Genomic DNA, 55,783 nt, shown 5'->3' on the forward strand with positions numbered 1-55,783 from the left:
CGTACCGCGGGACCCGTACGCGGGACCCGTACGCGGGACCCGTACGCGGGACCCGTACGCGGGACCCGTACGCGGGACCCGTACGCGGGACCCGTACGCGGGACCCGTACGCGCCCGGGCCGCCGGGGGGCGGCCACGGGCGCGTACCGGCCGGTCGCCGCCCGCCATCTGCGTGCCAACCTCCCGGCTCTCCCCCCTCGTGACGCCGGACCACGCCTCGGCGGCCCCTGGTGTTCGGGGCCGGCTTCGAGTGGCCCGTCGAGGCCGGGGAAACCCCATGGCCCGGCCGAGGACGGGGAGAGCGCGGCGTGGTGATCGCCGTCTCCCGGCGCCCAGACCGCTGTCGCCACCGAGACCCTCGGCGAACTCGCCGTGCCCGCCTGCGGCGCCGTGCGGTGGGGGCGGGGCCCGGACTGCGGGTGGTGTGAGCGCGGAGAGCGCGGCGCGGCGCGGGCGGAGACCCCGGGGTCGCGCTCGCCGCCGTCACGTCGCGCCCCTGGCGGTGAGTCCGCATGAGCGCACCACGTGGCGCAGGCGCCGGCCATGCCGTGGGACGGGCGCCGAACGACTGTCTGTGCCGAGTCACCCGCACCAACACGCCACCGCGGCACGCGGGTTGGCGGCACGCCTCGCGCCCGTCCCGAACGGAAGCCCGAGGGCCGGGCCGTACCGGGCCGTACCGCTCCGCCTGCCCCGCCCCCCACGGGGCCGGGCGCGTGGGGCGGGCTCGGGCGACGGTCAAGGGCCGTGACGACCTCGGTGGGTACACGTACCCGCCCGCAGGTTTCCGGTTGGTCACGATCCGCGGAAGGTTGCCGCCCAGCCTCTGGTGGGAGCACTCGATGGGTGCTACACAGTGTCCCAACACGTCAGTTGACACGTGTAAGCGACCGGTCGTTGGTCGCGGGTTGTGGGTCGTTGACGGTCGACCGTTGCCCGCGCGCGTCGACTCCGGCGCCCGGCACCCCTCTCACTCCCCCTCCCCCTCCCCTCCCTCCCTTCCCCCCTCGAAGGAGCGTTCTGTGCGACGCATTCAAGCCATGCCCCTGGCCGCCCTGTTGCTGTGCGGTCCGGCCCTGGCCGGTACGGCGCCGGCCGCCGCCGCGCCGCAGGCCCGACCGGCAGCCGGCCCCGCGCCCGCCGCCCCGCTGCGGATCCTGCTCACCAACGACGACGGCTACGACGCTCCGGGCATCCGCAAGGCGTTCGAGCGACTGACCGCCGCCGGCCACGACGTGACCATCGTGGCCCCGCTCACCAACCAGAGCGGCACGGGCACCAAGATGGCGAGCGCCCCGTCGATCACGGTGCGGCACCCCGCACCGAAGGTGTGGGCGGTGGACGGCACTCCCGGCGACTCGGTGGCCTTCGGCCTGTCCGAGGTCTTCGAGGGACGTGCTCCCGATCTGGTGGTGTCGGGCGCCAACTACGGCCCCAACGTGGCCGGATTGGCCACCCACTCCGGCACGGTGGGCGGTGCGGTCGCCGCGCTGGAGTACGGGGTACCGGCCATCGCCCTCAGCACGGGCGGCGTGACGGCGCCCGATCCGGTGAGGACGGTCAACGCGATGGGGCCGACGGTGGACTTCGCGGTCACGTTGATCGACCGGCTGCGCGCGCGTGCGCCCCGGTCCGGTCCGCTCCTGCCGGCGGGGGTCGGACTGAACGTCAACCACCCGGTCGTCGGCGCCGACGGCAAGGGCACCGCGGCGGGAGTGGCCGCGACCTTCCAGGATCCGCAGACCCTGCTGAGGCCCGACTTCACCGACGCCGGCGACGGCACCTGGAAGATGAGCGTGGGGGTGGACCTGCGTCCCGCCGCCCGGGGCGGTGACGTGGAGGCCGTCGGCGCGGGCAGGATCGCCGTCAGTCCGATGAGCGCCGATTGGAACACCGGGCCCGTGGACTTCGCCCGTACCGCCGTCCTGATCGCCGAGTTGCGGCCGTAGAACGCGGTCCGAACCGCGGGGCGCCCGGGGCCGCGCGGGGGCACGATCGCGCGCCCCCCGACGCCGTCGACCGTCGGGCGCCCCGCTCGCGTCAGTCGGTCGGGGTCGCCGTCGCGGCCGACGGGTGGCGGCGGCTTCGGGAACGGCGTACGGACAGCAGGGTCACGGCCGTACCCGCCACGACGGCCAGGGCTCCCGCCACCGTCAGCAGCCATACGGGCACGCCGCCCGCCGTGAGGAGTTCGTCCCGGTACACGACGTGTCGGAACGGGGTGTCCTGCGCGGTGGCGCGCAGCTCGTGGTCCCCGTCGATGCGGCTCGGGTCGGGGAACCGTTGGTCGATCGCGGTCAGGAACACCGGCGCGGCGCCGCCGGTGAACTCGGCCAGCGAACCCTCCGGGGTGACGGTCCCGGCGAAGGTCACCTCCGGGTCCGCCCCGCCGATCGGGGACGCGGGTTCCATCCGGTGGTCCGCGAGTACGTACAGGCCCAACGCCTGGGCTGACGTGGCCAGTCGGGACAACCGCATCGGGTAGACGAGCCGGTCGCTGGCGAAGCGGATCCTCAGCGGGTCGAGTTCGCCGCCCAGGGTCGCGCCCTGTTCGCGGGGGGCGAGGCGGACGGCGACGTACTCCCACTTCTGGTCGACGTACGGCTTCAGCTCCGCCGCGAGCCGGTCCGGCAGTTTGAAGTCGTTGCTCTCCAGCCAGTCGCCCAGGGCGTCGGGGTCGGTGGCGGTCAGCCGGGCGACGTCGAAGTCACCGAGCCGTTCACGGCCGACGACAGCGACGGACGGGGCGCCGGCGCCGGGCGGCGCGGCGCCGGCTCCGTCGAGGCCGCCCGAGGAGAAGGGCCAGTCCCGGCCGCGAGGCCAGAAGTAGGTACGGGTCTTGCGCTCGGGGCGGGTCAGTCGACCGAGTTCGGGGATCAGGTCCGGGTCACCGAGCTCCACGGTGGCCCGCGAGGGCACGGGCATGATCCAGGCGGCGCGTTTGGCGTCGCCGCCGACCGTGAACCGCATCACGATCTGTTCCGTGCGGCCGTCCCAGCGCACGACCGAGGTCTCCCGGGCCACGCCGATCCTGGAGAAGCCGTCGGGGACCATCGCCCCGCAGCCGCAGGCGAAGGCGGGGCTGACGAGGCTCCCCAGTTGCGTCGCGAGCAGGGCGAACAGGACGGCCAGGACTCTTCGTCTCTTCGTTGCGTTCCACACGCGGTCTGGGACGAGCGATCGCGGGATCCGGTTCCGGCCACCCCGGTCCCGCCTCGTCCGGCCGGTTCACGGCGGGTCGAGGTGACCGAAAGTGTTCCGTCGACCCCGACCTGTGCGCAGGCCGTCGGGCGCGGGGGCCGTCAGGACACGGTCGGTCAACGTTCCCGCCGCCAGCCGGATGGGCCCTGGTCGGGGGCGGACCGCGGCTCCCATACTGGCCCCATGAAACAGACGGACAATCCCCGGCGCAGCCCCTTGGTGCCGGATGCCGTGGAGGCGGAGATCGAACGACACGACTGGGATGCCATCGAATGCGGATGCGGGCATTCCGCAGGGCATCTCGTACCCACGCTGTGGGACGCCGCCGAGGGGCATCCGGCCGCGTTCCACGCCCTGGCCGGACACGTCTTCACGTGGTCGAGGCTCCAGGCGCCGGCGCCGGCGGCCTGCGGGGTGCTGATGGCGATCTGGTCGGCGGGTCCGCCCCGCCAGGCGACCCGCGAGGCGCTGTTGCGCACCCTGCTGGCCCTGCTGGGTACGGAGGACGACGGGTCCTCGCACGAGGCCGGGCTGTACGGGCAGTGCGCGGCCTTCGTCCGCCGGTCCCTGCCCGAGCTGCGCCGCGAGGCGGCCGGGGGCCCGGACTCGGTCACGGCCGCGTACGCGGAGGGCGTCGTGGAGATCCTGACCCTCTGCGCGTGACGGCACTCTCTGCGCGTGACGGCACCTTCTGTACGTGACGGCTCGGGCCGGCGCGGACCAGTACGGGCCGGTACGGGGCGCCGGCGTCGGAACCGCCCGCCGCGGGGCCCTGCCCGGGCCCCGCGGCGGGCGTTCAGTGCGGGAGGCGCGAGGTCAGGCATCCGCGCGCACGGTCAGGCATCCGCGCAGGACGTCCGGGGTGACCTCGTCCAGCGTCCGGGCGAAGCGGCGCGCCGCCGAGGCGGGCACCGGCAGCAGGGACGGGACCACCAGGACCCCGCATCCGGCGGCTTCCGCCGAGGCCGCGCCGTCCGGGGAGTCCTCGACCGCCACGCACGCCTGCGGTACGAGGCCGAGCCGTTCGGCGGCGGCCCGGTAGGGGTCCGGGTGGGGCTTCGTCCGCGCGGTGTCGTCGGCGGTGAGCGTGAGGGCGAAGGGGACGTGGGCCAGCGCGCCGTCGAGCACCGAGTCGACCACCACCCGGGGTGAGGCACTGACCAGCGCGAAGGGCACTCCTTCGACGGTGAGGGCGGTGAGCAGCCGTTGCGCGCCGGGGCGCATCGGTGCCCCGGCGCGCACCCGCCGCAGGAAGTCCTCGGTGAGCGCGGCGCCCACCCGGGACGGGTCTCCCCCTCCCGTGACCCGTACGAGGTGGGCGGCGGTGTCCTCCACCGCCCGGCCGACGACCTCGGGCGCGTCGGCGTCGGTCAGGGCGTGGCCCATCGCGGCGGCGGTCCGCTCGGTGGTCCGCCACCACAGCACCTCGGTGTCCACGAGGGTGCCGTCCATGTCGAACAGGACCGCCGCGAGCCCGCTCACTCGGTCCTCGCCACGACGAGCACGGGCCGTTCGGTCAAGCCGACGGTCGCCCGTGCGCCGGGCGGCAGCTCCCCGGCGTCCCGCGACGGCAGGTCGGCCTTGACGCTCGTCCCGCCGGGCAGTTCGAGGTGGAGTCGGGTGACGGAGCCGAAGAAGGCGGCGGAGACCACGGTGGCCGCGCCGGCGGGGTCCGCCGTGGCGGTGACGTTCTCCGGGCGGACCAGCACTTCCACGTCCTCGCCGGTCGGGACCGGGCCGTCCACGGGCAGCCGCGAGCCCGCCACGTCCACCAGCCCGGAGTCGGTGAGCCGGCCCGGGAGCCGGTTCATGGTGCCCACGAACTCGGCGACGAAGGGTGTCGCCGGCCGCTCGTACAGTTCGGCGGGGGCCGCGCACTGCTCCAGCCGGCCGGCGTTCAGCACGGCGACGCGGTCGGCCATCGACAGGGCCTCCTCCTGGTCGTGCGTGACGAACACGGTGGTGATGCCGAGGGCGAGTTGGAGCTGGCGGATCTCGTCGCGCAGGTTCGAGCGCACCTTGGCGTCGAGCGCGGAGAGCGGCTCGTCGAGGAGCAGGACGCGCGGGCGCAGGGCGAGGGAGCGGGCCAGTGCGACGCGTTGCTGTTGGCCGCCGGACATCTGGTGCGGGTAGCGGTCGCCGTGGTCCGGCAGGCCGACGAGGTCGAGGAGTTCGGCGGCCCGCTGCCGGCGCCGTGCCGCGTCCACCTTGCGCACGCGCAGGCCGAAGGCCACGTTGTCGCGGGCGTTGAGGTTCGGGAAGAGGCTGTACGACTGGAAGACCATTCCGGCGTCGCGGCGGTTGGCGGGGACGCGGGTGATGTCCCGGCCGTCCACGAGCACCTCACCGGCGTCGGGCTGTTCGAAACCGGCGACGACGCGCAGCGCGGTGGTCTTTCCGCAGCCCGACGGTCCGAGCAGGGCGACGAGTTCGCCGGGCTCAATGGCCAGGTCGAGACCGTCCAGGGCCACGGTGGAACCGAACGTCCGGCGCAGGCCGCGGAATTCGACGCGCGCCCCCGCGGGGGTGTCGGGACCCGCGGGCTTCCGGGTCGCGGGAAGGGTGGTGGACATGGGGGTCAGGGCTCCTTGCGGGAGGTGGGGGCGACGCCGGTCGCGGCGGACGGGGTGGTCCCGGCCCGGGAGAGGACGAGCAGCAGCAGCCAGGTGATCAGGAGGCTCAGGATGGAGACGGCCACCGACATCCGGGCCTGGGCGCCGGAGATGGAGACGATCCACACCGCGAAGGGCCGGAAGCCCAGGAGCGAGGCGATGGTGAACTCGCCGAGTACCAGGGCCAGGGTGAGGAAGGCGGCTCCGGCGAGCGAGGCCCGCAGGTTGGGCAGCAGGACGCGCAGGACGACGTACGGCCAGCTCGCGCCGCAGCTGCGGGCCGCCTCGACCAGGGTGGGCACGTCCACCGCGCGCAGGCCGGCATCGAGGGAGCGGTAGACGAACGGCAGCGCCAGCACGGTGTAGGCGAGGACCAGGACGACGGGGAACCTCTCGTCCTGGACCGCGAGGAAGGTCTGGTAGAGCGGGGTCCGCGAGAGGTGCTCGGGTCCCCAGCGCAGCACGGTGGTGATGCCGGTGACCAGCGCGATGGGCGGCACCACCAAGGGCAGCATGCACGCGACCTCGACGACCGGGCGCAGCCTCGGCGAGCCGATGCGTACGCCGATGAGCGCGGGCACCGCGAGGAACAGCGACAGGGCGATGGTGGCGGCGGCGAGGCCCAGCGAGAGCAGCAGGCTCTCGGTGAAGCCGTCGGCGGCGAGGAGCTCGGTGTAGGCGGTGAAGGAGACGCCTTGGCCCGGTACGTGCACGGTGAACACGAAGGAGGCGACGAGCGGTACGAGGAAGTAGGCGCCCGCCAGGAGGAGGACGGCGCCGCGCCAGACGCGAGGGCGTGGGCGGCGGGACCCCCGGGGGTTCGGGGCCGGCGCGGTGGCGGGCCGGCCCACCGCGGCGGCCTCCAGGACCTCGGTGGTGTTCCGGGCGGGCGTCGGGGTCATCGCAGCCATCGGGCGCTCCGTCGCTGGAGGGGCAGGTAGACCGCCATGACCAGGCCGGCGATCAGGATCATGTCGAGGCCGAGGGCGAGTGCCACGTTCTCCTGGCCGGTGAGGACGTTCCCGGCCAGCGCGTCCGCGATCTTCAGCGTGACCAGGGGCACGGAGCCGCCTACGAGTGCGGCGGCCGTGGCGTGCGCGGCGAAGGCGGTGCCGAAGAGCAGCACGAACCCGCCGAGCAGCGAGGGCGCGAGCACCGGCAGGCCGACGTGGCGCCAGAACTGTCGGCCGGTGGCCCCGCTGTTCGCGGCGGCCTCGCGCCATTGCGGGCGCAGTCCGTCGAGCGCGGGCGCGATCACCAGCACCATCAGCGGGGTGAGGAAGTACAGGTACACCACGGTGAGGCCGGTGAAGGAGTACAGGTTCCAGCCGAGGCTGCCGAGATCGGCGAGCTGGGTGAGGACTCCGGAGATCCCGGCGGTGGCGATGAACGCGAACGCCAGCGGGACTCCGCCGAAGTTGGCCAGCACACCCGACGCGGTGAGGGTGGCGCTGCGCAGGGCCGTGGACCGGGAGGTGACCACGGCCTGGGCGATCAGCACGCCGAGCACGCCGCCGAGCAGCGCGGTCAGGGCGGAGAGCTGGACGCTGCCGACGAGGGACCCGAGGTAGGGGCCCTGGAGCGAGCGCGCGAGGTGCTCGCCGGTCAGGGCGGTGGTGCCGCGGACCGGGTCGGTGGTGGTGACGGCGCCGAAGGCGATGGCGCCGAGCGGAATGCCGAAGCACAACCCGGTGAAGGCGAGGAGGGGCAGGGCGGCGAGCCAGGTGCGCGGGCCGCGCCGCCGGCGGCGGGTGCCGCCGGCGGCCCCCGGGTGGGGGGTGGTGGAGGAGGCTGACATCAGGAGAGGGCCTTGTCCCACTTCTCGGCGAGGGTGGCCTTGGCCCGGTCGAGCTCGGCGGAGGCCGGGAAGGACGGGGTGCCCTCGACCTTGGGGAGCTTCTCGACGGCGGCCTTGTCGGCGCTGCCGTCCTGCGTCATGACGGGGAGCAGGACGGGGCGGGCGTAGCCCTTCAGCCAGAGGTTCTGGCCCTCGGCGCCGTACAGGAACTCCATCCACAGGCGGGCGGCGGCCGGGTTGGGGGCGTCCTTGTTGATGGCCTGCGAGTAGTACTGGGCGTAGACGCCGTCGGTGGGGACGGTGACCTTCCAGTCGACGCCCTTGCCCTTGAACTGGTCGGCGTAGCCGGCGTTCAGGTAGTCCCAGTCGATGGAGATGGGCGTCTCGCCCTTCTCGACGGTGGCCGGGGTGGACTCGACGGGGATGAAGTTGCCGCTCTTCTTCAGCTGTCCGAAGAAGTCGATGCCGGGCTGGATGTCCCCGAAGGAATCCTTGTTGGCGAGGGACGCGGCGTAGACGCCGCCGAAGGCGGAACCGGACTTGGTGGGGTTGCCGTTGAGGGCGACCTTGCCCTTGTACTCGGGCTTGAGGAGGTCCGCGAAGGTCTTGGGGCAGTTCGGGACACGGGCGGCGTCGCAGCCGATGGAGATGTAGCCGCCGTAGTCGTTGTACCAGCGGCCGTCGGCGTCCTTCTGACCTGCGGGGATCTTGTCCCAGGCGGTGACCTTGTACGGGGCGAAGAGGTTCTCGCCGGCTCCGCTGCGCGCGAAGGCGATGCCGAGGTCGAGGACGTCGGGGGCCCGCTTCTGGCCCTTGCGGGACTTGACGGCGGCGATCTCGTCGGCGCTGGCGGCGTCCGGGTTCTCACTGTTGACCTGGATCTTGGGGTACTTCGCCTGGAAGGCCTTGATGATCTCGCCGTAGTTCGCCCAGTCGGCGGGCAGCGCGATCACGTTGAGCCGGCCCTCCTTCTCGGCGGCGGCGACGAGGCCGGGCAGGCCGCCGAAGTCGGCCAGGGAGGTCGCTGCGCCCGGCTGTACGCCCTTCTTGGCGTCACCGCTCGAACCGGCGCTATGCGGGTCGGGGGCGGCGCCACAGGCGCTGAGCGTGGTGAGGACGGCGACGCCGAGCAGTACGGCCGCACCACGACGGGCGGAGGATCTGAGCACGGTCTCTCCCGGAGACGAAGGGGGTTCACTTGTCCGACCACTTGTCCGATTACTTGTCTGAACAAGTTGGCTCCAGTTCGCCCGGGCCCGCTGTACGGACGGTGAACGGCGGCTGGACCGTGGAGCACGGCTCGTGGAAGAGCGGAGATTGACCGAAAGAAGACGTGACAGCGGCGGTTCGATGACCATGGGTAACGGGAGGGTGGTCGGTCGGTTCGACGAGGGGCGCGGGGCATGGGCACGGTCAGGTATCTGGAGATCGCCGAGGCGCTGCGGCAGGCGATCCTGTCCGGCGAGTACCGGGTGGGCGCGCGGCTGCCCTCGGAGAGCGACCTGGCCGCCCGGTGGTCCGCCTCGCGCGGCACGGTCCGCCAGGCGGTGGCAACCCTCGTCGCCGAGGGACTCGTCGGCTCCCGGCAGGGTGCGCGCAGGATCGTCCTGCGCCACGAGCGCAAGCACGGTTTCGGCGAGCTGCACAGCTTCGCCCAGTGGGCCGAGGGCGTGGGGCACGAGGCAGCCGGCCGGTTCCTCTCCCGGACCCGACGCCCCGCCGGCGCCGAAGAGGCGCGGCGGCTCGCGGTGCCGCCGGGTACGGAGATCCTGGCCGTGCTGCGGCTGCGCCTGCTGGACGGCGAGCCGACCATGGTGGAACGCACCGCGTACGCCGACTGGGTCGCGGCGGCGGTCGAGGCACTGCCCGAGGACTGCCGCTCCGTCATGGACAGCCTGGCGCACGACTCGGGGATCGTCGCCGAGTACGGCGAGCACCTGATCGACGCGCTGCCGGCCGGAAGCGAGGACGCCCGGTTGCTGGGGATCAGGCGCGGAGGCGCGCTGCTCCGTCAGCGGCACGTCTCCGCGACCCGTACCGGCCGCCCCATCGAGTGGTCCGACGACCGCTACCGGGCGGGAAGCGTCACCTTCGGCGTGAGCAACTCGGCGGTGGCGACGCCCTTGGAGAGGCACCCGGGAGATCGCTGGACGCCGCCGCGCGAGGTCGTGGAGCGGCGGGTCCCTTGACTGTCAGGCCGCGGCAGCGGCGTCGGACCGGGTGAGCCCGCGCAGGGCCAGGACACCACCGATCCCGGGCAGCAGGGCGAGTCCCGTGGTCCCCCGGGTCCGCCCCGGGTCGCGGGCCACCGCGACGACGGTGAACAGGTAGGCGCAGCCGTGCAGCGGGCCCACGAGCGAGGAGATCGCGGGCAGGTGCACGGTGGCGAGGTTCGCCACCATGACGACGAGCGTGCCCAGTTCGACACCGGCGGCCACCCGCGACAGCCGCCGGGCGTGGGACGTGTCCACCTCAGGCCCCCGTCGTCGAGCCGGGACGGATGATCATGAGCACGGTCACCGTGACCCACAGCAGGTTGAACGCGCCCGTGAGCATGGCCAGTCGGGCCGTGTCGGCCCGCTCCACGGGCGCCGTGTCCTCCTCCAGTGCGGCCAACACGGCCTCCTGGCCCGGCAGGATCCCCAGCGCGAGGATCCCGGCGGCGGCAGCGGTGAGGACCATGGAGGTGATCAGCCAGGCATCGGTCAGCACCCCGAGGGAGGACGCGGTCGCCAGGCCGAACACCGGTACCGCCACGCCCACCACGGCGTAGACCCGACAGACGCGGTGCAACAGCCGCACCGCACCCACGCCGAACTCACCGGACCCTCCCGAGCCGGCGGACCCGCCGGACCCGCCCGACGCTCCCGACCCGCCGGACACACCGGCTCGGGTGCGCCGGGCCGACGCCGGGAACATGCTCGCCGCGACGGTCACCGGCCCCACGGCGAGGATGGCCGCCACCACGTGCACGGCGAGCAGGAACGCGGTCACGGCGCGACGCGGGGGGCGGGGCCCGTGGCGGTCCAGACCGTGCCCCGGCGCTCATGGGCGAAGAACTGCTCCACGGCGTGGGCGATCCGGGAGCCGACCTCGCGCTCGACGAGGTACAGGGCGAGGTCCAGGCCGGAGGTCACCCCGGCGCCTGTGACGAGGTCCCCGTCGTCGACGACCCGGGCGTCGACGACGTGGACGCCCGAGGCCTCGAGGACGTCGCGGCCCATGGGGTGTCCGGTGGCGTGGCGGCCCTCGATCAGCCCGGCCATCGCCAGGATCAACGAGCCGCCGCAGACCGTGGCGACGACGGTGTCCTCCCGGTCGAGCGCCTCCTTGGCCAGCCGGGGCAGCTCGGTGTGCAGGGTGCGGGCCAGGATCGCGGGAATGGTGCGCGCCCGCTCCTCCTCGCCGGCCTCGTCCCCGGTGGGCAGGTCGCCGACCGCGCCGGGCAGCACGATCACGTCGGCGCGCGCCGGGTCCAGGACGCCTGCGGCCCGCAGGGACACGTTCGGGAGTCCGCCGGGCACCTCCCTCGCCCCTTCGGCGCTCACCAGCTCGACGGTCACGGCGCCGCCACTGAGCATCCCCGCGGCGTGCACGACCTCGTAGGGGGCGATGACATCAAGGGGGTCGAATCCATCGAACAGGACGAACTGAACGTGCATGTCCGCTTGCCTCTTCCGCTTCGGGGGTGGGGTGCGCGGCCCACGCTAGGCGGCCCGGCCATCGCCTCCCATGGGCAGGAACGACAAACTCCAACGAGTTCCCGCCAACCGGCCCGACAGGCCACACCTCTTCTCCACGGGCCTGTGACCTGCCCATTCGGGCGTGGCGGGAACTGACCTATCCTGGCTCACATGCATACCGTGGCGGTCCTCGCGCTGGACCATGTGGTGGCCTTCGACATCGCGACACCCGTCGAGGCGTTCGGGCGGGCCCGACTGGCCGACGGGCGGCGGCCCTACCGGGTCCGGGTGTGCGGAACCGGTGGCGAGGTGACCGCGAGCAACGCGTTCACGATCCGGGCCCCGTACGGATTGGACGCCCTGGCCGACGCCGACACCATCGTGGTGCCCGGCTGCGCGGAGGACGCCCCGCCACCCGACCCGGTGGTCCTGGAGGCCCTGCGCTCCGCCGCGGCGGCCGGGACCCGGATCGCCTCGATCTGCGCGGGCGCGTTCGTCCTCGCGGCGACCGGGCTGTTGGACGGGCTGGGGGCGACGACCCACTGGATCGCGGCCGGACGGCTGGCCGAGGAGTTCCCGCTGGTCGACGTACGGCCCGACGTGCTCTACGTCGACAACGGACAGTTGCTCACCTCGGCGGGGGCGGCGGCCGGCCTGGACCTGTGTCTGCACATGATCCGGCGGGACTTCGGGTCGGCGGTCGCGGCGGACGCCGCCCGGCTGTCGGTGATGCCACTGGAACGGGAGGGCGGACAGGCCCAGTTCATCGTGCACGCCCAGCCTCCCGTGCCCCGCGGCTCGCTGTTGGAGCCGGCGCTCTCCTGGATCGAGGACAACCTGGGGCGGGACCTCACCCTGGCCGCCATGGCCGCCCGGACCGGCATGAGCGAGCGCACCTTCAGTCGGCGGTTCCGGGAGCAGACGGGGACCACGCCCTTGCAGTGGCTGCTGCGCGCCCGGGTCCGTCGGGCCCAGTTCCTGCTGGAGACCACCGAGTACGGCGTCGAGCGCATCGCCACGCAGGCGGGGTTCGGCTCACCGACCGCGTTCCGGGAGCGGTTCAAGCGGGTCGCCGGGATCACCCCGCAGGCCTACCGCTCCTCCTTCCGCGGCACGCCCGCCGAAGTGCCGCGCCCCGCGGGGGTGGCGTAGGCGGCGGTCGGCGGCAGTTCACCTGCAAGGACGAGGCACCAGGGCGCGGACCACCACCGGCCCCGTCGGTCGTGCCGTCGCCCCGCCGGGCGGGGAAGATCGGCGGAACGGGTCAGCGCTCCTCCCCGCTCGGGTGAAGTACCTCCGTAGCCGGTGCCCGCCCGGGGCGGCGCCCGTTGGGCGGGCATGCGCACTCCGATAGACGCCCCGATACTGCCCGCGACCGACACCGCCATCGCCACCGTCGGCCTCCGCGCCCCCGCGGCAGCGGCGGAGACGGGGGCGCAAGCCGGTCCCGATCCGCTCCCCCGCATACGCTCCACGCTCCACGACGGTGTGCTCACCGTCACCCTGGCCGGGGAGTTCGACCACTGGTCCTGCGCTCCCATGCGCCGTCTCCTGGACGAAGGGGCCGCCCGTGGCGCCCGCCGGCTCGTCGTCGACGCGGCGCGGGTCTCGTTCTGTGATTCGGCGCTGCTGCACGTGCTGGACCGTTGGGTCCGGGCCGGTGGTTCCTGGGAGTTGGCATGCGCCTCGCACCCCGTGCGTCTGCTGCTGAGCGTCTCCCGGGCGGCCGGGGTCCCCGTCAGACGGCCGGGATAGCGGTGCCGGGCGGCCGTTCCCCGGCCGCCCGCCCGCTCCCTACGCCCGCGCCGGATCGGCGGGCGCGGATTCGGGCGCGGGCGCGGGCTCGACGACGCGGCCGTCGCGCAGTTCCACCACCCGGTCCGCGAGTTCCACCAGGGCCGGGTCGTGGGTGGCCACCAGGGCGGTGACGCCCTCGCTGCGCACCACCGCGCGCAGCAGTTCCATGATCGAGCGACCCGTCTCGGAATCCAGCTGGCCGGTGGGCTCGTCCGCGATGATCAGGGCGGGTTCATTGGCCAGTGCCCGGGCCACGGCGACGCGTTGCTGTTGGCCGCCGGAGAGTTCGCCGGGACACTGCGCCGCGTGCTCGGAGAGACCGACCAGGGCCAGGAGGGTGCGGACGCGTTCCTCGCGCTGCTTGGCCGGGACCTTTCGCATGCGCATCGGGATGCCGACGTTCTCCGCGGCGGTCAGGACCGGGATCAGCCCGAAGGACTGGAAGACGAAGCCGATCCGGTCACGGCGCAGTGCGAGCCGCCCGGATTCGTCCAGCGCGGCCAGGTCGCTCCCGTCGAGGACGACGCTGCCGCCGCTCGGTGCGTCCAGTCCGCCGACGAGGTTCAGCAGAGTCGTCTTGCCGGATCCGGATCGGCCTTTGAGCGCGACCAGTTCGCCCCTGCGAATGTCGAACGAGATGCCGCGCAGGGCGTGTACGGCCTGTTGACCGGAGCCGAAGCTCCGCCGGAGGTCCCGCACCACCACCATGGGTGCCGCGGTGTCGACCTGGTGCTGCGTCATGGTGGGCTCCCCCTCGGTTCGGCCGGCCGGCGCCGCCCGTGGGCGCCGCCCGCCTCACGGCCGTTCGACTGCTGCGACCGTTTCCCGCCGCCACATTTCGACTACTTCCGAATGTGCTCATCCGTCACATCCCTCGCGCAAGTACCTTCCGATACGCGATCGAATCTGACAACATCGTCCGCTACCCGGGCCCAGAGGTCCGGATGGGGGAGGAACAGGCACGTGATCGGCTTTGTCGTGCGCCGACTGCGCGGGCGACTGCCGCTCGCGGCCGCCGTGCTGCTGACCGTGTTCATCGCCACGACCGCGCTCAGCGCGCTGCTCGCCTTCTCCCGAGGGGTGGACGAGGCCGGCCTGCGTCAGGCGATCCACGGCCCGGGGCGGGCCCGCACCACCGTGACGCTCACCGCGGAGCATCCGACGAGCGGGCGCGCCGAGGACGACGAGGCCGTACGCGCCTTCGCCACCGGGTTGTTCGGCCGGCTGCCGGTCGACGTCCGGAGCGTGGCGCGCAGCCGTTCGTACGGGCTTCCCGGCCCCCGGGCCCCGGGTAGGGAAGCAGACCTGACCCTGCTCGCGGCCCTCGACCGGGACCGTGTGCGGCTGCTGTCCGGCGAGTGGCCCCGGCCGCTCGCGAACGCGTCCGCCCCGGTCCAGGTGGCCGTTCCCCAGGCGGCGCTGAACCGGCTCGGGTTGAGCGCCGACGCGCTGCCCGCCGAGGTCGGGCTCGACGACCGCTACGGCGGGCCCCCGCTCACGGTACGGGTGACCGGCGTCTACCGGGCGGCCGAGCCGACCGCTCCGTACTGGCGACTCGATCCGCTCGGCGGCCGGGAACTCCAGGTCGGCGCGTTCACCACGTACGGCCCCCTGCTGAGCGACGACTCCGCCTTCACCGCCGGCGGGCTCCCGCAGGACAGCCGGGCCGCCCTGCTGACCGCGGACTTCACCGCCGCCGGCGCCTCGGACATCGAGGCGGTCCGGGCCGCCGCGACCCGTCTGGACACGCACGGTCCGCTCACCATTGCGCTCGCCGCCACCGGCCTCAAGGTCAGGACCGAACTACCCGCACTGCTATCCGAGTTGACCTCGGCGCAGCGGGTCGCCCGCTCCACGTTGCTCGTCGGCGCCCTCCAGCTGGCGGTGCTCGCCGCCGCGGCCCTGCTGCTGGTCGCCCATCTGATGACCGACCGCAAGGAGGCCGAGCGGGTCCTGCTCACCGCCCGGGGCGCCTCCCGCCGCCGGCTCGGGCTGCTCACCGGCACCGAATCGCTGCTCCTGGCCCTGCCGGCCGCCGTACTGGCCCCACTCGTCACCCCGCCGCTGTTGCGCCTGGCCGGCCGGTTCGGCCCGCTGTCCGGGTTGTCCCTCGACTCCGCCGGAACCTGGTTGCTGTGGCCGGTGGCCGTGGGCTGCGCGCTGGTCTGCGTCCTGCTGACCACGCTGCCCGCCGTGTCGCGCGGGGCGGCCTCGGCCGTGCTGCGCCGGACCGGTTCCCGACAGGCCGTCGTCGCCGGCGCGGCCCGCGCCGGCGGTGACCTCGCGCTGGTGGTCCTCGCCGTCCTCGCCTACGCCCAGCTCGCCCGGTACAGCGGTGACGAGGGCCTCGCGGCGCGGCACGGGGGCCTGGGCGTGGACCCGGTGTTGGTGGCGGCGCCGACGCTCGCGCTGTGCGCGGGCACCGTGCTCGTCCTGCGGCTGCTGCCGTTCGCCGCGCGGCTGGGCGGGCGGGTCGCCGCGCGGGGCCGCGGCCTCGGCGCGGTGATCGTCGGCCGGCAGTTGGCCCGCCGCCCCAAGCGGGCCACGGGGCCCGTGCTGCTGCTGGTCCTCGCCGTCTCCAGCGGGGTCCTCGCGCTGGGACAGCACACCGCCTGGACCGACTCCCAGCGCGACCAGGCCGACTTCGTCACCGCGGGCGGGCTGCGGGTCTCCGGCAGCGACCTGTCCGCGATGGGGCGCGCCGGCCGGTACTCCACGCTGCCCGGCGGCGACAGGATGATCCCGGTGATCCGCGGCGAGCACTCCCTGCCCGGCGGACAGGCCGCCGCCGTGGTCGCGCTGGACGCCACCGCCGTCGCCGAGAGGGTCCCGCTGCGGGAGGACCTGCGGGACGGGCGCCCGATGCGCGAACTGTTCGGGCCGCTCTCCTCGGCCGCCCCCGCCGCGAACGGCATCGCCCTGCCCGGCCGGCCGAGGCGGATCGACATCGACGTGTCCCTCGACTCCGCGGGCACCCCCGGCGCTCCCGGGCTCGGCGTGCTGCTGCGCGACCGGTTCGGACTGACGTACCGGGCGCCGATGCGGCAACTCCCGGCGAGCGGCGCCACCACCGTCTCGGTCGACGTCGACGCCCTGGCCGACGCCCCGATCGGATCGGCCGCCGGCCCGCTGAGCATCGTCGGCTTCGTCGTCACGTTCTCCCCCCCGCGGCCGTACGGCTCCGACGGCCCGCGCGAGCAGGTCGGCGGGGAGGTGACGGTGCGCGGCGTCGCCGTCTCGGACACCCCGGACGGCCCGGCCGTCCGGGCGCCGGCGGCCGCGCCGGCCTGGCACCTGACGGCCCCGACCACGAAGAACGACGCTCGGGTCGGCGTGCTCCGGGAGGCCGGCGGGGCGCTGGTACGGATGCGCTACCTGGACCCGCGCGACATGACCGGCCCCGTCCAGGTCTCCGTGACCGCGGGCGGCCCGCCCGCCGCCGAGGTGCCCGGCGTCGCCACCCGCGCGTACCTGCGCGCCATCGGCGCCGACGTCGGCGATCTGTTCCCCGTCCCGCTGGGCGGCGACTCGCTGCCGGTACGGATCACCGCCGCGGTGGAGACGTTGCCCGTGGTCGGCGACACGGCCGTGGCCGTGGACCTGGCCACCCTCGGCCGACTGTTCGCCGCGCAGGGCGGCAAGCAGGTGCCCCCGACCGACGAGTGGTGGCTGCCGGCCGCCTCCGCCGACGACCCCGCGCCGGCCCGGGCCGCCGCCGCGCTGCGGGCGGGCGCGGGGGTCCAGGAGGTGCGGTTGCGCGGGGAGGTCGTCGCCGGGCTGCTCGACGACCCGCTGAGCGCCGGACCACAGGCCGCGCTCGCCGCTCTCGTGCTCGCCTGCGCGATCCTGGCGGCGATCGGTTTCGCGGCCTCCGCCGCCGCGAACGCGCGGGAGCGGTCCGGGGAGTTCGCCGTGCTGCTGGCGCTGGGCGCGCCGCGTCGGGCACTTGCTCGTACGGCCGCCGCCGAAAGCGGCGTCCTGGTCGGGCTGGGAACCGGGGTCGGTCTCGTGCTGGGGGCCGCCATCGTGCACCTGACGGTACCGCTGGTGGTGTTGACGCCCGGGGCGCGCCGGCCGGTGCCGGAGGTGCTGGTGGACCTGCCCGTGACCACGACGCTGCTGCTCGTCACGGGCATCGCCGCCGTGCCGTTGCTGTCGACCGTGTTCGGCGGCCATCGCAACCGCGACGCCCTGAGCGCAGCCGCCCGACTGCGGCACGTGGAGGACATGTGACCAGCCCGGCCCCCGCGCCGCCCCCGCACACCCGCCCCGCGCCGTGGGTGCGGACCCGGTTGCGCGCCGCGCCGCTGACCGCCCTGCTGGGGGCCGTCCTGGCGTTCGTCGCGGTGCTGTTGGCCGCCGGGCTGCCGCGCGCCCTGGACCGCGGCTCCGACCAGGCCCTGCGCTCGTTCCTGCGGGATCAGGGGCCCGGCTTCACGAGCCTGCTCGCCACCGCCCAGGCCGAGTCCGGCGCCCGTACCCCCGAGGGGCTGGACTCCGTACGGTCCCTCCTGCTGTCCCGCGTCGGCGCGGACTTCGCGGTGGCGCCCGACGGCCCCGTGTCGGGCACCCGCGCGGTCAAACCGCGCACCCTGACGAACCCGGGGCTGCCGAGCCCCTACGAAGTGCCGCCGCAGATGAACCTGCTGTACCTGCGGGACCTCTCCGCCCACACCCGACTCGTCGACGGCCGCTGGCCCGCCGGCGGCAGGCCGGACGGGCCGATCCCGATCGCCGTGTCCCAGGGCGCCGCCGACACCCTCGGGGTCAAGGTCGGCACGGTCCTGGAGCCCAGTCCCAGCATTTCGGGGCCGCTCAGCGCCGTGATCGTCGGCGTCTACCGGGTGAACGACCCGTCCGAGCCCTACTGGACCGACCTGCTGTGCGCGGCCCGTGCCTGTCTCAACGGCGCCGGCAAGCAGTACTGGCAGACCTCCGCCGCGGTCGGGGCCGACGGCGTCGACCGGCTGGCGTCCTGGGGCGAACGCGCCGAGCACTTCTGGCGGTTGCCGGTGGACACCGACAAGCTGCGGGCCGACCGGCTGCCCGCCGTCCGGGCGGCCGTCGCCTCCTATGTGGCCGGCGCCACCGCCTCCGACCTGACCGTGGCATCGCGCCGGCCCGATCTGCGGATCTCCTCACGGCTGCCCGAACTGCTCACCAGGGCCGAGGCCCGCCGGGAGGCCGCCGCGCCGCTTGCCGCGATCGGCCCCGCCGGACTCGTCGGCGTCGCGCTCGTCGTGTTCTTCCTCGCCGCCGGACTGACCGGGGACCGGCGGTCGGCCGAGTTGCGGTTGCTGATGGCCCGCGGCGGCTCGCGCTCGTCCATCGTCCGCCGGGTGCTGGCGGAGGGCGCCGTCCCGGTGCTTCCCGCGGCCGCGCTCGCGACGGCCGCCGCCGTGTTGCTGTTGCCCACGCCCCGGTTGCTGCCGACCCTCCTCGGCGCGTCGGCGGTCACGCTCGTGCTCCTGTCGGCCTTTCCCGTACGGGCCTTCGTACTGCTGTCGCCGCCCCGGCCGCCCGCCCCGCGCCGTCGACTCGTCGCCGAGCTGTTGGTGGTCGTCGCGACCGGCGCGGCGGTCTTCGAGGTCCGCGACCGCGGCGTCGCCCCGGCCGGGCAGGGAGTCGACCCGCTGCTCGTCGCCGCCCCGCTGCTGCTCGCGCTCTCCGGCGGGCTGCTGCTGGCCCGGCTCCAGCCACCGCTCGTCGGGGCACTGGCACGGATGGTGGGCCGCCGTCGCGGTGTGGTGGGCTTCCTCGGGGCGACCCGCGCCGCCCGCGGCGGCGGGGACCGCGCACGGCCCCCGGTGCTGCCTCTGCTCGCGCTGCTGCTCGCCGTCACCACCGGCGGATTCGGCGCCACCGTGCTGAGCGGGGTGGAGTCCGCCCGGACGCGGGTGGCCCGGCTCGAGGTGGGCGGCGACGCCCGGATCTCGTCGCCCGCCGGCGTACCCCTCTCGAAGGCCCTCGCCGAGGCGGCCGAGGAACTGCCCGGTGTACGGACCTCCCTCACCCTGTGGGCGGACGCCGACGCCTTCGTCTTCGACACCGACCGGGGTTCCGTCAAGGCCACGGTGGTCGTCGCCGACCCGGTGGCCTACGCCGAGATCTCCCGGACCGTCGGACGTGGACGCTTCGATCCCGCGCTGCTCGCCGGCGGCTCCCCCGATGCCGTCCCCGCGCTGTTCAGCGAGGACCTGGTGGGGAAGGTCACCGACGGCGCCCACCGCGTGCGCTTCGCCAACGGCGAGGAACTGCGCGCGCGACCCGTCGCCCGGATCGACGGCACGCCCCTGCTGCCGGGCTCCGGCAAGGGCGTCGTCGTGCTGCCGGCCGGCGCGGCCACCGCCGGGATCCCCAAGGGCGCCCCGCCCACCCATTGGCTCGCGGTGGGACGGATCGACGACGAGGGCCTGCGCGAGGTGGTCCGGGCCCACGCCGGCCCGGCGGCCGACGGCCACCTCGTCCGCACGAGCGCGGCCACCGTCGCGAAGCTCGCCGACGATCCCCTCCAGCGGTCCGTGAGCCGGCTGTTCTGGGCCTGCGTGGCCGGCGCGGCGGCCTTCGCGTCACTGGCCGTCCTGTTCACCCTGGCCCGGGCCACGCCCGAACGCGCCGCGCTGCTGGCCCGACTGCGCACCATGGGCCTGCGGCCCCGGCAGGGCGTGGCGCTGATCCTGGTGGAGTCGTTGCCGCAGGCGGTCACGGCCGCGTTCGGCGGCGCTCTGGTGGCCCTCGCGGCGGTCGCCCTGATGGGCCCGGCGGTGGACCTGACGACGCTGGTCGGCTCCTCGGTTCCCACCGGGCTGGGGGTCCTCGTGCGGCCCGTGCTGGCGCAGGCGGCGGGTCTGGCCGTGCTGGTGGTCCTGACCGTGCTCGCCGAGGCGGCGTTGTCCGGCCGGCGCCAGATCACCACCGAGTTGAGAGCGGGAGACCGACGTTGAACACCGAAGCCCCCACCTTCGAGGAACTGCGCCGCAAGGCGCTGGCCGCCGCCGAGCCCCCCGGTCACGATCCGTCCCACGCCATCGTCTGCGACCGGTTGGTCCGCATCTTCAGCTCCGACGGGGTCGAGGTGCAGGCCCTGCAGGGGCTGGAGCTGACCGTGACCCGGGGGGACCTGATCGCGCTGGTCGGCGCGTCCGGCAGCGGGAAGTCGACGCTGTTGAACATCCTGGCGGGCCTGGACGTGCCGACGGCGGGCAAGGCCACCGTGGGCGGCCACGACCTGCTGGAGATGTCGGCACGGGAGCGGCTGCGCTACCGGCGCGAGACCGTCGGGTTCGTCTGGCAGCAGACCGCCCGCAATCTGCTGCCCTTCCTGACGGCCGCCCAGAACGTGGCGCTGCCGCTGCAGTTGAAGGACGGCGGCGGGCGCGCGGCCCGCAAGCGGCAGACCGCGAGGGTCGCCGAACTGTTGGCGGCCCTGGAGATCGGCGATCTGGCCGGGCGGCGGCCGGAGCGACTGTCCGGCGGCCAGCAGCAGCGCGTGGCCATCGCCGTCGCCATGGCCAACGACCCGGCGGTCCTGCTGGCGGACGAGCCGACCGGCGAACTGGACTCCGAGACCGGCGCCGCGATCTTCGAGGCCTTCCGTACCGTGAACAAGGAGCTCGGGGCGACCGTGGTGATCGTGACGCACGACCCGATGGTGGCGGGGGAGGTCCGCCGCACGGTGGCCATCCGGGACGGTCGCACCAGCAGTGAGGTCTTGCGTCGCACGGTCATCGACGAGCACGGCGCGGAGTCCGTGAGCGAGCGCGAGTACGTGATGCTGGACCGCACCGGGCGGGTGCAACTCCCGTACAAGTTCCTGGAAGCGCTGGGCATGGAGCACCGGGTGGCGGTCGACCTCGCGTCCGACCACATCGAGGTCCGCCGCGACGACGCGCAGGACGCACCGGACACGCAGGACGCACCGCACGCTCAGGACGCACCGCACGCACCGGACGCCGGCTGACGCGCCCCGCCCCGAGCGCCGCCGCGGGTGCGTGCGTCACTTCCGTGGGCCGGGTGTCGTTAGGCGCTCGGGGTTGACTCGGGGGGCGAAGGGATGACGGAATGCGGCAGTTTCCTCTGGAGATGCACACCTTGGCGCCCGGAAGGGTGGTCGAGTGGCGTTTGCGGTCCACGGCGGCGGCGCAGGACGCCGACCGGGGCGATCCGTCGGGCAGGAGGGCGTCCTTCAATCAGGACAAGCACTTCACCGTCGCCGAGGAGAGCCGTGCGGCCGACGATCCGGTCGCGTCCTGGATCGCGGTGACCTTCGAGGTCGAGGGGCCGCTCGACGAGTCGGCGCTCAGTCGGGCGCTGTTGGCCTTCGTGGCGCGTCACGAGGTGCTGCGCTGCGAGTTCCGCCGGCTGGCCGGCGAGCTGGCCTGCGCGCCGCTGGCCGCGGACGAACTGGCCCTCGAAACGGCGGAGGTGGGTGCCTTCGACACCTCCGAGTCGCTGCGCGGTTTCCTCGTCGAACGGTTCCGACGCAGCATCGACACCCTGTCCTGGCCGCTGTTCACCATGGGCGCCGTGTTGCGCGAGGATTCCGCCACGGTCTACCTCGCCTTCGACCACATCGTGTGCGACGGCATGTCGATGCCGATCGTGGTGCACGAGGTGGAGACGGAGTACGAGGCGCTGTGTCGGGGCGAGAGCTCCGGACTGCCCGCCACCGCGCCCAGCTATCTGGACTTCGCCGAGGAGCAGCGGCGCCGGTACCTGTCCATCGGCGCGGACGACGAACGCCTGAACTACTGGAAGTCGTTCATCGAGCGCAACGGGGAGTTCTTCCCGCGGTTCCCGCTCGACCTCGGCGTGCGGCCGGACCGGATGTACCCGATCGTCAACGAGGCGTCGCCGCTCCTGGACGCCACCGAGGCGGAGGTCTTCGAGAAGTCCTGTCTGGCGGTCGGCGGCAAGCCGTTCATGGGGCTGCTCGCGTCGGTCGCCGTGTGCCTGCGGGAGGCCGGCGGGCCCGGTGTGTACCGCGGGTTCATGCCGGTCAGCGAGCGCGGTCGGGACGCCTGGACCAACTCGGTGGGCTGGTTCGTGAACACCATGCCCATCGAGTTCGACGCCTCGCCGGGGAGGGACTTCACCCAGGTGATGACGCAAGTGCGGGCCGGTTTCGGGGAGATGATCCGGCACATCGACGTGCCGTTCGTCAGGGCCTGGGAGTTGCTGGCGCCCGAGGAGTTCGCCGCGCGCTCGTGGCCGTACCCGGTGAACTTCTTCTCGTACATCGACATGCGCAAGTGCCGGGGCTCCGAGCGGCACGACGAGTGGCGGCCCACCTCCCACGTGTGGTCGGCGCGCGCGAACGGCGCCTGCTCCTGGTTCCAACGCGACGCGGACGGACTGCACATGAACTCCATCTACGTGGACACGGCGGCGGCCCGTCGCACGATGGGCGACTTCCAGGGGGCCCTGCGCCAGACGGTGCGCGACATCGCCCTCACCGGCGGGTTCCGCCGCCCGATCGCGCTCACCCCGCCCCGTCTGCCGGTCCGGCCCCGCGTCCAGGCCTGAGGCCCGCCCGGCGCAGCAACAGGGTGCGCTCGCCGGCGTTGCGCGTCAGGGAGGCGGCCCGCTCGAACTCGGCCCGGGCCTCTTCCCCGCGACCGAGGCGCTCCAACAGATCGCCCCGCACGCTCGGCAGCAAGTGGTAGGTGGCGAGGGCCGGTTCGGCCGCCAGGGCCTCGACCAGGGGCAGGGCGGCCTCGGGTCCCTCGGCCATGGAGACGGCGACGGCCCGGTTCAGTTCCACGACGGGGGACGGGATCAGCACGACGAGCCGCCCGTACAGCGCGGCGATCGTCGGCCAGTCGGTGTCCTCGTACCGGACGGCCGCGGCGTGACAGCCGGCGATGGCGGCCTGGACGGAGTACGGGCCGGTGCCCGCGCGGCGCAGTGCGGCGACACCGCGCCCGATGAGCATGCGGTCCCAGCGGGCCCGGTTCTGGTCGGCGAGCAGTACCGGCTCGCCGTCGGGGCCGGTGCGGGTGGCGATCCGGGATGCCTGGAACTCCAGGAGTGCCACCAGCCCGTGCGTCTCGGTCTCCTCGGGCATCAGAGCGGCCAGTACGCGGGCCAGCCGCAGCGCGTCCTCGCACAGCGCCGGGCGGACCAGGTCGTCCCCGGCGGTGGCCGAGTAGCCCTCGTTGAATACGAGGTAGATCACCTCCAGCACGGAGGCGAGTCGCTGCTCGCGGTCGGCGCCGTACGGAACCTCGAACGGCACCCCGGCCCCGGCCAGCGACCGCTTCGCCCGGACGATGCGCTGGGCGACGGTCGACTCGGAGGTGAGGAAGGCGCGGGCGATCTCCTGCGTGGTCAGCCCGCCCATCAGACGCAGGGTGAGCGCGACCCGGCCCTCCGTCCTCAGCACCGGATGACAGGCGGTGAAGATCAGCCGCAGCAGATCGTCGTCGATGTCCTGCGGCCCCGTCGGCTCGTCGGGCGGCGGTACGTCCTCCAGGGTGCGGCCCACTTCGGCGAGTTTGCGGGCGTAGGCCTCTCTGCGGCGGACCAGGTCGATCGCGCGGCGCTTGGCGGTCGTCGCCAACCAGGCGCCCGGCCGGTCCGGAACGCCCTCCACGGGCCACTGCTCCAGTGCGGCGACCAGGGCGTCCTGCGCGATCTCCTCCGCGATGCCGACGTCGCGCACGATGCGCGCCACACCGGCGATGATGCGCGCGGACTCGATCCTGTACACCGTTTCGACCGCTCGGGTCGTACTCACTGCCGTCACGGCCACCCATCAGAGCAGCCGTGACGAGGCAGGGCAAAAAGGACGCCGCGAACGCGGCCGGGTCAGCCCTCGATCTCGCGGAGCTCGGCGCCAACCGTCCAGTCGTCGGGGTGGATCTCCAGGAACCGCTTGGTCCATTCCAGGGCCTCGGCCTTGTCCTTGCACTGCATGAGGGCGTAGCCGCCGATGACCTCCTTGGTCTCGGTGAAGGGGCCGTCGGTGTAGCTGAGCTTGCCGCCGGACCAGGTGACCCGGGTGCCCTTCGCGGTGGGGAGCAGCCCCGCGGTGTCGAGCATGACCCCGGCCTTGGTGATCTCCTCCATCAGGGCGCCCATCCGCTGCTCGAACTCGGGGGTGAAGCCGTCGGTGGGCAGGTTCTGCTCGTCGATGCGGATCATCGAAAGGAAGCGCGGCACGGTGACTCCTCGGTCGGGAGGGCGGGGGCTGTCCCTGCCTCTCACCCCTGCGTCGAACGGGAGACACCCGAATCGACAGTTCCGGGAAAACTTTCTTCGGGAGGGTTCGGGATCGTCGCGAGCCCCCTGATCCGCGTTCTCGCCGGCTCTTCGGGCCGGGGGCGGCAGGCAGGGCCGCTCCCGCCCGGGTCGGACCGGAGCCGGGCAGGAGTCGGACCCGGGTCGCACCCGGGTCGGGCCCGGGTCGCACCCGGTCGGACCGGATGAGGGCGGGAGCCGGCCTGGACGCCGAAGCCGTACTCGTGAGTAGGATCGCTGCCCCCGAACCCTCCGAGAGGACCCCCGATGCCGCGCACCCCCTCCTCGCCCCTGCTGCTCGCCGGTCTGTTGGTCGGCGCGGCCGTGGCGCACACGGTCGCGCCGAAGCAGTTCGACGCGACGGTTCCGCGCTCCCTGCCCGGCAGCCCGCGCCAGTGGACGTACGCGTCCGCCGTCGTCGAGTTGGCGCTGGCCGCCGGGGTCGCGCACCCGCGCACCCGGCGCGTGGCGGCGAGGGCCACGGCGGCGTTCTTCGTCGGCGTCTTCCCCGCGAACGTGAAGCTGGCCGTCGACGCCCGGCGCCGGTCCCCCGCCGTCCGGGCCGCCGCCCTGGCGCGGCTGCCGCTCCAGGTGCCGTTGGTGCTGTGGGCCCGCAAGGTCGGCCGCGCGGCCGCGACCGACCTGACGACCTGACATCCGGAAAGGCCGCCGCATCCGAACGCGGCCCGTCGCCGGAAGTGCTCCACAGAGCCCCCGGTCACACGTCGGCGGATCGGGGGCTCGCCCGGTCAGGGGCTGTCGCCCGACCAGTCCCAGTGGTCCGGGTCTGCCGGTCGGCGACGGTAGTGGGCGCGCCCGCCCGCCCCGTAGCGGCCTATCTCGGTGGGCAGGCGGGCCTCTTCGGCCAGTCGGGGACCGCTCCAGCCGGTGATGTCGAGGAGCAGCCCGTCGAGGGGTCCGCCCACGAGCTCGCCGTAGACGTGCCCCGGGCGCGGGCCCGGGTCGGGGTCGTCGTGGTCGGCGCCGTAGACCCGGCGCCGCAGCATCCTGTCGTCCATCCACCCAGGTTGACAGGCCCCACTGACAACGGGCCTGGTCAGCAGCCTTCCAGGAGGGCCTGCCCACGTCCTCCCCCGGTGCCGCGCCGGCGGAACCATCGAGTCCCGTAGGGTTTCCGCCGGCCCGTCGGGCCGTCCACCCTTCGCGACGCAGGAGCGCAGCACATGGCACGTCTGGTACATCAGCCACGCGAGGACCAGGAGTTCGACTTCATCCTGGGCATGGCTCCGGGGGCGGTCCTCGCCTGCTTCATCGGCACCTGGCCCAAGGCCGTCGAGGCCTGCCGAGCGATGGACGTACTGGTCGCGGAGGCGGCGCAGGAGTTCGGGGCGCGACTGACCGTCGTGCGGACCGACATGACGCGTTGCCCCGAGGCGACGAAGCGCCACGAGGTCACCGGCGCGCCCACCGTCGTCGTCGTCCGGGACGGCCGGACGGTGGCGAGCCACGCCGGGCCGATGGCGCGCGAGGAGCTCAAGGCCTTCCTGGACGCCCACGTCTGAGCGTCGACGGGTGCCTGCGGGGCCGTTCGGGTGACCTCGGACGGTCTGGCCGAAAGTGGTATGGGTGAGATAGGTGCCTCAGGCATGTAATGGAGTCCGGCAAGACGGAACCATCGTTCGCGAGGTGCTGCATGTCAGAGACCGTTGCCTTTCCCCAGGACCGAACCTGTCCCTACCACCCGCCGACCGCCTACGAGCCGCTGCGGGCGGCCCGGCCGCTCTCCCGGGTCACCCTCTTCGACGGCCGCTCCGTGTGGGTGGTCACCGGCCACGCCGAGGCGCGTGCCCTGCTCTCCGATCCCCGGCTCTCCTCCGACCGGCTGAACTCGGACTTTCCCGCCCCGACCGAGCGGTTCAAGGGGCTGACGGGGCGGCGCACCGCCCTCCTCGGGGTCGACGACCCGGAGCACAACACCCAGCGCCGGATGCTGATCCCGAGCTTCACCCTGAAGCGGACCGCCGCCCTGCGGCCCGCGATCCAGCAGACCGTGGACCGGTTGATCGACGAGATGACGGCGGCCGGTTCGCAAGCGGAGCTGGTCGGCGCCTTCGCGCTCCCGGTGCCGTCCATGGTGATCTGCGCCCTGCTCGGAGTCCCCTACGAGGACCACGAGTTCTTCGAGGGCCAGTCCCGGCGGTTGCTGCGGGGCCCGGGCGTCGCCGACGTCGAGGAGGCCCGCCGACAGCTCGACGACTATCTGACGGACCTGATCGCCCGCAAGCGCGCCACCCCCGGTGACGGGTTGTTGGACGAGCTCATCGCCCGGCGGCTGGAGACCGGTGAGACGGACGTCGAGGAGCTGGTGGCGCTGGCCGTGATCCTGCTCGTCGCGGGTCACGAGACCACCGCGAACATGATCTCCCTGGGCACGTTCACCCTGCTGCGGCACCCCGGGCAGTTGGCGGAGCTGCGCGCGGATCCGTCGCTGATGTCGGAGGCGGTGGAGGAGCTGATGCGGTTCCTGTCGATCGCCGACGGCATGTTGCGGGTGGCCACCGAGGACATCGAGGTGGGCGGGGTCACGATCGGCCCCGGCGACGGGGTGATCTTCTCGACCTCGGTCATCAACCGCGACGAGTCGGTGTTCGATCAGCCGGACGACCTGGACTGGCATCGGCCCGCCCGACACCACCTGGCGTTCGGTTTCGGCATCCACCAGTGCCTGGGGCAGAACCTGGCCCGCGCCGAGATGGAGATCGCCCTGGGCACGCTCTTCCGGCGGTTGCCCGGGCTGCGGTTGGCGGCCGAGCCGGACCGGATTCCCTTCAAGCCCGGGGACACCATCCAGGGCATGATCGAACTGCCCGTGGCCTGGTGAGCGGCGTGCGGATCTCCATCGACCACGATGTCTGCATCGGCGCGGGACAGTGCGCGCTGACCGCGCCGACGGTGTTCACGCAGGACGACGACGGTCTGAGCGAGGTGCTGGCCGGACGGGAGGACGGCGCCGGCAGCCCGCTCGTCCGGGAGGCCGCGCGGGCCTGCCCGGTGGCGGCCATCTCCCTGGAGGACGCCTGAGGGTCCCGGCCGGCGGACCCGGCCGGCCAACCGGCCCCGCCCGGCCCACCGGCCGGTCCCCGGTTCGACGACGGGGACGCCGGTCGGGCGGGCTCGGTCGCTACGAGCGGAGCGCCTCGACCGCGCGCCCCTCCAGTTCCAGGCAGGCGTCCACGTGCTCCGCGCAGGCGTCGAACAGGGCCCGTCGGGCGTCGGCGTCGGATGCCGGATCAGAGGCGCGCGCCAGTTCGGCGAGAGCGGACCAGTGCCCGGCGGACTCCCGGAAGAGTTCCGCCGCCTCCGGCCGCCCGACGAGGTCGAGGAAGTCCGCGTACAGCGGCCGGGTGGCGCCCGGGGCCGTCCACTCCTCCTCCAGGCAGGCGTAAAGCCGGCCGGTGCCGGCCGCGAAGGCCTCGGGGGAAGCACCGAAACGGCGCTCCCAGCCCGCCTGCGTGGTCCTGTCGCGCAGCTGCGCGGCGAACTTCTCCATGCCGGTGAAGCCGAAGTTGACGTCGAACTGGTTCCCGAGCACCGGGCCGGTCAGGTGGGTGACGGTGGCGGCGATCGCCCCGTCGACGTCCGGCTCCCCCTCCGGCGGACCGGTGGGCACGATCAGCTGGTGGCGGCCCTTGCGGTGGGCGGTCCAGGCCGCCCCGAACTCCTCGCGGTCGATCCGGTGCGGGGTCTTGGCCCCGTCCTCGATCAACAGGTCGTCGCCGTCGTACCCGGCGATGACGACGGTGTACGGGTCGGCGCCGGTCATCTCGGCCTCGGGGTCGGGCTCGTGCCAGGGCAGCGAGGAGCGGTCGACGACGCAGAAGGCGGGCTGCCCCTCGTCGAGCGCGGCGCGGACCCGGCCCCAACGGGGCTTCATCGCGCGGGTGGCGTCGTACGGGACGCCCAGGCGGCCGAGGGCGACCTGCACCCAGGGCTCGGGGTGGGACTGGGCGACGATCGTCGCGATCGGCGTGCGCCCGGCGTACTCGAAGACGAAGTACATGAAGCCGATCCCGCCGGCCAGGCCCGCGACCAGTTCCTCGTCGTGGGCACTGCCCAGGGCGTGGCGGATCAGGGAGGCCTCGCGGTGGCGTCCGGTGCCGAAGTCTTCGTACACGAGCACAGTCATGCGGCCAGCCTAGCCGCGCGATCACCGGCTCCCGACCGGGCTACTTCCTGTACAGTTGTCCAGGAAATCAACCAAGGGAGAGCACGTGCACACGGTCGCTCAGGTCCTCATCGGCGCGGTCGCCGCACTGCACGTCTATTTCCTGGTCCTGGAGATGTTCCTGTGGCAGCGGCCGCCCGGCCGGGCCCTGTCGGGGTTCGACGCGGACACCGCCCGCCTCACGGCGCCGCTCGCGGCCAACCAGGGGCTCTACAACGGCTTCCTGGCCGCGGGCCTGGTCTGGTCGCTGGTCATCGACTCGCTCGCCACGCAGGTCTTCTTCCTCGTCTGCGTGATCGTCGCGGGCGTCTACGGCGCCGCGACGGCCAACCGCCGGATCCTGCTCGCCCAGGCCCTGCCCGGCGCCCTCGCCCTCGGCGCGGCGCTGTCGGCCGCGTGAGCCCCGCGTGAGCGCGCAGCACTCCGGTCCGGGCGCCGGCGACGGCCGGCCGGGCACGAGGGAGCCGCGCGCGCAGGACCCCCGGACCGCGCGCACCAAGGCCCGCCTGCGCGAGAGCCTGCTCGCCGCGTGCGAGGACCGCCCGCTGTCCGAGGTCGGGGTCTCGATGGTGGTCCGCCGGGCGGGAGTCGGGCGCGCGACGTTCTACCTGCACTACGAGGACCTCACCGCGCTGGCGGTCGACGCGTGCGCCGACGTCGTGCACGCGGCGGTCGACGCCCTCCACGCCTGGCAGGGCACACCGGGCGCGCTCCCCCCGGCCGGTCCCCCGGCGGCGCTGGCCGAGTTCCTCGCGGACGCGGCGACCCGCGGCCCTCTCCACCGGGCGCTGCTCCTCCCGGGCGGCGGCGGCCCGCTGGGCGACCGCCTGTACGGCGAGCTGCGGGCCCGGGCCCGGGCCGAGCGCGAGGCGGTGGGCGCCCCGCGCCCCGACCTCGTCGCGTGCGCGGTGGCCGCCACCTTCACCGGCGTCCTCGCGGACTGGCTGCACGGGCGCATCCCGGACCGCGACCCGGCCGAACTCGCGAACCGGCTCTGGCCGCTCCTCCTCGCCCTGCACCGGGCGGGGTAGGCGGACCGGTTCCACCACCGGACACACGCGTGAGCCCCGCCGGTGGGACCGGCGGGGCTCACGCTCACGGGCGGTCGGCCGCGTGAAGCGGTACTAGAGGGTGGTCACCTGCTCCGCCTGCGGACCCTTGGGGCCCTGGGTGACGTCGTACTCGACCTTCGCGCCCTCGGCCAGCTCCTTGAAGCCGGTCGTCTGGATGGCGGAGAAGTGCACGAACACGTCAGGACCGCCGTCGTCCTGCTGGATGAACCCGAACCCCTTCTCCGAGTTGAACCACTTCACGATGCCTCTTGCCATCAGTACTGATCCTTCACAACGTTCCACTCGGGCCGCACGTGCGGCCGTCTCGATAGTGCCCACCCGTCACCCTCGACACACTCCAGGCGCGGCCAACCGGGTCGGTTCGAACTTCTGGCCGGGTTGTCCGTGGCGTGAGTGAGCGACATCGGACCGGACGGTCAGGAGCGGCCGTCACCCGCTGACAGCGACACCACCGGTCGGGCCGCGAGGACGCTCGCGCCGGCCCGTCGGGGTCCGCCGGCCCGGCAGCCCAGGCAGTCGGCGTGACCGGTGCGTGCGGCGGTGTCGCGGACGCGCCAGTCCCACTCGGACTCGGGGCGGGGTCCGCTCGGTTTGCCCCAGCCGGCGAGGTGCAGGAGCCAGGTGACGACTCCCGCCACCGCGACCAGGGCGAGCCCCAGCCAGATCCCCGGGGCCCAGGCGGCGCAGAAGGCGGCGCCGGCTCCGGTGGTGCCCAGCAGGGCGAGGGTCGTGCCGGTCCAGCCGGCCACGGTGTGGCCCATGTCTACGTGGCCGTGGGCGCTCATGATTCTCCCGGGAAAGGGGCGGCAGTAGGCTCGGAACAGGATGACTTACCTCACAAAGTAAGCATCTCACGAGCTAAGTTACTTAGATGCTAAGGAGAAATCGCGTGCAGGGCAAGCCCCGCCCCGCGGCCTCGGCCGCGGAGGCGATCTCGCGCATGGACCGGTACGTCGCCCTCGGCGTGATCGGTCAACAGGAGGTGGCGCAGCTCCTCGGGATCAACGTGACCGACCTGACCTGCCTGGGCCACGTCCTGGGCGCCGGGGAGACCCCCCTGTCCGCCGGTGAACTGGCCGAACTGACGAACCTCACCACCGGCGCCGTCACCGGGGTGCTCAACCGCCTGGAACGGGCCGGTTACGCGCACCGGCGGCCCGATCCGGGTGACCGGCGCCGGGTCCGGGTGGTACCCGATCCGTCGGCGGCCGCCCGGATCTTCGCCGTGTACCAGCCCTTCTACGACCGTCTCAACTCGGTGTTCGCCGAGTACACCCCCGACGAGATCGCGGTGATCGCGGACTGGTTCGGGCGGGCGGCGGTGGAGGCCCGCGCCCATCTGGCCCAGGTCCGGTCCGGGGAACTGGGCCCGCTCAGCCCATAGGACCGGCTGGTAAAATGGGTGGGAAACGTGAAGCGCGGGCCCTTCGCCCGGTGCGGACGTGCACGACGAGCCGGGGCCCGTACCGAGGGGTACGGGCCCCGGCTCGTTGTCGTCCGCCCTCACGTTCCCCGCTCGCGTTGTGTTCTCTTCACGGAAGGTTCTGCATGAAGAACCCGTCGGCTCATGGGCGTTTCGGCATCAAGCCCGGCGCCAGGACAGGCAGCAAGTCCGGGGCCAAGGGCTCCGGCAAGGCCCCTCGGACCCTCGGTCCGCAGGGCGAGTTCTCGATGCCCCGGACCGTCAGCCCGGCGCTCCCGCCGGTGACGTCGTTCGCGGAGCTCGACCTGCCCGCCGAGCTGGTGAAGACGATGGCCGACCTGGACGTGCGCGAGCCGTTCCCGATCCAGGCCGCCACCCTCCCCAACTCCCTCGCCGGTCGGGACATCCTCGGGCGCGGCCGGACCGGGTCCGGCAAGACCCTCGCCTTCGGTCTGGCATTGCTGGCGCGCACGGCGGGACAGCGGGCCGACCCGAAGCGGCCGCTCGCGCTGATCCTCGTACCGACGCGCGAGCTGGCCCAGCAGGTGACCGAGGCCCTGGCCCCGTACGCCGAGGCCCTCGCGCTGCGGATGGCCACCGTCGTGGGCGGCCTGTCCATCGGCCGGCAGACCGGCACCCTGCGCACCGGCGCCGAGGTGGTCGTGGCGACGCCCGGACGCCTGAGCGACCTGATCGGACGCAAGGACGTGCACCTGGAGCGGGTGCGGATCACCGTCCTCGACGAGGCGGACCAGATGTGCGACCTGGGCTTCATGCCGCAGGTCACCGAGCTGCTGGACCAGGTGCACCACGCCGGCCAGCGGATGTTGTTCTCGGCCACCTTGGACCGCAACGTGGACCAGTTGGTGCGCCGCTACCTGAAGGACCCGGTCTCGCACTCGGTGGACCCCCAGTCGGCCTCGGTCGGCACGATGGACCACCACGTGCTGCACATCCACGCGGCCGACAAGGTCGCGGCCGCGACGGAGATCGCCGCGCGGGAGGGTCGGGTGCTGATGTTCCTCGACACCAAGCACGGCGTCGACCAGTTCGTGAAGCACCTGCGCGCCATGGGCGTACGGGCCGAGGGGCTGCACAGCGGGAAGTCCCAGCCGCAGCGCACCCGCACGCTGGGGCAGTTCAAGGACGGGCTGATCGGCGTACTCGTCGCGACCAACGTCGCCGCCCGCGGCATCCACATCGACGACCTCGACCTGGTCGTCAACGTGGATCCCCCGGCCGACAGCAAGGACTACCTGCACCGGGGCGGCCGGACGGCCCGTGCGGGCGAGTCCGGCAAGGTCGTCACCCTGGTCACGCCGAACCAACGGCGGGACATCGTGCGCCTGATGGCCGACGCGAAGATCCGCCCGACCATCACCCAGGTCCGCTCGGGCGAGGCCGCGCTCAGTCGGATCACCGGCGCGAAGGCTCCGTCCGGGGTACCGCTCGCCGGCGCGGCGCCGACCGACGCGAAGGGGCGGCCCAGCGGGACGGACCTCGGTTTCCGGGGCATCGGCACCCGCCCCGGGCGACCCGGGAAGGGCAAGGAGTCCCGTAAGACCGTCGAGGCCAGGCAGCAGGCCGAGGCCCGGCGCGCCGCACGGGTCCGCAAGGGTCTCTGACCCCGGACCCCGCCGAGCGGCGCCGACGAGCGACACCGACGTCGTCCCGGCCGACAGGCCACCGACCGGGACGACGCGGGTCAGCCCTCGGGGAGCCGGCGCAGGCGCTGGGCGGCGGCGTTGCGCACCCGGCGGGTACGGGCGGCCGAGGCGAGCAGATGGAGAGCCTCGTATGAGGTGAGCAGCGCGACGGCGGTCCGCTGGCACCAGTCGGAGGCGCCGGTGAGTTGCTGCGGTGACCAGGGCTCGCCGACGGTGATCGACTTCAGCAGGTTCCACTCGTGGAGCCTGCGCACGGGGAAGACCCGGCCGCGCAGCACGTCCTCCATGGCCCGCGCCCAGCCGGGGAACCGTTCGTCGTCCAGCAGCTTCACGGCCCTGCGGTCGAGGTGGGTGACCACCGCGCTCTCCGCGGTGACCGGGTCCCCGTCGCGCAGCACGGCGGCCACCACCCCGGCCTCGTCCGGCTGCCCGGCCGCGGCGGCCAGGGAGTCCAGGTGGCGGGTGTACGACCGGTACTCGGGCGCGGTCGACTCCTCGGCCGGGTCCGCCGGAGCGGCCTCCGGCGCCCGGTGCGGCTGGTTCTCGCTTCTCCCCATGACGTCCATTCCACACGACACCCGTGGCCCCCCGGGTCCCAGGGTGGCTTCCGGGGCCTGGAGCGCGGGTGGAGGATCAGCGGGCCGCACGGGCCGCTTCGGGGGCGAGGAGCAGCGCCTCGGCGCCGACCGGGCGGTATCCGGCGGCCTGGAAGGCGCGGATGCTGCGGGCGTTCCCGGCGGCCTGCTGGGACCAGACGGGGGCCCCGTCCGGGACCAGGTGCCGGGCGGCGGTCGCCAGGGCCCGACCGAGGCCCTTGTGGCGCACGTCCTCGTCCACCTCGATCGCCGCCTCCCAGCGGTCGGCGATCCCGCGCCCGAGGACGAGTACGCCGCCCTCCGCCGACCAGACCCGTATGTCGTGCCGTCGTCGCCGGGCCCGGACGACCCGGGGGTGATCCGGATCGGCGATCTCGGACAGCTCCAGTGGCGGCGGGCCGTCCAGCGGACCGGCGACGGTGAGCAGGTCGATGGTGTCGTGGCCGCGGCCGGTGCGGTCGAGGAAGGCGGCGAGGAAGCGCGGGTTCATGGTGGCGGCGAGGCCGTCGCAGGTGAGGGCGGCGAGGGTGGAGCGGACCCACTCCGGGTCCTCGTCGGTGAACACGACGGAGTGGGCGGTGAAGGCGAGGACGCCCGCGTCACGACCACGCTCCTGCGGGACGACGGTCGTACCGCCGTCGGGCGGCGGGAAGTGACCGTCGGCCGCCGCGTCGAGTATCCGCGTCAGGCTCGGACCCATGGTCGTGCTCGCTCTCCGGCCCGTCAGACCTGTTGGCAGAGGAAGGACTTGACGGAGATCATGTCAGGGGCTCCGCGGCCGGGTCGGGGCGGGTCGGGCGGCGTCGCCCCGGCCTTGCTCCGGTACCGGCGCCCAATCAGCGTTCGTGGGCCTCGTGCCCGCCGGCGCCCTGCCGGCCCTCGTGTCCCGGTTCGGGCAGCGGCGCCCCCGTCTCCAGCAGGGTCTTGAGGCTGGAGGCGAGCATCGGCCAGGCCCGCCCGCACATGCCGATGAGGGTGCCGCCCGGCGCGAAGCCCTCGTGGCGGATGGTCAGTCGCGCCAGGGTGTCCCCGACCGGCTCGATCTCGTACGTGACCTCCGTGCGCGGCTCGTCGGCCAACTCGGCCCGCAGCTCCTCCGCGACACCCGCGGAGGCGGCCCACTGCGGGGTGAAGGTGTGCCAGGTGTAGGAGAGCCGGCGGTTCGGTACGCACTCGAGGACCACCTGGGCCGGATCGCTGGTGCGGGCACCCCGCTCGACCCAGGCCATCGTCGAGCCCACCGCCCAGTCGGTCTCGAAGCTCAGGCCCCAGTAACGGCGGGTCAGGGCCGGCTCGGTGAGGGCCTGCCAGACCCGATCGGGGTCGGCCTGGATGTAGAGGGTGTAGGTGATCGCGCTGTCGCTCATGCCCCCATGCTGGGGGACCGCGCACCTCGGGGGCCGGATTTTCCCGAACTCGGGGCCGAACGGTCACCAGCGGATGCCCTCCGGGGGGAGTTCCGTGGGCGGGGTGCGCGGCGGGGCGGGCAGGCGCAGGTGGGTCCGGGCGGCGTGCACGGCGGCGAGTTCCTCGTGTCCGGCGGGCCCCCAGTCGTGGAGCTCGCGGACCTGTTCGGGCGTGGCCAGGAGCCGGGCGTACGCCGGGTCCCGGCTCGGGAGCACGGCCGTGAGGCGGGCCGCACCGCGGGCGTGGGCGCCCTGGTCGCCGTGGCGGTGGCCGATCGGGACCGGCCCCGCGGTGGGTTCGGCCGCGGGGCCCGGCAGGTGGGCGGCCCCGGTGGCCCGGGCGATCAGCAGCAGGACCCGGCCGTCCGGCGCGAACAGCCAACCCGCCCGGTCGGTCACCGGCAGTCCGGTGGGAACCGGGCCGGGGTGCCAGGTTCCGTGCTGCGGGGTCCGGCGGGTGCGCAGCACGCCGAGCCGGTCCAGCGCGGTGGGGGTGGTGGGACGGCCGGCCTCCAGCAGCGCGGGGCCGCCGCCGTTGACGCGGGCCCGCAGGGCGGACAGGGCGCGGCGGGCGTCGCCGGCGTCCATCAGGGTGGGCAAGTCGGCCGGTTCGGCGAATTCGATGCCGGTGATCTCCTGTGCCGGGAGGCGGACGGCCGCGATCCGGTCGTGGCTCCAGGTCCCGCCGTCGTAGACGTGGAGGATCTCGCCGGGGAAGCGCATCTCGGCGGGGAAACCGGGGGTGTCGGCGGGAATCCAGTCCACGGCGAGGCCCTGCGGATAGCTGCCCTCGACCCCGAGTTCCTCGCGCATCTCGCGCGCGGCCGCGGCCGCCGGCGATTCCCCGGCGTCGACCGCGCCGCCGGGCAGCAGTCGGTCGGGGCGGTAGTCGACGGTCTGGAGGAGGATCCGGCCGTCGGGGTCGGTGACGAGGACGACCGCCGCGGTCCAGAGCGTGGCGCGCGAGGCCCCGTACTCCGCGGGTGTCATCCAGGTACCCGCGCGTTCGGCGTCGTCGGTCAGCTGCGGCATTGGAACTCCGTTCACCGTGGGTGGACCCGCCGGTTGTGCAACAGCGGGCGCGGCTCCCGGGTTACGACGGGCCGACCTGGCGGATGGCGCGATTCCGCTTTACCTGATCCATACCTGCTTATTACCTGATTATGTCGATCTTGATAGCTTCCGTCGTGCGGACCGGCCGTGTGAAAGCCGCCGGTCCGACCACTTCACCGGATCGAGGAGACCAGCCGACATGCGACGCGCTTCCCGTACCGACACCGGAACGGCCGACGGGAAGCGGTGGACCCCCTCGGTCGTCGCGGGTGTCGCGGGCGGCGTCGCGGTGCTCGGCTTCGGCGGCCTGTACGTCGCCGGACTGCTCCTGACCGGAAACGACATCGCCGAGGGCACGAAGGTGCGCGGCGTCGACCTGGGCGGCATGAGCCGGGCCGAGGCCCGGCGGGCCCTGGACCGGGAACTCGGCCCGGACGCCGCGCCCCCGGTCGTCCTGCGCGTGGGGGACCGCTCGGAGCGGCTCGCCCCCGGGGCGCTCGGCCTGTCACTGGACACCGCCGCGACCGTCGACCGCGCGGCGCGCTCCGGCTCGGACCCGCTGACCGCGATCGGGCGCCTCTTCGCCTCCGGCGACCCCGACGTGCGGCCGGTGGTCGTCCTGGACGAGAAGAAGGCCCGCGCCGCCCTCGACGGAATGGGCGACAGGACCGGGCGCACGCCTCGCGAGGGAGCCGTCGTCTTCGAGAAGGGCAGGGCCAGGGCGGTGGACGCCGTCACGGGCATCGCGCTGGACCCCGACCGGTCCCTGGACGCGCTGCGCTCCGCGCATCCCCGGTCCGCCGGCGCGCCCCTGGAACTGCCCGTCCGCACGACCGAACCGCGGATCGGCCGACAGGAAACCGACCGCGCCCTCGCCCAGTTCGCGCGACCCGCGATGTCGGCGCCGGTCACCCTCGCCGTCGAGGGCCGGCGCGTGTCCGTGTCCCCGGTCCTCCTGGGCAGGCACCTGACGCTGAAGGACGACGGCCGGGGTCGGCTGACGCCCCGCCTGGACACGAAGGCGCTGCTCGCCGATCCGGCCCTCGGCGGTCCTCTGCGGCGGGCCACCCCGGGCCCCGTCGAGGCCAGGCTCCGCGTGGACGGCGGCCGGGTCACGGTCGCCAAGGACGGCAGACCGGGCCGGGAGGTCACCGAGGGGACGCTGGGCAAGGCCCTGTTGCCGCTGCTGACCGGGGTCGGGACCGCCGCCCGCACCGGCGAGGTCGCCACCGAGTCCGTCCGGCCGCGGCTCACGCGGGAGTCGGTGCGCGAACTCGGCATCACGCAGGAGGTCTCCTCCTTCACCGTGCCGTTCGAGCGGGCACCGTACCGGACCACGAACATAGGCCGGGCCGCCGAGCTGATCAACGGTTCGGTGGTGTTGCCCGACGAGACGTGGAGCTTCAACCGGCGGGTCGGCGAGCGCACGAAGGAGAACGGCTTCGTCGACGGCATCATGATCAACAACGGTGTGTACGAGAGGGCCGCGGGCGGCGGGGTCTCGGCCGTCGCCACCACCGTCTTCAACGCGATGTTCTTCGCGGGCGTCAAACCCCTCGAATACGGGGCGCACTCCTTCTACATCGAGCGCTACCCGGAGGGCCGGGAGGCCACGGTCGCCTGGGGCAGCCTGGACCTGCGCTTCGCCAACGACACGGGGCGGGCCCTGTACATCCTCGCGACGGCCACCGACACCTCGGTCACCGTCACCTTCCTCGGCACCGCGAAGTACGACGAGATCAAGGCCGTCAAGGGCCCGCGCACCAACGTCAAGGCGCCAGCCTCCCGCACCGGCGGCGGCCCCAAGTGCGAGACCCAGTCGCCGCTGGAAGGTTTCGACGTGGCCGTCGACCGGATCTTCGTGAAGGGCGGCCGGGAGGTCAGGCGCGAGACGATGAAGACCCGCTACACGCCGCGCGACGCCGTGACCTGCACGACGTGAGCGGCCTCCACCGACGCGCACGGCCCGCTCACCCGTCCGTGTGACGGCGGGCGCGGGACCGGGGGCGGGTACGGCAGGGTGGGCGGATGCAGCCGCGCCGGATTCAGCCCCTGCCCCTGGCCCTCGTCGTGCTCGCGCTCACGCTGACCACCGGGTGCGTGACGGTACGGCCGACGGGAACCCCCGGGGCGCCCCCTTCGGCGTCCGCCACGACCCCGGCTCCCCCACAACGCGTCGTGGAGGTATGGCCGTTGAGGGCCGCTCCTGTCCCGCCCGAGCCGGCCGCGCCCGCCGACCCGGCACCGGACGCCGTCGATCCGCCCGCGCGGCCGGCCGGGCCCGGGCGGGCGGCGCCCCGGCGCCCGCTTCCCGGCCCGGCGGCCCCGGCGCGCCGCGCGGGGCGGGCGCCGCGGCACGCCGCACCCGCCCGGCCGGCGCACCACGCACCCGCCGCCAAGCCCCGCGGGCGGGAGGCCGTGCGGCCCGGGGCCCGGCCGGCGCCGGGGCGCTCGTACGACATGGCTGCGCTCTGCGCGGCGGCCAAGGGGACGGTGTCGCCGTCCATCGTGGCCCTGTGCCGGTGAGGACCCGGCGAGCACATAGCCTCGGACGACCACGCCGGGCACCGGGGCCGGCGGGCGGACGACACGGGGAGTGTGGGGCATGACCGACTCGGCAGCGGTGGTCGGCGCGTTGCGGGAACTGGCGCGGGAGCGCTCGGGCGAGGTGGAACTCCTCGACGGGTTCACCGACTCCGAACTGGACTCCTGGGCGGTGGAGGTCCCCGAGGCGCTGCGGATCGTACTGCGGGAGATCGGCGGGGTGCGGACCGAGGAGAGCGAGTTCGTCTTCGGGCCGCGCGGTCGGCAGGTGTTCGCCGACGGCCACTGGACGCTGGGGGACCTGGACTACGGCGAGGGTTCGCTGATCGTCGGGGCCGGGACCGGCGACTGGGGCCCGGTGCTGGCCGTGTTCCCGTACCGGGCCGACGACCCGGAGATCACCGTCGAGGCAACGGAGTTCGTGCGGTGGCTGGCCGGCTTCGCCGAGCGGCTCGCGGGGGACGGCGAGCGGCCCGCACCGAAGGTGTTCGTGCAGGCCGTCCCCAGCGTCGGGGTGGCGGAGGGCCCCGACACCGAACTCGCCGCCCTCGTCGGGCGCGGGGACCCGCTCACCGACCTGGTCGACCTGCGGGCCCTGCCCGAGTACCCGTGCGGAGTGGGATGGGAGCCGTACTTCTCCACCCTCCACGGCACCGCCGACACCAGCGGCAGCGAGGTGCTGTTCCGGCTGGTGGGCGACGGCCGGGCACTGCTCCTGCGCAGCGTGGTCAGCGGGGACTTCCTCGGCCGACCGGTGCGACGGCACGCGACGCCCGAGGACGCCCCGCACCGCGCGGTCGCCGAACTGCGCTCCCTGGCGGGCGAGTTCCCCTCGTACGTCGTCCTCGAACCGGGCAGCTCGGACTCCGTCATGGACGGCTGGCCCGTGCCAGTACCCGAGGACGTCCGGATCGTGCTCCGCGAGATCGGCTCGGTGGCCGTCGCCGGCCTGCCCACGCTGTGGCTGCGGCCGGACGGCGGCGCCGACCTCGACGTGGATCCCGAACTCCACCGGATGCTGGGCGGCGACGGAACGTACCAGCCGCTGGCCGGCGTGCGGTACGGGCGGGGCAGCGCCCTCGTCCAGATCCGGATCGACCCCGCGACCGGGCAGTGGGGGTACGCGGTCTCCGTGCCCGCCGATCCGGCCGCGCTCCGGAAGCATCCCGAGGTGAAACTCCTCGCGGCATCGCCCGCCGACCTGCTGCTGGGACTCGTCCGGCGGGTGCGCCGGGCCGCCGCCGGGCCGGACTTCGCCGCGCGGATCGCCGGCGTCACGCAGTGGCTGTTCCCCAACACCGGCGAACCGTGGCCGCGTCCGACCCCGGTCTCCGCGTGGGCGGGCTCGGCGGATCCGCTGCTCGCGGCGGCCGTGGCGGAGCTGCCGGACGGGGCGTACGCCGCCGACCTGCGGGAGGTTCCGCTGCCGAGCGACCTGTGCTTCCACCGGGCCCGCGAGTGGCCGTACTCGGCCAGGCTGGACCGGCTGCACTTCCCGGCGGGCGGACGGCTGGCGGCGGCAGTACCGGTCCCGGTCCCGGGCTGACCCGTACCGGTCCCGGGTCGCACACGCGCCGTTCGGCCGAGGCCGGTTCGGGTGTGCGGGTACGGGCGTGGGGGTACGAGCGAGGTCGGTACGGGCGGGTCGGTACGGGCGGGTCGGCATGGACGCGGTCGGTACGGGCGGGCGTCGTGTCACCCCGTCGGCGGCGTGTCATCCGACTGGCTCCGGCCCGGCTTCCGAGCCGGGCCGTACGGGTTCGGTTTCATGGGCGGGGCGGGCCCGCACGGGGCCCCCGGAACCAAGGGAGCGGGCATGGCCAGGATCGCCCTGTTCGGCGCGACCGGCACCATCGGCGGTCGGGTGCTGCACGAGGCACTCGACCGCGGCCACCAGGTCACCGCCGTCGTACGGGAGCCGGAGCGGCTCCCCGACCCGGACGGCGCGTCGGTGGCGCGCGGCGATGTCCTCGACCCGTCGTCGGTGGCCGAGGCGGCCGAGGGACACGACGTGGTGGTAAGTGCCTTCGGACCGGGCTCCGGGGACGCGGGAACCCTCGTGGCGGCCGCGAAGTCCCTGATCGGCGGCGTGCAGACGCTGGGCACCGGCGAAACGTCCCGGCCCCGGCTGATCACGGTCGGCGGGGCGGGCTCGCTGCGCACCGCCGACGGCCGGCAGGTATGGGATCAGGAAGACGTCCCGGATCCTGTCCTGGCGGTCATGCGCGCCCACGGCGAAGCCCTCGACTTCCTGCTCACCGTGCCGGTGGAGGAGGTCCACTGGACCAGCCTCAGTCCGGCCGCGCTGATCGCGCCGGGCGAGCGCACCGGGACGTACCGGTTGGGGCTCGACGACCTGATCGTGGACGCCGACGGGCTGAGCCGGATCTCCACGGAGGACTACGCGGTCGCCCTCGTGGACGAGGTCGAGCGGGACGCGCACGCGGGCCGCCGGTTCACGATCGGGTACTGAGCGCGGGCGGGGGGCGGGGCGTCGGTTGCCGGGCACGGCGTCCGCGCGCGGGCTCGGGTGCGTGGGGTTCGCTTGGCCTGGGGCTCGGGTGGCGTGGGGTTCGCGTGGCGTGGGGTTCGCGTGGTGCGGGGCCGGTCAGTGGACGCGCCGCCCCGGGGGCCTGGCGTCCTCGTCGTCGGCCTCGGCGCCGTCGGCCGCCGGGAGTCGTGCGTCGTCGCCGTAGAGCCCGGTGAGTTCGGCGCCGGTCCGGGCGAGCAGGCGCCGTACCTCCGGCGGTTCCAGCACTTCCACCCGTCCGCCGAGGCCGGCCAGGCTCGCGGCGATGGCCCGGTGCGCCGGGCCGTCGACCCACACCTCGGTCCAGCCGTCGGGCAGCGGTTCGCCGACCCGCAGTCGGCCGCCGAGCAGTCGGCCGAGCAGGGGCAGGACGGACGGTTCGACACGGGCCCGGGCCGTGGCCGCGTACATCCCGCCCTCGATCGTCTCCGCGAGCGCGCGCCACGCCGTGGCCAGGTCGAAGTCCGGCGGCCGGACGACCCGCTCACCCGTCGGCTCGACGGAGACGACCCGGCTGAGCCGGAAGGTGCGCAGGCCCCGCTCCGTACCGGCCACCAGGTACTCCGCGCCCGCCTTGGAGACGAGTCCGAGCGGCTCGACCTCGCGCACTCCCGCCGGCTTGCCGACTCCCTCGTATCCGAGGCGGACCCGGATCCCGTCCACGACGGCGCTCTGGAGCGCGGTGCGGTGCGTGGCGTCCGTCGTGGCGGGATTGCGGGACCAGTCGGTGGTGTCCGTGACGCCGGCGCGCGAGGCGGCCTCGGCGTCCGCGCGCAGTGTGGCGGGCAGCGCCCGGACCAACTTGCGCAGCATCGTACGGAGTTCGGGGGTGACGGCGAGGGGGCCGGTGGCGAGGAACAGGGCCCGGGTCTCGTCGGCGGTGAGTCCGGTGAGGTTGGTGCGGGCACCGCCCACCAGCGACCAGCCGCCGCCGCGACCGCGCTGCGAGTAGACGGGCACGCCGGACGCGGCCAGCGCCTCCAGGTCCCGGCGGGCGGTGCGCTCGGAGGTCTCCAGTTCCTCGGCCACCTCGGCGACGGTGACGCGACCGCGCTCTTGGAGGAACAGCAGGGTCGCCACCAGACGGTCAGCCTTCATGGGTTCATCCTGCCCGAGAAAGAGGCCACAAGATGGCCACTTTGGCGACCAGGATGCGTGCATGACCTCACACACCACCTCGTTCCAGCAGGCTTCCTCCTCTGACGCCGCCGCCGTCGACACTGACGCCACCGCCGTCACCGGCGCCGCCGACACCGGCGCCTCCCCGGCCACCGCCGCCGACGCCCTCGACCCGCGCGACGATCTCGCGACGGCCATCGCCCTCGCCGGACGCACCCTCGCGGCCGTCCGCCCCGACCAGTACGACGCCCCCACCCCCTGCGAGGACTTCGACGTCCGGCGGCTGTCGAGCCACCTCGTCGCCGTCCTGCGCCGGATCGCGGTGATCGGGCGCGGCGAGGACCCCTTCAGCGTGCCGTCCTTCGCCGACGAACTCGCCGACGGGGCGTGGGCCGACGCCTGGGGGGCCGCCGCCCGCGAAGCCGCCGAGGTATGGGCCGACCCGGGGATCCTGGCGCGTGAACTCCGGCTTCCCGTCGGCCGGTTGCCGGGAGCGGCCGGCGCGCTCATGTACAGCCACGAGCTCACCGTCCACACCTGGGACCTGGCGCGCGCGACCGGGCAGCGACCGGAGTGGGACACGGACCTGGCCGAACGCGCGCTCGCGCTCGTGCGGCGGGTCCTGCCGGCCGAGGCGCGCGGCGGTCCGATCCCCTTCGGTCCGGTGACGGACGTGGCCGCCGACGCTCCCGTCATCGACCGGCTCGTGGCGTGGGCGGGCCGCCGCCCCTGACCGGCCGGCTCCGAGCCCCGGAAACGGGGCCGGGGAGCAGGGGGTCGAGTGCCCCGCCGGTGCGGGCGGCGCCTCGCTCACCTGGGGAAATCGGGTGGATCCAGCCGCCCGCGTCTCTCTAGAGTGACGGGGCACCACGTCGTCGAGCAGGAGCGGATCATGCGCACGCACTACCCCCGAACCGCGCATCTTCCCTGGTCCCCCGGGGCGAGCGCGGACGATGTACGCACCTCCGGGCTCTCGGCGCTGGCCGGACGCGAGGTGGTGGTCACCGAGAAGCTCGACGGGGAGAACACCACCCTGTACGCGGACGGGTCGCACGCGCGCTCGCTCGACTCGGGGCACCATCCGTCCCGGGCGTGGGTGAAGGCGCTGCAGGGCCGGATCGGGGCCGGCATCCCGGCGGGTTGGCGGGTGTGCGGCGAGAACCTGTACGCGCGGCACTCGCTCGCCTACGAGGACCTGGACAGTTGGTTCTACGGGTTCTCGGTGTGGGACGGCGATTCCTGCCTGGACTGGGACCGTACCGTGCGGTTCCTGCACGGGATCGGTGTGCCCCGCCCGAGGGTGCTGTGGCGCGGGGTCTTCGACGAACGGGCGCTGCGCGGGCTGCGGCTCGACACGGCCCGCCAGGAGGGGTACGTCGCCCGCACGGTGGACGGGTTCGCGCGCGCCGACTTCGGGCGGTACGTGGCCAAGTGGGTCCGCGGCGGCCATGTGCGGACCGATGCGCACTGGATGTACGCGCGGGTCGTCCCGAACGGACTCGGGCCCCGGGCCCCGCTGTGGGCGGTCCGGTCCGGCTCCGAACCGGACCTGGCCGGGCTGTTGGACGCCGTCGGGGCGGGGCCGACGGCACCCGACACGACGGCGCCCGGCGCGACGACGACCGGCACGGCGATGACGTCCGGCGCGCCGACGGAGGAGGTCGTCGCGGACGTGACCGCCCGCCTGGACGGGGCCGGGCGCACCGGCGAGGCGCGGTTGGCCGGGGTGCTGGCCGCCGCGCTGCGCGGTGCGCGGCGGGCGACTCTCGGGGCGCGGCTCGCGGCCGGGCCGCTCGGGATGGCGACGGCCCGCCGGGTCGCGGACCTGGTCGGGCTGTACCCGGCGCTGCAACGGCCGTTCCCGGACGAGGAACGACGGGCCGGGCTGGTCCGACTGGCCGCCGCGGCCGACCCGGGGGTGCTGCACGCGCTGGCCGGGGCCACGGCGGACGGGGCTGCCCGGGAGTGGGTGGAATGGTCCGCGCTGTACGCCGAGGAGGCGGGATTGCTCGGGCCGGATCCCCTGGGGGCGTTGCGTGCGGGGCTGCGGGACGGCGTGGCCGGGTTGGATCCGGACGCGGCGGACCGCTGCTGGGCCGAGGCGCGGGAGGCGTTCGCGCTGGGGAAGGCACACACCGCCGAGGAGGCGGTGGCGGCGACCTGGCGGTGGCGCGACGGGGCGTTCCCGAGGCTGGTCCAGTTGTGCGGGCCCTCGGGCAGCGGCAAGAGCACCTTCGCCGGGTCGCTGCCCGGCGTGAGCGAGTACGTGAGCCTCGACGACCTGCGGACCGCCCGGGGTTCGCGCGGCGACCAGAAGGACAACGCGGACGTGCTCCGCGAGGGCCTCGACCGGCTGAGCCTGGCCCTGGCGGCCGCCACCCGTGCCGGTGGCACGGTGGTGTGGGACGCGACCTGCCTCAACGAGCGGCAGCGCGGCTTGGCGGGGGCCGTCGCGCGTCGCCGGAACGCACTGGTCACCCATGCGGTGGTCTGGGTCGAGGAGGCGGAGCTGGTCCGGCGCAACACGGTCCGACCGCACCCGGTTCCGGCGGCGGTCCTGGAGTCGCAACTGCGGCGGTTCGATCCGCCGTATCCGGGCCGAGCGCACCGGACCTGGTACATCGGCGCGGGCGGCACGGTCGAGGACTCGGCGGGCGGCGTCGGACAACGGGACGGGGACCTCTGATGCGTACCAGCGAGGAGCTCTACCACCAGGTCCGGTGGGACCCTCGGTTCGATCCGGCGCGGTTCACCCTCGGGTTGCTCCAACGCGGGGCCGCCCCCGAACGGGTGCCCCTGCCGTCGTTCGTGCCGGGCGGCGACATCCCCTGGCACCGGGTGCTGTTCGTCGAGGCGGACGGCGAGTTGGTGTGGGACCGGGCCACCGGCGTGGACGTGATCGACGGCACGCGGGCCGGTCGGATCGAGGAACCGCGGCTGCTGGACGCGCCGTTCTTCACCGCGCGGATCCCGCACGCCTGGGACCCGGCGGGCGAGGGAGCCTGGCGGCCGGCCGAACCGGCCACCGGTCCCCTGCCCGTGAGCGCCGTCCGGCTGTTGACGTGGAACACGCTGTGGGACCGGTACGACGGGCCCCGCATCGCCACCGCCCTGCGCAGGCCGATGCTCCTCTCCGACCTGGCTGGGGCCGACGCGGACGTGATCGCGCTCCAGGAGGTCGAGCCGGCGCTCCTGACGATGCTGCTCGCGCAGCCGTGGGTACGGGAGCGGTACACGGTGGCCGCCGACCCGCGCGGCCGGGACGTCGCCGAGTGCGGGCTGTTGATCCTCAGCCGGTTGCCGGTGCGCGAGGCGGGCCTGCACGTGCTGCGCCCGCACAAGGCCGTGCTCGCCGTGACGGTGGACACCGCGGCCGGCCCCCTGGTGGTGGCCAACACCCATCTGACGAGTGACCACAGCGAAGACGGGGCGGACTGGCGGAGGGACGAACTGGCTTCCCTCGCCCATGGCTTGTGCTCCATCGACGCCTCGATCGCCCTCGTCGGCGACTTCAACGACGGCCGGGTCGGGGCCGAGGGGCCGGCGGCCGCGCTGGGACTGCGGGACGCGTGGACCGAGGTGCACGGGGCGGCGGACGACACGCCGACCTTCGATCCGGCGGTGAACCCGCTGGCGGCGGTGGGCTCGCTTTCGGGACGGGCGGCGCGACTGGACCGGATCCTGCTGCGGTCACCGGGCGTGGTGCGCTCCGCGGCGCTGCGGGGCGACGTCCCGGGCCCGGACGGGCTGTTCGTCTCGGACCACTTCGGGGTGGAGGCCGCGGTGGGGTTCGACGCACCGGACGAGGGGCCCGCGCGTCTCGACGTGGCGGCGACGGCGCGCACCGCGGTGGCCTGGCTCCCGCCGGCCGACCCGGTCGTCGAGGGCCTTCGGCGCGCCCACGATCCCCAGGTGGACCGCTGGCCGGCGCACGTGAACCTGCTCTTCGGCTTCGTGCCGGAGGCGGCGTTCGAGGCGGCGCTGCCGCTGTTGGCGCACGCTGCGGCGGGCACGGCCCCGTTCACGGCCCGGCTGGAGGGCGTACACGATTTCGGACACCGGGAGGATTCCACGGTGTGGCTGGACCCGGCCGCGGGCGGCTCGGCGCCGTGGCAGGAGCTCCGGCAGGCGCTGGCCGCACGGTTCCCCGGGTGCCGGGGACGCGCCGAGGGCTACACCCCGCACCTGACGCTGGGACGCTGCGGCGACCCGCGGCGGGCGGTGGCGGAGTTCGGCGCGCGGCTCGGCGGGGCGCGCCGGGCCCGGGTCGGCTCGCTCGCCGTGCTGTCGCGGCGCGGGGACGGCCCGATGGAGGTCCGGGCGACGGTGGAGTTGGGGACGGGCGACATCAGGTGGGTAGCGGAGACCGGCCCGCCGTCGCAGTCGTCGGCCGGGCGGGGCCGCCCGGACCCCGGGTCGGTCCTCGACCGGGTCGCGCGGGCGTTGGGCGAGGGCGTGGTGCACGTGGCGGGGTCCCGCCGGATGGGCTGCGCGTTGCCGGACGCGGATCTGGATCTGGTGGCGGCGGTGGCGGGCGAGGTGCCGATCGAGGAGGTACGGGATCGGGTGGCGGCGGCGCTGCCGGAGGCCGAGCGGCTGCGGACGGTGGCGGGGGCGCGGGTGCCGGGACTGCGGTTCCGGGTGGCCGGGCTGGACGTGGACCTGGTGGTGGTCTCCACCGGCGCCGTGGAGCCGGCGCGGGCCGTGGCCGGGCGGGCGGAGCTGGGCGAGGCGGCGCGGATCTCGCTGAGCGCGGTCGCCGACGCGGACGCGGTACGGGACTTCGTGGGCCCGGAGCACGCCGCCTTCGCGGGGCTGGCCCGCGAGGTGAAGGCCTGGGCGCGGGCGCGGGGTGTGGACTCGGCCCCCTTCGGCGGGCTGCCGGGCCTGGCCTGGTCGGTGCTGGCGGCGCGGACGGTACGCGAGGCGTCCGACCTGGCTCCCGCGGCGCTGCTGCGGGAGTTCTTCGGGACCTGGGCGGCCTGGGACTGGCGCGAGCCGGTGTCCCTGGGGCCGACGGGCTCCGCGGCGGAGCGGCCGGCGGGGCCGGAGCGCGGGTCGGGGTTCTCGTCCGGGTCGGGGCACGGACCGGACGGGGACGACCGTGACCCCACGGTGCTCACCCCGTCCGAGCCGGTCCGCAGCTGCACGACCCAGGTGGGACCGGGCATGCGCGACCTGCTGGTCCGGGAGCTGTACGCGGCCTGGGAGGCGTTGGAGTCCGGCGCGGACGGTCCGCTCGCCGCGGCCGGACCGCCCCCGCACCGACGGCACGCCGCCTGGGCGGTGGTCACCGTACGGGGCGGCGCCGGGGAGTTCGAGGACCGGCTGGGCCGTATGCGGGGCCGGTTGCGTTCGCTGCTCGGCGCGCTGGAGGAGGGCGGTGTCGGGGACGCTCACGCCTGGCCCCGTCCGTTCGAGACGAACGGCACGCTGGCCCGCTGGGCGATCGGGCTCGGGTCGAACCCGCCGGCCGCGGCCGACCTGTCCTCGCTCGTCGCCCGCTGGACCGCGGGCCTGCCGGGGGTCACGGTCGAGTGGGTGGAGGGCGGAGCGGTTCCGACCCTGGCCTGAGGCTCCCGTCCTCGCCCGCTCGGCGGTGACAAGTAACGAACGCACGGACATGAACATCTCCTTGTCGGCCTCACTGTCCGAACGTGGTCGGTCGACCGCTCCGTCCCGCCCGCCCCGCGCGGCGGGCTCGGCGGGCGGGACGGAACGGAGCGGTCAGGAGCCTCAGTAGAGTGCGGCCGGCTTTTTTCGTCAACACTTTTCACAAGGATTGAAGAAACCCCAAGTTCACAGGCTTGAAGCGCAATTGACACCTCGTTGGATCTTCAGTTCATGAACGCTCACCCCCTTGACGCCTCCCCGCGCCGGGCAGTTCACTCACGCTTCGATCCCCCCGGATCCTTGACGTCAGGAGTGCCCCGCATGCCCCTGCTCCACGATCGCCCGCCGAGACTCACCGTCGCGGCCCTCGCCGCCGCGCTGGTCGCGGCCCTCCTCGTGCTGCTCCCCGGCGCCGCCGCCAACGCCGCGCCCACGCTGCTCTCCCAGGGCAGGCCCGCCACCGCCTCCACCACGGAGAACGGCGGCACCCCGGCCTCCGCGGCCGTGGACGGCGACACCAACACCCGTTGGTCCAGCCAGTTCGCGGACCCGCAGTGGATACAGGTCGACCTCGGCGCCCCGGCGCAGATCAGCCAGGTCGTGCTGCGCTGGGAGGCCGCGTACGCCAAGGCGTACCGGGTCGACTTGTCCACCGACGGGACCAACTGGTCCACCGCCTACTCCACCGGCGCCTCGGCCGGCGGGGTACAGACCCACGACGTCACCGGCACCGCCCGCTACGTCCGGGTGTACGGCACCCAGCGTGCCACCGGATACGGCTACTCGCTCTGGGAGTTCCAGGTGTACGGCACGGGCGGGACCGGTCCGACGATCCCCGGCGGGGGCGACCTCGGACCGAACGTGATCGTCTTCGATCCGTCCACGCCGAACATCCAGGCCAGGCTGGACCAGGTCTTCGCGCAGCAGGAGTCGGCCCAGTTCGGGTCCGGCCGCTACCAGTTCCTGTTCAGGCCGGGCACGTACAACGGCCTCAACGCCCAGATCGGCTTCTACACCTCCATCTCGGGTCTCGGCCTCAGCCCCGACGACACCACCATCAACGGGGACGTGACCGTCGACGCCGGCTGGTTCGGCGGGAACGCCACGCAGAACTTCTGGCGTTCGGCGGAGAACCTGGCGCTGAACCCGGTCAACGGCACCGACCGCTGGGCCGTGTCCCAGGCCGCGCCGTTCCGCCGCATGCACGTCAAGGGCGGACTCAACCTGGCCCCCAACGGTTACGGTTGGGCCTCCGGCGGGTACATCGCCGACTCCAAGATCGACGGTCAGGTCGGCAACTACTCGCAGCAGCAGTGGTACACCCGCGACAGTTCCATCGGCGGCTGGTCCAACTCCGTCTGGAACCAGGTGTTCTCCGGCACCCAGGGCGCGCCGGCCCAGAGCTTCCCCGAGCCGCGCTACACCACGCTCGACACCACCCCCGTCTCGCGGGAGAAGCCCTTCCTCTACCTCGACGGGAACGAGTACAAGGTGTTCGCGCCGGCGAAGCGGGTGAACGCCCGCGGCACCTCCTGGGGCAACGGGACCCCGCAGGGCACCTCGATCCCGCTGAGCCGCTTCTACGTGGTCAAGCCGGGCGCGAGCGCCGCGACGATCAACCAGGCACTGGCCCAGGGCCTGCACCTGCTCTTCACCCCGGGCGTCTACCACGTGGACCGGACCATCCAGGTCAACCGGCCCGACACGGTCGTCCTGGGCCTCGGTCTCGCCACGATCATTCCGGACAACGGGGTGACCGCGATGAAGGTCGCCGACGTGGACGGCGTCAAGCTCGCGGGCTTCTTGATCGACGCGGGCCAGGTCAACTCCCCCACCCTGCTGGAGGTCGGCCCGGCCGGCGCCGGCACGGACCACGCGGCGAACCCGACGACCGTCCAGGACGTGTTCATCCGCGTCGGCGGCGCCGGGGCGGGCAAGGCCACCGCGGGCATGGTGATCAACAACCACGACACGATCGTCGACCACACGTGGATCTGGCGGGCCGACCACGGCGACGGGGTGGGCTGGGAGACCAACCGCTCCGACTACGGCTTCCGGGTCAACGGTGACGACGTCCTGGCCACCGGACTGTTCGTCGAGCACTTCAACAAGTACGACGTGGAGTGGAACGGCGAGCGCGGGCGCACGATCTTCTTCCAGAACGAGAAGGCGTACGACGCTCCGAACCAGGCCGCGATCCAGAACGGTTCGATCAAGGGCTACGCCGCCTACAAGGTGGCCGACTCGGTCAACACCCACGAGGGCTGGGGCCTGGGCAGTTACTGCTACTACAACGTGGATCCGACGATCCGTCAGAACCACGGCTTCCAGGCGCCGGTGAAGCCCGGTGTCCGCTTCCACGACCTGCTCGTGGTCTCGCTGGGCGGCAACGGCCAGTACGAACACGTCATCAACAACACCGGCGCCCCCACCTCGGGGACGTCGACCACCCCCTCCACCGTGGTCTCGTTCCCCTGATCCACCCCTGACCCCCGCACGACGCGGGGCGGCCCGGCGGCCGCCCCGCGTTTCTGCCCGTGCGGCCGCCGTCCGGTCGACCACCGGGCGGCGCGCGGCCACGTTCCGCGGTGGGCGGTCATGTACCGCGGTCATGTCCTACGGCGCGCGGCCACGTTCCGCGGTGGGCGGCCCGGGGGTCGTCAGAGCTCCAGGATGATCTTCCCGGCGGTGTGTCCGTCCTGGCTGAGCTCGAAGGCGGCGGCCAGTTCGGAGAGCGGGAAGGTCTTGGCGACGGTGACGCCGAGCCTTCCGGTGTCGGCGAGGCCCCCCAGGGCGGCGAGGTCTTCGCCGACGGGGCGCACCCACATCCACTGGCCGTCCGCGCCGAGCACGTCGGGGTCGGCGATGGAGGCGTGTCGGCCCCCGGGGGCGAGGACGGCCTTGGTGACGTCGAGGACGCCGCCGACGAAGTCCGCGACGACGCTCACCCCGTCCGGGGCCAGTTCGCGGACCCGTTCGGTGAGGCCGTCCCCGTAGGCGACGGGTTCGCAGCCCAGTTCGCGGAGCCGGTCGTGGTTGCGCGGCGATGCCGTGCCGATGACGCGGGCGCCGAGCGCGCGGGCGATCTGGACGCCGAGGGAGCCGACGCCGCCGGCCGCGCCGTGGATGAGGACGGTGTCGTCCTGGCCGGTGTCGAGGCGGGTGAGCAGCTGGTAGGCGGTGAGGCCGGCCAGGGGCAGTCCGGCCGCCTCCTGCCAGCTGAGGGAGACGGGCTTCGGCGCGAGGGCCCGTACGGGCACGGTGACGAACTCCGCGAAGGTGCCGCCGTGCACGTAGTCCTTGCGGGCGTAGGCGATGACCTCGTCGCCCGCCGTGAACTCGGGGGTGTCGATGCCGACGTACTCGACGGTCCCGGCCACGTCCCAGCCGGGGATGACGGGGTACACCACGTCCATGAGGCCGTCGAGCCCGCCCGCCATGATCTTCCAGTCGACCGGGTTGACCGAGGCGCACCTGACGCGGACGAGGACCTCGCCGGGGCCGACCTTGGGCACCGGCAGCCGGGTCTCGGTGAGCACCTCCGTCCCGCCGTACGTCTCGTACACCATCGCCCGCATGGTGCCCTCGGCCTCGACGTTCAACGACATGCGTCTCACCTTTCCGCGAGCATCTGGAACCATCTGTTCCGCATCCCATCACGAAAGGCCGTGCCCGCCCAGGGAAGCGGGGCGGGCACGGCGCGGGAAACTGCCGGGGCTCAGAGCGGCCCGGTGGGCGGGGATCAGGTCGACGTAGTCGGCTCCGCTGGTCTTGACGGTGCGTTCCTGGGTGTCGTGGTCCACGCGGACCAGGCCGAAGCGCTTGTCGTGGCCGTACGCCCATTCGAAGTCGGCGAGCAGGGACCGCGCGTAGTAGTAGCCGGCCGGGGCGCGCCGCGGCAGGCGGCCCGGGCGCAGGCGGCGAGGTGGGCGCTCAGATACGCGGCGCGTTCGGGGTCGTGGACGCTGCCGTCCGGGGTCGTGGGCTGCCGTTCGGGGCGACGGTGTCCGGGGAGGAGGAGCCGTTCTCGGTGACGTGGACGCGCCGGGCCCGTACTCGACGGAGGGCGCGACGATTCTGCCGCTGTCGGCCTTCTTATCGGCGGGCGGCCGGCGCGGACTCCCGGAACCTCCGACCGAGCGGCCGGGCCGGCAGTCGGCCCTGGAGGCCCGGGGCGGTCCGGCGGGACGCCGGGGTGAGGGGTGCCCCGATCCCGGGCGGCCGGCGGTGGGGTGGTCGCTGATCGGGTGGGGCGGCCGGAGAAACGGGGCGTGGTGCGGGACCGGACCGGTGGTGGGGGTCAGGCCGAGTCGCGGATCACCAGTTCCCCGTCGAACAGGACGACTTCCGGCTCCGTGCGGTCGGGGGCCCGGTCCAGCAGCAGGCGGACCATCTCGGCCGCCATGTCCTCCACCGGCTGCCGTACCGTCGTCAGCCTCGGCCGGGACGCCGTCGCCGCGCTGGAGTCGTCGAAGCCGATCACCGCCACGTCCTGCGGGATCCGCCGCCCGTGCTCGCGCAGCACCAGACAGGCGCCCAGTGCCATCAGGTCGTTGGCCGCGAACACCCCGTCCAGGTCCGGCTGTTCGGCCAGCAACCGGCGCATGGCGTGCTCGCCGCCCTCCACGGTGAAGTCGGCCTGCACGACCCGGACATCACCGTCCCCGCCACGCCCGCCGCCGTCACCACGACCACCCAACGCCGCACGGAAGCCCGCCACCCGCTCCCGGCTCGCCGCCACGTCCACGGGGCCGCCGATCGCGGCGAGCCGGGTGCGGCCCCGCGCCACCAGGTGCCGGGCGGCCAGCGCCCCGCCCTCGCCGTGCCGCAGGTCCACGCTGTCCAGCGCCAGTCCGGCCGTCGCGGGGCGGGCGAAGAGCACCGCCGGTATGCCCGCCGCGGCGAGCATGGCGGGCAGCGGGTCGTCGCCGTGGGTCGTGACGAGCAGCGCCCCGTCCGCGCCGCCCCGGCCCAGGTGGTCGAGTACCTCGTTCCGGTCCTGCGCCGAGTCGGCGAACAGGAGTACGGGGTGCACGCCGCGCGGCCGCAGTGCCCGGACGACGCCGCCGACCACCCGCCCGAAGAAGGGGTCCTGGAACACCTGCGCCGTTTCCGACCCGGCGCCCGAGACCACCAGCGCCACCGCCCCCGAGCGTCGGGTCACCAGGGACCGCGCGGCCCGGTTCGGCACGTACCCGGTCGCGACGACGGCCCGCCGGACCGCCTCGGCGATCGCCGGGTCCACGTTCCGGACGCCGTTGACCACCCGGGACACCGTCGCCCGGGACACCCCGGCCGCGCGGGCCACGTCCTCCAGGGTCGGGGCCGTGCCCGTGCCCGACCCCGTGCTCCCCCCACTGTTCATGGCCGCACTGTAGCGGCCCCGCGTCAGACGTCGAGGGGCGCCCGGAGACGGGGTGCCCGGCGGCAGCCCCCGGCGCCGCGACCGGCGAGCAGCGTGAACCGGCCCGGCTCGGTCACCCCACCGCGATGGTCCGTCGCCCGGTACGGGAGGCGCGCTCGGGCACGCGTACGTACGCCGTCACCCGCTCCCCCGGTTCCGCCTCCACCGCCGCCCGTCCGGCGAGCCGGCGCACGGGCCGCTCACCGTCGACTCGACCCGCAATAGCTACAGTTGGACCACCTCACGGCCGCGTCGGGCGCTGGTGGTGCGCAGGACGACGGGGATCTCCTGACCCGCCGGGTCCCGGCGTCCGGGTCCCGGGCGTGCCGGGGTCCCGGCGGCGCGGGTCCCGCGTCGGCGGCGGGCCTCGGGCCGGGCGCGTGCACCACCCGGACCCGATCGGGCGGCGCCACACGCGCCCCGGCCGGCGGGGGGACCACCCTGTCCGGGAACACCTCGGAGCTTCCGCCGCCCTGTACCCGGCTCCCGGTTCCCGACCGGCTGTCAACGGCCCTGCGGCGCGATCACTCGTACTCGGTGCCTCCCTTGCGGGTCAGGTACGCCGGGCTGATGGCCTTCGCGATGGCCCGACCCCCGACGACCGGGCTGTACCGCTCCGTGGCCGGACGGATGACGACACCCTCGCGCAGATGGGCGGCCCGGCCGGAGACGCTCTCGCGACCGGTGGCCGCTTCCAGGACGGCGTCCAGGTCGTACGGGCCTTCGTACAGCCTTGGCACCAGCGGGAGTTCGCCCGCGAGCAGGTCCGCCGGATCCAGCCAGCGCACCTGTCCTTCGATCTCTGCGGACACGTCGAAGACCGCGTAACCGGGCGGACCGTCGGCCGTGCGCGCGTCCGTTCCGTAGGCCAGGTCCTGTACTCCCGAGCCGTACACCTCGCCGAACAGGCCGATCCGGCTCGCGCCGAGCCGCTCGGCCAGCCGCGCCGCGGCCTGCGGGACCCGGTGGCCGCGGACGGCACGCCAGTACAGGTTGCGGTCGTCCTCCTTCAGCGCGAGTCCTTTCGAACCGAAGCCCTTGGAGGAGACCAGGACGCGCCCCTCCCCCGCGATGTACGTCACCAGGCAGGCCGTGCCGTGGAGCTTCTCCGTCAGGACGACGGGCTCGCCGGGCTCGAAGATCTGCGGGTGGCGCCGGAGGTTCTCGATGTCCACCCAGGGCAACAGGTCGGGGGCGGATTCCACGTCGCCGTTCATCGTCGTGGGGATGGGCGGGGCCCATTTGGTGATCCCGAGGGCCTCGGTGAAGTCGGCGCCCTCCTTCGCCGCGGCCTCCAGGTCCACGCCGCGGAGCGCGGCCGGTCGGCAGACCAGACCCTGCGACAGCTCGCCCCGCAGCCGGACGGCCTTGACCCGGTTCGCCGCGCCGCCGGCCAGTCGCCCGGTGAGACCCAGCTCCGCTGTCAACGTGTCGGGCAGGACGGCCTGTTCGGGGATGTACACGGCGAAGTCGCCGGTGCGGTAGGCGCCCTTCGCGACGACGGCTCGGTAGAGACCGACCTGGGCCAACTCCAGGGCGTCGGCGTTCGGATGCTCGTGGACGGTCAGTTGTTCGGCGGTCACGCGCAGGGTGGACATGGCTGCCTCCTCGGGATGGCGGGTCGGTGGTCGTGGATGGCTCCGGGCGGACGTGACGTCGGCGACCCGGACACCACGGACACTGTCCTTCGCGCCATTTACGCTGGTCCAGCGCTTATTGCGGTGTTAGCCTGCCGCGCCGGCGAGGATCCGGCGCCGCCGACCGGCTCATGGGTCGGGGGCGCGGCCGGCGCACCACGCCCCAGCAGGAGGTCCGCATGTCACTTCGTCCGGTCACCGTCGTCACGGGAGGCAGCAGGGGAATCGGCGCGGCGACCTGCGTCCGACTCGCCGCCGACGGCCACGACATCGCTCTCGGCTACGCCCGGGACGACGCGGCCGCCGAGTCCACCGCGGAGCTCGTGCGGGCGACCGGGGCGCGCTGCGTGACGGTGCGCGGTGACACCTCGACCGAGTGCGCCGTGGAGCGGCTCTTCGACATCGCCGGGGCGGAACTGGGCGTCGTCACGGGGCTCGTCAACAACGCGGGCGTGACCGGGCCGCTGGGCCGACTCGCCGACGCCCGGACCGAGGACCTGCGGCGCGTCGTCGAGGTGAACCTCCTCGGATACCTGCTCTGTTGCCGCAGGGCCGCCCGGGACATGGCGGAGACCGGAGGGGCGATCGTGAACGTGTCCTCGGCGGCCGCCACCCTCGGCAGCCCCGGGGACTACGTCCACTACGCGGCGACGAAGGCCGCCATCGACGCCCTCACCCTGGGCCTGGCCAAGGAGCTGGGGCCGGACGGGATCCGGGTGAACGCCGTGGCCCCCGGCATCATCGAGACGGACATGCACGCGGCCATGGGCGACCCGGACCGGCCGGCCCGCGCCGCGGCCGGGATTCCCCTCGGCAGGGCCGGACAGCCCGACGAGGTGACCGGGGCCATCGCCTGGCTGCTGTCCCCCGAGGCCTCGTACACGACGGGGGCCGTACTGCGGGTGTCCGGCGGGCGCTGAGCCCGGGTGACGGCCCACCCGTCGGGCCCGTGGAGCCCGTGGAGCCTGAGGTGCCCGTGGAGCCTATGGAGCTCCGTCGGGCCCGTGGAGCTCCGTCGGGTTCTCGGGCCGTCGGGCCGTCGAGGGCGCCCGGACCGCTCAGCCGAGGGCCGCGCGTGTGGCCGGACCGTAGACGCCCTTCGGGTCGCCCGTGATGCTCCGGTCGCTCTGGAGTTGGGCGACACCGCGTCGGGTCTGTCCGTCGTACACCCCGGTCGTGGAGACGTACGTGAACCCCTGG

Annotated in this window: 50 protein-coding genes and 1 pseudogene (1 of these 51 running past the window's edge); 25 read left to right on the forward strand and 26 right to left on the reverse strand. The window is 74.1% G+C overall.

Annotation, left to right across the window (positions count from 1 at the left end; translation table 11 throughout):
• The first annotated feature begins 1,022 nt into the window (after positions 1-1,022).
• Complete coding sequence (gene surE / locus ACIRO3_RS06840; protein ID WP_404133312.1) at positions 1,023-1,949, forward strand: 5'/3'-nucleotidase SurE; 927 nt, start codon at positions 1,023-1,025, stop codon at positions 1,947-1,949.
• Between the two features lie 91 nt (positions 1,950-2,040).
• On the opposite strand, the gene ACIRO3_RS06845 is transcribed toward surE, so the two are convergent.
• Positions 2,041-3,162 carry a DUF2330 domain-containing protein gene (locus ACIRO3_RS06845; RefSeq protein ID WP_404133315.1) on the reverse strand — a complete coding sequence of 374 codons (1,122 nt, stop codon included), beginning with the start codon at positions 3,160-3,162 and terminating at the stop codon, positions 2,041-2,043.
• 222 nt (positions 3,163-3,384) lie between these two features.
• Here ACIRO3_RS06845 and ACIRO3_RS06850 point away from each other — a divergent pair, with 222 nt between their 5' ends.
• On the forward strand, positions 3,385-3,864 hold the full coding sequence (locus ACIRO3_RS06850; protein ID WP_361776090.1) for a hypothetical protein: 480 nt from the start codon (positions 3,385-3,387) through the stop codon (positions 3,862-3,864).
• Between the two features lie 153 nt (positions 3,865-4,017).
• On the opposite strand, the gene ACIRO3_RS06855 is transcribed toward ACIRO3_RS06850, so the two are convergent.
• Genes ACIRO3_RS06855 through ACIRO3_RS06875 form a run of 5 tightly spaced genes read right to left on the reverse strand, consistent with a single transcriptional unit; the run spans position 4,018 to position 8,780 of the window.
• Complete coding sequence (locus ACIRO3_RS06855; protein ID WP_404133318.1) at positions 4,018-4,683, reverse strand: HAD family hydrolase; 666 nt, start codon at positions 4,681-4,683, stop codon at positions 4,018-4,020.
• A complete protein-coding gene (locus ACIRO3_RS06860) occupies positions 4,680-5,774 on the reverse strand; it encodes an ABC transporter ATP-binding protein (RefSeq protein ID WP_404133320.1) in 1,095 nt (364 codons plus the stop codon). Before ACIRO3_RS06860 ends, ACIRO3_RS06855 begins: the two co-directional genes overlap by 4 nt.
• Before the next feature lie 5 nt (positions 5,775-5,779).
• A complete protein-coding gene (locus ACIRO3_RS06865) occupies positions 5,780-6,724 on the reverse strand; it encodes an ABC transporter permease (RefSeq protein WP_404133323.1) in 945 nt (314 codons plus the stop codon).
• Positions 6,712-7,611 (reverse strand): ABC transporter permease, encoded by a 900-nt coding sequence (locus ACIRO3_RS06870; RefSeq protein ID WP_404133326.1) that lies wholly within the window; start codon positions 7,609-7,611, stop codon positions 6,712-6,714. The genes ACIRO3_RS06865 and ACIRO3_RS06870 overlap by 13 nt, the downstream gene beginning before the upstream one ends.
• The gene (locus tag ACIRO3_RS06875) at positions 7,611-8,780 is read right to left on the reverse strand and encodes an ABC transporter substrate-binding protein (RefSeq protein ID WP_404133328.1); all 1,170 of its coding nucleotides are present in this window, start codon (positions 8,778-8,780) and stop codon (positions 7,611-7,613) included. Before ACIRO3_RS06875 ends, ACIRO3_RS06870 begins: the two co-directional genes overlap by 1 nt.
• A gap of 234 nt (positions 8,781-9,014) precedes the next feature.
• Between ACIRO3_RS06875 and ACIRO3_RS06880 the strand changes: the two genes are divergently transcribed.
• Positions 9,015-9,800, forward strand: a complete 786-nt coding sequence (locus ACIRO3_RS06880) for a GntR family transcriptional regulator (protein ID WP_404133330.1) — start codon at positions 9,015-9,017, stop codon at positions 9,798-9,800.
• A gap of 3 nt (positions 9,801-9,803) precedes the next feature.
• On the opposite strand, the gene ACIRO3_RS06885 is transcribed toward ACIRO3_RS06880, so the two are convergent.
• Genes ACIRO3_RS06885 through ACIRO3_RS06895 form a run of 3 tightly spaced genes read right to left on the reverse strand, consistent with a single transcriptional unit; the run spans position 9,804 to position 11,273 of the window.
• On the reverse strand, positions 9,804-10,082 hold the full coding sequence (locus ACIRO3_RS06885; protein WP_365996615.1) for a DUF3817 domain-containing protein: 279 nt from the start codon (positions 10,080-10,082) through the stop codon (positions 9,804-9,806).
• A 1-nt stretch (position 10,083) separates the two neighbouring features.
• Complete coding sequence (locus tag ACIRO3_RS06890; protein WP_404133334.1) at positions 10,084-10,605, reverse strand: hypothetical protein; 522 nt, start codon at positions 10,603-10,605, stop codon at positions 10,084-10,086.
• Positions 10,602-11,273, reverse strand: coding sequence for a DJ-1/PfpI family protein (locus ACIRO3_RS06895; RefSeq protein WP_404133337.1), 672 nt, complete (start codon positions 11,271-11,273; stop codon positions 10,602-10,604). Before ACIRO3_RS06895 ends, ACIRO3_RS06890 begins: the two co-directional genes overlap by 4 nt.
• Positions 11,274-11,465: 192 nt before the next feature.
• Here ACIRO3_RS06895 and ACIRO3_RS06900 point away from each other — a divergent pair, with 192 nt between their 5' ends.
• Positions 11,466-12,446, forward strand: a complete 981-nt coding sequence (locus ACIRO3_RS06900) for a helix-turn-helix domain-containing protein (protein ID WP_361776066.1) — start codon at positions 11,466-11,468, stop codon at positions 12,444-12,446.
• A gap of 186 nt (positions 12,447-12,632) precedes the next feature.
• Complete coding sequence (locus ACIRO3_RS06905; protein ID WP_404133340.1) at positions 12,633-13,049, forward strand: STAS domain-containing protein; 417 nt, start codon at positions 12,633-12,635, stop codon at positions 13,047-13,049.
• A gap of 39 nt (positions 13,050-13,088) precedes the next feature.
• On the opposite strand, the gene ACIRO3_RS06910 is transcribed toward ACIRO3_RS06905, so the two are convergent.
• Complete coding sequence (locus ACIRO3_RS06910) at positions 13,089-13,832, reverse strand: ABC transporter ATP-binding protein (RefSeq protein ID WP_404133343.1); 744 nt, start codon at positions 13,830-13,832, stop codon at positions 13,089-13,091.
• 222 nt (positions 13,833-14,054) lie between these two features.
• On the opposite strand from ACIRO3_RS06910, the gene ACIRO3_RS06915 reads away from it, so the two are divergent.
• The 4 genes from ACIRO3_RS06915 to ACIRO3_RS06930 all read left to right on the forward strand — a co-directional run bounded on the left by ACIRO3_RS06915 (position 14,055) and on the right by ACIRO3_RS06930 (position 22,616).
• Positions 14,055-17,324 carry an FtsX-like permease family protein gene (locus ACIRO3_RS06915; protein WP_404133346.1) on the forward strand — a complete coding sequence of 1,090 codons (3,270 nt, stop codon included), beginning with the start codon at positions 14,055-14,057 and terminating at the stop codon, positions 17,322-17,324.
• Positions 17,321-20,035 carry a hypothetical protein gene (locus ACIRO3_RS06920; protein WP_404133349.1) on the forward strand — a complete coding sequence of 905 codons (2,715 nt, stop codon included), beginning with the start codon at positions 17,321-17,323 and terminating at the stop codon, positions 20,033-20,035. Before ACIRO3_RS06915 ends, ACIRO3_RS06920 begins: the two co-directional genes overlap by 4 nt.
• Positions 20,032-21,051, forward strand: coding sequence for an ABC transporter ATP-binding protein (locus ACIRO3_RS06925; RefSeq protein WP_404133352.1), 1,020 nt, complete (start codon positions 20,032-20,034; stop codon positions 21,049-21,051). Before ACIRO3_RS06920 ends, ACIRO3_RS06925 begins: the two co-directional genes overlap by 4 nt.
• A 101-nt stretch (positions 21,052-21,152) precedes the next feature.
• On the forward strand, positions 21,153-22,616 hold the full coding sequence (locus tag ACIRO3_RS06930) for a condensation domain-containing protein (protein WP_404133355.1): 1,464 nt from the start codon (positions 21,153-21,155) through the stop codon (positions 22,614-22,616).
• Here the strand turns inward: ACIRO3_RS06930 and ACIRO3_RS06935 are convergent.
• Together ACIRO3_RS06935 and ACIRO3_RS06940 are read right to left on the reverse strand one after the other, a co-directional pair.
• A complete protein-coding gene (locus ACIRO3_RS06935; RefSeq protein WP_404133358.1) occupies positions 22,573-23,829 on the reverse strand; it encodes an RNA polymerase sigma factor in 1,257 nt (418 codons plus the stop codon). The genes ACIRO3_RS06930 and ACIRO3_RS06935 overlap by 44 nt on opposite strands.
• A 71-nt stretch (positions 23,830-23,900) precedes the next feature.
• Entirely contained in the window at positions 23,901-24,254 is a 354-nt protein-coding gene (locus ACIRO3_RS06940) for a YciI family protein (RefSeq protein ID WP_365996626.1), read from the reverse strand.
• 345 nt (positions 24,255-24,599) lie between these two features.
• Between ACIRO3_RS06940 and ACIRO3_RS06945 the strand changes: the two genes are divergently transcribed.
• Complete coding sequence (locus ACIRO3_RS06945) at positions 24,600-24,986, forward strand: hypothetical protein (RefSeq protein ID WP_361776039.1); 387 nt, start codon at positions 24,600-24,602, stop codon at positions 24,984-24,986.
• 95 nt (positions 24,987-25,081) lie between these two features.
• Here the strand turns inward: ACIRO3_RS06945 and ACIRO3_RS06950 are convergent, their stop codons facing one another.
• The gene (locus tag ACIRO3_RS06950; protein ID WP_053682117.1) at positions 25,082-25,351 is read right to left on the reverse strand and encodes a hypothetical protein; all 270 of its coding nucleotides are present in this window, start codon (positions 25,349-25,351) and stop codon (positions 25,082-25,084) included.
• 165 nt (positions 25,352-25,516) lie between these two features.
• Between ACIRO3_RS06950 and ACIRO3_RS06955 the strand changes: the two genes are divergently transcribed.
• The 3 genes from ACIRO3_RS06955 (at position 25,517) to ACIRO3_RS06965 (ending at position 27,374) form a co-directional block, all read left to right on the forward strand.
• The gene (locus ACIRO3_RS06955; protein ID WP_361776035.1) at positions 25,517-25,855 is read left to right on the forward strand and encodes a thioredoxin domain-containing protein; all 339 of its coding nucleotides are present in this window, start codon (positions 25,517-25,519) and stop codon (positions 25,853-25,855) included.
• Positions 25,856-25,986: 131 nt separating this feature from the next.
• The gene (locus ACIRO3_RS06960) at positions 25,987-27,174 is read left to right on the forward strand and encodes a cytochrome P450 (protein WP_361776032.1); all 1,188 of its coding nucleotides are present in this window, start codon (positions 25,987-25,989) and stop codon (positions 27,172-27,174) included.
• A gap of 5 nt (positions 27,175-27,179) precedes the next feature.
• Complete coding sequence (locus tag ACIRO3_RS06965; RefSeq protein WP_361776029.1) at positions 27,180-27,374, forward strand: ferredoxin; 195 nt, start codon at positions 27,180-27,182, stop codon at positions 27,372-27,374.
• 100 nt (positions 27,375-27,474) lie between these two features.
• Here ACIRO3_RS06965 and ACIRO3_RS06970 read toward each other — a convergent pair whose 3' ends face one another.
• Entirely contained in the window at positions 27,475-28,479 is a 1,005-nt protein-coding gene (locus ACIRO3_RS06970; protein ID WP_404133364.1) for a BtrH N-terminal domain-containing protein, read from the reverse strand.
• Positions 28,480-28,564: 85 nt separating this feature from the next.
• Between ACIRO3_RS06970 and ACIRO3_RS06975 the strand changes: the two genes are divergently transcribed.
• Positions 28,565-28,918, forward strand: coding sequence for a DUF1304 domain-containing protein (locus tag ACIRO3_RS06975; protein ID WP_365996632.1), 354 nt, complete (start codon positions 28,565-28,567; stop codon positions 28,916-28,918).
• A 7-nt stretch (positions 28,919-28,925) separates the two neighbouring features.
• On the forward strand, positions 28,926-29,549 hold the full coding sequence (locus tag ACIRO3_RS06980; protein WP_404133366.1) for a TetR/AcrR family transcriptional regulator: 624 nt from the start codon (positions 28,926-28,928) through the stop codon (positions 29,547-29,549).
• 93 nt (positions 29,550-29,642) lie between these two features.
• On the opposite strand, the gene ACIRO3_RS06985 is transcribed toward ACIRO3_RS06980, so the two are convergent.
• Both ACIRO3_RS06985 and ACIRO3_RS06990 read right to left on the reverse strand, forming a co-directional pair.
• Complete coding sequence (locus ACIRO3_RS06985) at positions 29,643-29,846, reverse strand: cold-shock protein (RefSeq protein ID WP_404133369.1); 204 nt, start codon at positions 29,844-29,846, stop codon at positions 29,643-29,645.
• Positions 29,847-30,007: 161 nt separating this feature from the next.
• Entirely contained in the window at positions 30,008-30,376 is a 369-nt protein-coding gene (locus ACIRO3_RS06990; RefSeq protein ID WP_404133371.1) for an HGxxPAAW family protein, read from the reverse strand.
• 104 nt (positions 30,377-30,480) lie between these two features.
• Here ACIRO3_RS06990 and ACIRO3_RS06995 point away from each other — a divergent pair, with 104 nt between their 5' ends.
• Both ACIRO3_RS06995 and ACIRO3_RS07000 read left to right on the forward strand, forming a co-directional pair.
• Entirely contained in the window at positions 30,481-30,975 is a 495-nt protein-coding gene (locus ACIRO3_RS06995; protein WP_404133374.1) for a MarR family transcriptional regulator, read from the forward strand.
• 287 nt (positions 30,976-31,262) lie between these two features.
• Positions 31,263-32,639 (forward strand): DEAD/DEAH box helicase, encoded by a 1,377-nt coding sequence (locus ACIRO3_RS07000; protein ID WP_404134102.1) that lies wholly within the window; start codon positions 31,263-31,265, stop codon positions 32,637-32,639.
• Between the two features lie 80 nt (positions 32,640-32,719).
• Here ACIRO3_RS07000 and ACIRO3_RS07005 read toward each other — a convergent pair whose 3' ends face one another.
• The 4 genes from ACIRO3_RS07005 to ACIRO3_RS07020 all read right to left on the reverse strand — a co-directional run bounded on the left by ACIRO3_RS07005 (position 32,720) and on the right by ACIRO3_RS07020 (position 35,715).
• Positions 32,720-33,238, reverse strand: a complete 519-nt coding sequence (locus ACIRO3_RS07005; RefSeq protein ID WP_361776010.1) for a hypothetical protein — start codon at positions 33,236-33,238, stop codon at positions 32,720-32,722.
• Between the two features lie 76 nt (positions 33,239-33,314).
• Entirely contained in the window at positions 33,315-33,977 is a 663-nt protein-coding gene (locus ACIRO3_RS07010; RefSeq protein ID WP_365996637.1) for a GNAT family N-acetyltransferase, read from the reverse strand.
• A gap of 136 nt (positions 33,978-34,113) precedes the next feature.
• Entirely contained in the window at positions 34,114-34,644 is a 531-nt protein-coding gene (locus ACIRO3_RS07015; protein ID WP_404133377.1) for an SRPBCC family protein, read from the reverse strand.
• Positions 34,645-34,707: 63 nt separating this feature from the next.
• The gene (locus ACIRO3_RS07020; RefSeq protein ID WP_404133380.1) at positions 34,708-35,715 is read right to left on the reverse strand and encodes an NUDIX domain-containing protein; all 1,008 of its coding nucleotides are present in this window, start codon (positions 35,713-35,715) and stop codon (positions 34,708-34,710) included.
• A gap of 220 nt (positions 35,716-35,935) precedes the next feature.
• Between ACIRO3_RS07020 and ACIRO3_RS07025 the strand changes: the two genes are divergently transcribed.
• From ACIRO3_RS07025 to ACIRO3_RS07035, 3 genes are all read left to right on the forward strand, one after another.
• Complete coding sequence (locus ACIRO3_RS07025; protein WP_404133383.1) at positions 35,936-37,678, forward strand: VanW family protein; 1,743 nt, start codon at positions 35,936-35,938, stop codon at positions 37,676-37,678.
• Between the two features lie 663 nt (positions 37,679-38,341).
• The gene (locus ACIRO3_RS07030; protein WP_404133385.1) at positions 38,342-39,826 is read left to right on the forward strand and encodes a hypothetical protein; all 1,485 of its coding nucleotides are present in this window, start codon (positions 38,342-38,344) and stop codon (positions 39,824-39,826) included.
• A 270-nt stretch (positions 39,827-40,096) separates the two neighbouring features.
• Positions 40,097-40,753, forward strand: a complete 657-nt coding sequence (locus tag ACIRO3_RS07035; RefSeq protein ID WP_404133388.1) for an NAD(P)-dependent oxidoreductase — start codon at positions 40,097-40,099, stop codon at positions 40,751-40,753.
• Between the two features lie 135 nt (positions 40,754-40,888).
• Here the strand turns inward: ACIRO3_RS07035 and ACIRO3_RS07040 are convergent, their stop codons facing one another.
• Positions 40,889-41,908, reverse strand: coding sequence for a helix-turn-helix transcriptional regulator (locus ACIRO3_RS07040; protein WP_404133390.1), 1,020 nt, complete (start codon positions 41,906-41,908; stop codon positions 40,889-40,891).
• Between the two features lie 61 nt (positions 41,909-41,969).
• Between ACIRO3_RS07040 and ACIRO3_RS07045 the strand changes: the two genes are divergently transcribed.
• The 4 genes from ACIRO3_RS07045 (at position 41,970) to ACIRO3_RS07060 (ending at position 50,020) form a co-directional block, all read left to right on the forward strand.
• Positions 41,970-42,662, forward strand: coding sequence for a TIGR03086 family metal-binding protein (locus tag ACIRO3_RS07045; RefSeq protein ID WP_404133393.1), 693 nt, complete (start codon positions 41,970-41,972; stop codon positions 42,660-42,662).
• Positions 42,663-42,821: 159 nt separating this feature from the next.
• On the forward strand, positions 42,822-44,615 hold the full coding sequence (locus tag ACIRO3_RS07050; RefSeq protein ID WP_404133397.1) for an RNA ligase family protein: 1,794 nt from the start codon (positions 42,822-42,824) through the stop codon (positions 44,613-44,615).
• Complete coding sequence (locus ACIRO3_RS07055; RefSeq protein ID WP_404133400.1) at positions 44,615-47,503, forward strand: poly(A) polymerase; 2,889 nt, start codon at positions 44,615-44,617, stop codon at positions 47,501-47,503. The genes ACIRO3_RS07050 and ACIRO3_RS07055 overlap by 1 nt, the downstream gene beginning before the upstream one ends.
• Positions 47,504-47,863: 360 nt before the next feature.
• Entirely contained in the window at positions 47,864-50,020 is a 2,157-nt protein-coding gene (locus ACIRO3_RS07060; RefSeq protein ID WP_404133402.1) for a discoidin domain-containing protein, read from the forward strand.
• Between the two features lie 182 nt (positions 50,021-50,202).
• Here the strand turns inward: ACIRO3_RS07060 and ACIRO3_RS07065 are convergent, their stop codons facing one another.
• The 4 genes and pseudogenes from ACIRO3_RS07065 to ACIRO3_RS07080 form a co-directional block, all read right to left on the reverse strand.
• Positions 50,203-51,120, reverse strand: a complete 918-nt coding sequence (locus tag ACIRO3_RS07065) for an NADP-dependent oxidoreductase (RefSeq protein ID WP_361777069.1) — start codon at positions 51,118-51,120, stop codon at positions 50,203-50,205.
• 78 nt (positions 51,121-51,198) lie between these two features.
• Positions 51,199-51,589, reverse strand: a pseudogene (locus ACIRO3_RS07070) (family 1 glycosylhydrolase); the annotation flags it as partial.
• Between the two features lie 253 nt (positions 51,590-51,842).
• Positions 51,843-52,907: a LacI family DNA-binding transcriptional regulator gene (locus ACIRO3_RS07075; protein ID WP_404133405.1), complete on the reverse strand. Its 1,065-nt coding sequence runs from the start codon at positions 52,905-52,907 to the stop codon at positions 51,843-51,845.
• Positions 52,908-53,470: 563 nt separating this feature from the next.
• A complete protein-coding gene (locus ACIRO3_RS07080) occupies positions 53,471-54,544 on the reverse strand; it encodes an RNA ligase (ATP) (RefSeq protein WP_404133408.1) in 1,074 nt (357 codons plus the stop codon).
• Positions 54,545-54,762: 218 nt separating this feature from the next.
• Here ACIRO3_RS07080 and ACIRO3_RS07085 point away from each other — a divergent pair, with 218 nt between their 5' ends.
• Positions 54,763-55,503 (forward strand): SDR family oxidoreductase, encoded by a 741-nt coding sequence (locus ACIRO3_RS07085; protein WP_404133409.1) that lies wholly within the window; start codon positions 54,763-54,765, stop codon positions 55,501-55,503.
• Positions 55,504-55,641: 138 nt separating this feature from the next.
• Here the strand turns inward: ACIRO3_RS07085 and ACIRO3_RS07090 are convergent, their stop codons facing one another.
• A protein-coding gene (locus ACIRO3_RS07090) for a peptidoglycan-binding protein (protein WP_404133412.1) crosses the window boundary here: on the reverse strand, positions 55,642-55,783 show its 3' end. It continues 689 nt past the right edge of the window; only the last 142 of its 831 coding nucleotides appear in the window; its start codon lies off the right edge, out of view; the stop codon is at positions 55,642-55,644.

The organism is Streptomyces sp. NPDC102278, from assembly GCF_044766345.1.
In the GTDB taxonomy this organism is placed as follows: Bacteria; Actinomycetota; Actinomycetes; order Streptomycetales; family Streptomycetaceae; genus Streptomyces.

Bases quoted from the DNA above. Each gene is read 5' to 3' on its own strand.
- ACIRO3_RS07010 (WP_365996637.1), bottom strand. From the start codon at position 33,977: ATGGGTCCGAGCCTGACGCGGATACTCGACGCGGCGGCCGACGGTCAC.
- ACIRO3_RS06895 (WP_404133337.1), bottom strand. From the start codon at position 11,273: ATGCACGTTCAGTTCGTCCTGTTCGATGGATTCGACCCCCTTGATGTC.
- ACIRO3_RS06870 (WP_404133326.1), bottom strand. From the start codon at position 7,611: ATGTCAGCCTCCTCCACCACCCCCCACCCGGGGGCCGCCGGCGGCACC.
- ACIRO3_RS06990 (WP_404133371.1), bottom strand. From the start codon at position 30,376: ATGAGCGCCCACGGCCACGTAGACATGGGCCACACCGTGGCCGGCTGG.
- ACIRO3_RS07075 (WP_404133405.1), bottom strand. From the start codon at position 52,907: ATGAACAGTGGGGGGAGCACGGGGTCGGGCACGGGCACGGCCCCGACC.
- ACIRO3_RS06865 (WP_404133323.1), bottom strand. From the start codon at position 6,724: ATGGCTGCGATGACCCCGACGCCCGCCCGGAACACCACCGAGGTCCTG.
- ACIRO3_RS06970 (WP_404133364.1), bottom strand. From the start codon at position 28,479: ATGACTGTGCTCGTGTACGAAGACTTCGGCACCGGACGCCACCGCGAG.
- ACIRO3_RS06985 (WP_404133369.1), bottom strand. From the start codon at position 29,846: ATGGCAAGAGGCATCGTGAAGTGGTTCAACTCGGAGAAGGGGTTCGGG.
- ACIRO3_RS06945 (WP_361776039.1), top strand. From the start codon at position 24,600: ATGCCGCGCACCCCCTCCTCGCCCCTGCTGCTCGCCGGTCTGTTGGTC.
- ACIRO3_RS06900 (WP_361776066.1), top strand. From the start codon at position 11,466: ATGCATACCGTGGCGGTCCTCGCGCTGGACCATGTGGTGGCCTTCGAC.
- ACIRO3_RS07050 (WP_404133397.1), top strand. From the start codon at position 42,822: ATGCGCACGCACTACCCCCGAACCGCGCATCTTCCCTGGTCCCCCGGG.
- ACIRO3_RS07030 (WP_404133385.1), top strand. From the start codon at position 38,342: ATGACCGACTCGGCAGCGGTGGTCGGCGCGTTGCGGGAACTGGCGCGG.
- ACIRO3_RS07025 (WP_404133383.1), top strand. From the start codon at position 35,936: ATGCGACGCGCTTCCCGTACCGACACCGGAACGGCCGACGGGAAGCGG.
- ACIRO3_RS06955 (WP_361776035.1), top strand. From the start codon at position 25,517: ATGGCACGTCTGGTACATCAGCCACGCGAGGACCAGGAGTTCGACTTC.
- ACIRO3_RS06950 (WP_053682117.1), bottom strand. From the start codon at position 25,351: ATGGACGACAGGATGCTGCGGCGCCGGGTCTACGGCGCCGACCACGAC.
- ACIRO3_RS07000 (WP_404134102.1), top strand. From the start codon at position 31,263: ATGCCCCGGACCGTCAGCCCGGCGCTCCCGCCGGTGACGTCGTTCGCG.
- ACIRO3_RS07005 (WP_361776010.1), bottom strand. From the start codon at position 33,238: ATGGGGAGAAGCGAGAACCAGCCGCACCGGGCGCCGGAGGCCGCTCCG.
- ACIRO3_RS06880 (WP_404133330.1), top strand. From the start codon at position 9,015: ATGGGCACGGTCAGGTATCTGGAGATCGCCGAGGCGCTGCGGCAGGCG.
- ACIRO3_RS07085 (WP_404133409.1), top strand. From the start codon at position 54,763: ATGTCACTTCGTCCGGTCACCGTCGTCACGGGAGGCAGCAGGGGAATC.
- ACIRO3_RS06860 (WP_404133320.1), bottom strand. From the start codon at position 5,774: ATGTCCACCACCCTTCCCGCGACCCGGAAGCCCGCGGGTCCCGACACC.
- ACIRO3_RS06930 (WP_404133355.1), top strand. From the start codon at position 21,153: ATGCGGCAGTTTCCTCTGGAGATGCACACCTTGGCGCCCGGAAGGGTG.
- ACIRO3_RS07080 (WP_404133408.1), bottom strand. From the start codon at position 54,544: ATGTCCACCCTGCGCGTGACCGCCGAACAACTGACCGTCCACGAGCAT.
- ACIRO3_RS07040 (WP_404133390.1), bottom strand. From the start codon at position 41,908: ATGAAGGCTGACCGTCTGGTGGCGACCCTGCTGTTCCTCCAAGAGCGC.
- ACIRO3_RS06910 (WP_404133343.1), bottom strand. From the start codon at position 13,832: ATGACGCAGCACCAGGTCGACACCGCGGCACCCATGGTGGTGGTGCGG.
- ACIRO3_RS07015 (WP_404133377.1), bottom strand. From the start codon at position 34,644: ATGAGCGACAGCGCGATCACCTACACCCTCTACATCCAGGCCGACCCC.
- ACIRO3_RS07060 (WP_404133402.1), top strand. From the start codon at position 47,864: ATGCCCCTGCTCCACGATCGCCCGCCGAGACTCACCGTCGCGGCCCTC.
- ACIRO3_RS07055 (WP_404133400.1), top strand. From the start codon at position 44,615: ATGCGTACCAGCGAGGAGCTCTACCACCAGGTCCGGTGGGACCCTCGG.
- ACIRO3_RS07045 (WP_404133393.1), top strand. From the start codon at position 41,970: ATGACCTCACACACCACCTCGTTCCAGCAGGCTTCCTCCTCTGACGCC.
- ACIRO3_RS07020 (WP_404133380.1), bottom strand. From the start codon at position 35,715: ATGCCGCAGCTGACCGACGACGCCGAACGCGCGGGTACCTGGATGACA.
- ACIRO3_RS06905 (WP_404133340.1), top strand. From the start codon at position 12,633: ATGCGCACTCCGATAGACGCCCCGATACTGCCCGCGACCGACACCGCC.
- ACIRO3_RS07035 (WP_404133388.1), top strand. From the start codon at position 40,097: ATGGCCAGGATCGCCCTGTTCGGCGCGACCGGCACCATCGGCGGTCGG.
- ACIRO3_RS07065 (WP_361777069.1), bottom strand. From the start codon at position 51,120: ATGCGGGCGATGGTGTACGAGACGTACGGCGGGACGGAGGTGCTCACC.
- ACIRO3_RS06960 (WP_361776032.1), top strand. From the start codon at position 25,987: ATGTCAGAGACCGTTGCCTTTCCCCAGGACCGAACCTGTCCCTACCAC.
- ACIRO3_RS06850 (WP_361776090.1), top strand. From the start codon at position 3,385: ATGAAACAGACGGACAATCCCCGGCGCAGCCCCTTGGTGCCGGATGCC.